This window comes from Micromonospora trifolii, assembly GCF_022229005.1.
GTDB lineage: Bacteria > Actinomycetota > Actinomycetes > Mycobacteriales > Micromonosporaceae > Micromonospora > Micromonospora trifolii.
Window position 1 is genome coordinate 1 of the sequence record NZ_JAKKFD010000001.1, and the last position, 55963, is coordinate 55963.

Below are 55963 nucleotides of genomic sequence, written 5' to 3' on the forward strand. Positions count from 1 at the left end.
GCCCGTCACGAGGGGCCGGGCGGGACCTGGGGGCAGCAGCCTCGCGAGGGGGCGCGCCGTCACGAGGGGCCGGGCCGTCACGAGGAGCCGCGCCGTCACGAGGAGCCGCGCCGTCACGAGGAGCCGCGCCGTCACGAGGAGCCGCGCCGTCACGAGGAGCCGCGCCGTCACGAGGAGCCGCGCCGTCACGAGGAGCCGCGCCGTCACGAGGAGCCGCGCCGTCACGAGGAGCCGCGCCGTCACGAGGAGCCGCGCCGTCACGAGGACGCCGGCCGCTACGAGGAGCCGCCCCGTCACGACGGGGGCCGGCGGGCCGAGCCGGGAAGGCCGGCGCTGCCGGTCGGTGGTGTGCCGGTGCCGGACGAGTGGCGCCCACCGCGCCAACGCGGCCACCAGGCGGAACCCGCGCCGGAACGGACCGGCCGGCGGCGGGTCGACGAGCGCTACGGCTACCCGCCCCAGGACGACGTACCGCGTGCCGGCGGCGCGCCGCCCGCCGACCGCTGGCGGTGACCGGTCAGGCGACCCGCGTCACTTGTCGATGTCGCCGACCACGAAGAACATCGAGCCGAGGATCGCGATCAGATCCGGGACCAGGCAGCCGGGGAGCAGGGTGGCCAACGCCTGCACGTTCGCGTACGAGGCGGTGCGCAGCTTCAACCGCCACGGCGTCTTCTCGCCTCGGGACACCAGGTAGTAGCCGTTGATGCCGAGCGGGTTCTCCGTCCAGGCGTACGTGTGCCCCTCCGGCGCCTTGAGCACCTTCGGCAGCCGGGTGTTGATCGGGCCGGTCAGCCGGTCCACCCGGTCGAGGCACTGCTCGGCGAGGTCCAGGGACGCGTACACCTGGTCGAGCAGCACCTCGAAACGGGCGTGGCAGTCCCCGGCGGTCTTGGTGACCACCGGCACGTCCAGCTCGTCGTAGGCCAGGTAGGGGTCGTCGCGGCGCAGGTCCAGGTCGAGCCCGGAGGCCCGGGCCACCGGCCCGGACGCGCCGAACGCGGCGGCGTCCGCGGCGGACAGCACGCCCACGCCGACCGTGCGGGCCAGGAAGATGTCGTTACGCCGGATCAGGTGGTCCAGGTCGGGCAGGCGGCGGCGTACCTCGCCGATGGCAGCTCGGGCCCGTCCGGTCCACCCGTACGGCACCTCTTCCTTGAGGCCACCCACCCGGTTGAACATGTAGTGGATCCGGCCGCCGGAGACCTCCTCCATCACCGCCTGGATGGTCTCGCGTTCCCGGAAGGCGTAGAAGATCGGCGTGATCGCCCCGATCTCCAACGGGTACGACCCGAGGAACATCAGGTGGTTGAGCACCCGGTTCAGCTCCGCGAGGGCCATCCGCAGCCAGGTGGCCCGCTCCGGCACCTCCATGCCCATCAGGCGTTCCACGGCGAGCACCACACCCAGCTCGTTGGAGAACGCCGAGAGCCAGTCGTGCCGGTTGGCCAGCACGATGATCTGCCGGTAGTCACGCACCTCGAAGAGCTTCTCCGCGCCCCGGTGCATGTAACCGACGATCGGTTCACAGGCGACCACGCGCTCGCCGTCGAGCACCAGCTTCAACCGCAGCACACCATGGGTGGAGGGGTGCTGCGGGCCGATGTTCAACACCATGTCGGTGCCGAGCTGCTGATCACCGGTGCCGGCGATCAGCCCGGCCCCGGTGCCGACGGTCAGTTCACGGAGGTCCCCGGCGTCGGTGGTCATGCCCGTCATCGTGCCACGGCCGGCCCGAGCGGGATGCCGACCGGCTGGCGCAACCACCAGTGCCCGCCGAGCCCGGCCGGGTCGGTCAGCTCGGCCACCGCCGACGCGGCGGCCAGCGCCCGCACGTAGCCGACCGGGTCGGTGCCGGCCAGGCTGAGCGGCGGTCGCCCGCCGTCGGCCCCGAGCGCCCGCAGCGCCTCCCGCTGCAAGACCAGGGAGTACGCGCACCGGGCGACCGCCGCACCAGCGGAGGCGACCGAGTCCATGGCCACGTGCGCTGTGACGTCACTCGACCCGTCGGGCACCGGAGGCACCTGCCGCCCACCCCGGTACCCGGTCAACGTCCCGTCGATTGGCCTGCTCTCCCGCAGGTGCCCGTAGTCGACCGCCAGCGCCAGGCCCTGCTCGATCTTCTGCACCGCCTCGGCCCAGGCTTCGTCCCTGGTCCGGCCGATCTCGGCTCGGTGGTCGCTGTGGGGGGTTTCCGGGCAGCCCGGCCGGCTCCGGGCGGTCAGGCTTGATCCCTGCGCCGGCCGGGCTGCCCGGAAACCCGACTCGCTTCCGCTTGTCGCGTCGGACCAGGTAGCTCCCGGGCTCGGGGCACCGTCCGCACCGGGCGAGGCTTCGGGGCTGGGCCACCACTTGGTCAGCCAATCATGATCAGCAGAGCTGACCGGATCACCGAGGGTTTCGGCACCGGTTTCGGGGTCGACTAAGAGGTATCGCCAGCCGTCCTCGGTGTGTACCGCGACGTCCAGCGGGACGTTGTCCAGCCACTCGGTGGCCAGCAGCACTCCCGTGATCCTGGTGGGGATCTCGGCTGTCCAGTTGATCTCTTCGGGCAGGTTCTCGGGGCGGTCCGCGTACTCCACGGCTGTGAAGCGCACGCGGTCGGCGAGTGGCGGACGGGCGGCGACCAACGACGGCTCATCCCGCAAGGAGCGGGCGGGCTCGCCGGAAACCCCCACCGCAACCCCGGCGGACACCAGCAGGGTTTGCAGGAGTTCCCCACGCCCAGCCCCGACGTCGACCACGTCGAGCCGGTCAGGGTGGCCGAGGGCGGCGTCCACCTCTGTGATCAGGCGCAGCAGGGCGGTGGCGAAGGCCGGGGAGGCGTGCACGCTGGTGCGGAAGTGGTCGGCCGGCCCGGCGCCGGCGACGAAGAAGCCGCCCGGCCCGTAGAGGGCGCTGGCCATCGCGTCCCGCCACAGGATCGGCATCAGTGCATTCCGCGTTGAGCGTGGGTCACCGTGCCGACCCTACGGTCAGGGCCGCCGTTCCCGGTTCAGGCCCTGAAGTAGTGCCCCTCGTCCAGGTCGGCGATCAGGCCGGGGTGGGCAGGAGCCCAGCCCAGGAGTTCGCGCGTCAGCGCGGATGACGTCGGGTTGTCCATCTGCGCGAACGACCCGAGGAAGCCGAAGAAGTTGTCTGCCTCGTCGGGGCCGATGCTTCGGACCGGGATGTCCAGGTTGCGGCCGATGGCGGTGGCGATCTGACGGAAGGAGACTCCTTCGTCGGCGGCTGCATGCAGGCGTGCACCGGCCGGGGCCTTTTCCAGGGCGAGCCGGTAGAGCTCGGCCGCGTCGAGCGTGTGCACGGCCGGCCACCGGTTGGTGCCCTCGCCGACGTATGCGGCGTACCCGTTCTGCCGGGCGGCAGCGATGATGGCGGTGATGAAGCCGTAGTGGTCGAGCGAGCTGTGCACTGTGGGCGCGAGTCGGACGATGGAGGAGCGCACACCGCGAGAGGCAAGGCCGGCCACGAGGTTTTCGGCGTCGATCCGGTAGCCGCTCGGGAAGGTGTCGCTCTCGGCGCCGGGGCGACCGACGATGCCGCCCAGCGCGAGCATGGCTGTTCCGCTGGTGCCGACCAGGGGCTTGCCGGAGCCGTCCAGGCCGTCGGCGAGTGCCCCGAGGGCGGCCAGGTCGGTTTCGGCTGCGCCGGCCATGTCGCCGTTGATCATGAGGTCGTGGCGGAACGCCAGGTGGATGACTCCCTCGGAGGCGGCCGCCTCGTTACGGAGCACGTCGAGGTCGGACAGATCGCCGCGGCGGGCCTCAGCGCCGAGCTTCTCGATCGCGGCGGCGGATGTTTCGGAGCGGGCCAGGCCGACGACGTCATGTCCAGCGGCGAGCAGTGCCGGCACGACTGCGGAGCCGAGGTGGCCGGAGGCGCCTGTGACGAATACGCGCATGATAATTCCTTCGCGGGTAGGGGCATGTCACCTTGCGACATGACCGTACCTCGCGATGTCGCCATGTGACATGGCTCAGGTGACAATAATGTCGCAGCGTGACATCGGATACCATCGCCGGATGGCTCGCTGGCGACCAGACGCGCGCGGCCGCCTGGAGGCGGCTGCTTTCGAGTTGTTCCGCGAGCGCGGCTTCGAGCAGACCACTGTCGCCGACATAGCCGCCCGTGCCGGCCTCGACAAACGCACCTTCTACCGGCTCTTCGGCGACAAGCGCGAGGCTCTCTTCAGCGGCAGTGAGCGCGTGGAGGAGGCCCTGGTCAAGGTGGTGGCCGAGACGAACGCCGCCCCGTTCGAGGTGGTCATCGCCGCCTTTCGTCAGATGGCGGTGGATATCTTCGCCGACCGCCGCGAGCTGGTCCGGATGCGCCAGTCGATCATTGAGAGCAGTCCGGAGCTACAGGAGCGTGAGCTACGCAAGACGGGCGCACTGCTGGCCGCCGTCAGCGCCGCCCTGCGTGCCAAGGGCCTCGACGAGACCACGGCCACGCTGGCCACCGAGTCGGGTGGCACGGTCTTCCGCGTGGCGTACGCCCGCTGGGTCGCGCCCGACGGCGATTCCTCGCTCGCCGACCTGATCGTCCAGGTGGCCACCGAGCTGAGCGCCATCACGTCGTCGTCCCCAGGGAGGCGTTGACAGGGGCCTCCCCTTCGGTGGTGAAGGTTTTCACAGATGCTTGTCCGGGTTCCGTAGGCCGGGCGCATACTTGCGATCGACCGGTACCCCTTCTCGAGGACTGGATCGTCGTCATGAGCGCACCGTTGCGCCCGCGTCCGGCCGGCCCATCCGGGCCCGCCGCCTCGTGGGATAGCGCCGTTCCCGGCGCCCGCGCCACCTCCCGTCTGCTCACCGTCGGTGTCGTTGGCGCCGGTCGGGTCGGCGCCGTGCTGGGCGCCGCGCTCGCCGCCGCCGGGCACCCTGTGGTTGCCGTCTCCGGCAGCTCCGGAGCCAGCCGCGCCCGCCTCGCCCTGCTCTTGCCCGAGGTGCCCCGCCGCCCGGTCGCCGCCGTGGCCCACGCCGCCGCCGACCTGCTGCTGATCGCGGTACCGGACGACAGGCTGGCCGGTGTGGTGGCCGACCTCGCCCAGCGGGGCGCGCTGCGCCCGGGTCAGATCGTCGCGCACACCTCGGGAGCGCACGGCCTGGCCGTGCTGGGGCCAGCCGTCGCGGCCGGTGCCCGGCCGCTCGCCCTGCACCCCGCGATGACCTTCACCGGCACGCCGGACGACCTGGCCCGGCTGGACGGCATCTCGTACGGGGTGACCGCCCCGGCGGAGCTGCGCCCGCTGGCTGCCCGGCTGGTGGCCGACCTCGGTGGCGTGCCCGAGTGGGTGGCCGAGTCGGACCGCCCGCTCTACCACGCCGCGCTGGCCCACGGCGCGAACCACCTGGTGACCCTGGTCAACGAGGCGACCGACAGGTTGCGGGACGCCGGGGTGTCCCGACCGGAGAAGGTGCTCGCCCCGCTGCTGCGGGCCGCTCTGGAGAACGCGTTGCGGCTCGGCGACGACGCGTTGACCGGCCCGGTCTCCCGTGGCGACGCGGGCACAGTGCGGCGGCACCTGGCCCGGTTGGCGGCCACCGCGCCGGAGTCCGTCCCCGCGTACCTGGCGCTGGCCCGTCGTACCGCCGACCGGGCGATCGCCGCCGGCCGGCTACGGCCGGTGGACGCACAGTCACTGCTCGGCGTGCTGGCCGACAGCGGTCGGGAGGTGGCCGCGTGAGCGTGAGGAGTGAGCCGATCTTGCGAGCCCCGCAGTCGCGAACCGAGGTGCCGCTGTGACCCAGGTGGTGCACACGCGGGCCGAGTTGGCCGAGGCCAGGGCCGGGCTGAAGGGCACGGTCGGGGTGGTGATGACAATGGGAGCGCTGCACTCCGGGCACGAGACGTTGCTGCGCGCGGCCCGGGAACAGGCCGACCACGTGCTGGTCACGGTCTTCGTGAACCCGTTGCAGTTCGGGCCGAACGAGGACTTCGACCGCTACCCGCGCACCCTCGACGCCGACCTGGAGGTGTGCCGGCGGGCGGGCGCCGACCTGGTCTTCGTCCCGTCGGTGGCGGACATGTACCCGGACGGGCAGCCCCGCGTACGCCTCGATCCGGGCCCGCTCGGCGCCGAGTTGGAGGGGGCGAGTCGTCCCGGCTTCTTCCACGGCGTGCTCACGGTGGTGCTGAAGCTGCTCCAGCTCACCCGACCGGACCTGGCGTTCTTCGGCGAGAAGGACTATCAGCAGCTCACCCTGGTCCGGCGGATGGCCCGCGACCTGGACGTGCCGGTCGAGGTGGTCGGCGTGCCGACCGTCCGGGAGCCGGACGGGCTGGCGCTCTCCAGCCGCAACCGTTACCTGAGCGAGCCGGAGCGGGCCGCCGCGCTGAGTCTGTCCGCGGCGCTGCGGGCCGGCGCACGGGCCGCCGACGACGGCCTGGACGCGGGGGCGGTGCTGACCGCCGCGCACGCCGCGTTCGGTGCCGGTACGCCCGGTGCCCGCCTCGACTACCTGGTGCTCACCGATCCCGAGCTGGAACCGGGGCCGGTGGCCGGGCCGGCCCGGCTGGTGATCGCCGCCTGGGTGGGCGCCACCCGGTTGATCGACAACGCGGCGATCCACCTCGCTCCGCGCCCCTGACCCGGTCGCACCACCCCCACCGATACCGCGAAAGGCCACTCCGATGTTCCGGACCATGCTCAAGTCGAAGATCCACCGAGCCACTGTGACCCAGGCCGACCTGCACTACGTCGGTTCGGTGACTGTGGACGAGGATCTGCTCGACGCCGCCGACCTGCTCCCCGGCGAGCAGGTGGCGATCGTGGACATCACCAATGGCGCCCGGCTGGAGACGTACGTGATTCCCGGCGAGCGGGGCAGCGGCGTGATCGGCATCAACGGCGCCGCCGCGCACCTGGTGCACCCCGGTGACCTGGTCATCCTGATCTCGTACGGGCAGATGGACGACGCCGAGGCCCGGACCTACCGGCCACGGGTCGTGCACGTCGACGCCGACAACCGGGTGATCGAGTTGGGTGCCGACCCGGCTGCGGCGGCGCCTGGCACGGCCGGTAGCCCGGTGCCCAGTCCGTTGGCAGTGTCCGGAGTCTGATCCCGCGTACCGTGATTCCGGTCTGTTACCGGAAGGTCATTTCCGGTTACCCTGAGCGCGCTGGCGGAAGCCGGTCGGTGGCTGGGGGAGGCCGCGATGAGCCGTGCCATGACGACGGTGTTCGCCGCTGCCGTGTCGGCAGTGCTGCTGGTGGGCTGTGCCGGGTCCGGCGGCCTGGACGGTGATCTGACCGACGACTGGGCGGCGTTGCCGGCACCGTCGGCGTTCACCCCGGCCGCCGGTGTGTGTCATGCCGCCGACTTCACCGACCTGGTCAGCCTGGCCAGCTACGAGCCGGTGGACTGCGCCGGGCCGCACCGCCTGGAGACAGTGCACGTCGGGGCGTTCCCGGCCGGGCGGACGACAGCTCCGGCGGGTGGTTCCGGCGAGCTGCGGGGCGCGTTCGCCGAGTGCGACACCCGGGCGACCGGCTATGTGGGTGACGACTGGCGGTCCGGCCGACTGCGGCTGTCAGTGGCGCTGCCCAACGGGCCGGGCTGGGCGGCGGGTTCCCGGTGGTTCCGCTGCGACCTCACCGAGCTGACCACTGTCGAGGCGGCGGCCACAGTTGTGGTCCGGTCGGGCAGCCTGCGGGACGCGTTGAAGGGCACCACCGCGCTGCGCCTCGGTTGCCAGCAGACCCGCGGTGGCGCCGGCCGGGGTGTGCAGACGCTGACTCCGGTGGAGTGCGGCAGACAGCACGACGCCGAGTTCGTCGGGGTGTGGCGCGCACCGGACGTGGCGTACCCGACCCGGGACGCCGACTGGTTGCCGCTCTACACGGGTTGTCGCAGCGTCCTGGCCCGGTACTCGGGCGTGCCGGACGACGCCAAGCTGCGTTTCCGCAGCGGTGTGGTGGTCCGTCCGCCGGGGGCTGGGCGCTGGAAGGTCGGTGATCGGGGCGTCCGCTGCTATCTGTGGCTGAGTGACCGCACGGTGACCGCCTCGCTGAAGGGCGCGGGCCCGGCCGGTCTGCCGGTCCGGACGAAGTGACCACGGCCTGACTGTCGGCGCGCGCCGGACGGGGTCGCCCAAAACACTCGTCCCGCCCCCGCCGCCCCGGGCGAGGATGGTTCGGGTTGACTGGGGGGATGGACCTCCCGACCGTCGACCTGCCTGCCCTGCCCGCGCTGCTGGCCGCGCCCGCTCCCGGCTGGGTGGAGACCACCGACGTGATCGTGGTGGGTTCCGGCGTGGCCGGGTTGACCGCGGCGCTGCACCTGCGTGAGGCCGGTCTGCACGTCACGGTGGTCACCAAGGTCAACATTGATGACGGCTCGACCCGGTGGGCGCAGGGCGGCATCGCCGCAGTGCTCGACCCGGCCGACACCCCGGCGGCGCATGCCCGGGACACCGAGGTCGCCGGGGTGGGGCTCTGCGACCCGGCGGCGGTTCGGGTGCTGGTCGAGGAGGGCCCGACCCGGCTCCGTGAGCTGATGCGGATCGGCGCCGAGTTCGATCGTCACCCGGACGGTTCGCTGATGCTGACCCGCGAGGGCGGGCACCGGGCGGACCGGATCGTGCACGCCGGCGGGGACGCCACCGGCGCGGAGGTGCAGCGGGCCCTGCACGCGGCGGTGCAGCGTGACCCGTGGATCCGGCTGGTCGAGCACGCTCTCGTGCTGGATCTGCTGCGCGCGCCCGGCGACGGCCCGGACGGGCTGGGCCCGGCCTGCGGGATCACCCTGCACGTGTTGGGTGAGGGCAGCGAGGACGGCGTCGGCGCGCTGCTGGCCCGTGCCGTGGTGCTCGCCACCGGTGGCATGGGGCAGATCTTCTCGGCCACCACCAACCCACCGGTCTCCACCGGGGACGGGGTGGCGCTGGCGCTGCGGGCCGGCGCTGCGGTGACCGACGTGGAGTTCGTCCAGTTCCACCCGACCGCCCTGATCACCCCGGCCGGCGCGGGGGTGCCCGGGGCGGGGCACGCACAGCAGCCGCTGGTCTCGGAGGCGTTGCGCGGCGAGGGCGCGTACCTGGTGGACGCGGACGGCAAGAGGTTCATGGTGGGCCAGCACGAGTTGGCCGAGCTGGCACCCCGGGACGTGGTGGCCAAGGGCATCCACCGGGTGCTGCTGACCACCGGCGCGGACCACGTCTTCCTCGACGCACGGCACCTGGGCGGCGACTTCCTGGCCGGTCGGTTCCCCACCATCGTGGCGTCCTGCCTGGCGATCGGCGTGGACCCGGCGACCGACCTGATCCCGGTGGCGCCGGCCGCCCACTACGCCTCCGGAGGGGTCCGCACTGATCTGCGCGGCCGTACCTCCATCCCCAGCCTGTACGCCTGCGGTGAGGTGGCCTGCACTGGCGTGCACGGCGCGAACCGGCTGGCCAGCAACTCGCTGTTGGAGGGTTTGGTCTTCTCCCGGCGGATCGCCGAGGACATCGCTGCCGGCCTGCCCGAGCAGGCGCAGCCGGCGGAGACCGGTGCCTGGCGTGGCGGGACGGGCTGGGTGGTGCCCGCGGAGGTGACGCCGACCCTGCAACGGGCGATGACCCGGGGGGCCGGGGTGCTCCGATCCGCGGCGACGCTGGCCGAGACGGCCGGGACGTTGACCGAGTTGGGCGTTGCCCGGGGCCGGCCGCGAACCGCCGACTGGGAGGCGACGAACCTGCTCACGGTGGCGTCGACGCTGGTTGCCGCCGCGTACGCCCGTGGTGAGACCCGGGGCTGCCACTGGCGCGAGGACTTCCCCACGGCCGACGAACGGTGGCTGGGCCATCTGGTCGGGGCGGTCGGGGCGCAGGGCCGGGTGACGCAACAGTGGGAGGGGACCCAGTGAGCGCGAGGAGTGAGCCGATCTTGCGAGCCCCGCAGTCGGGAGCGAAGGAGGCGACGATGACGGAGTCGACGGAGACGGCGTTGCGGGCGGCCGGGTTGGATCCGGCGCACGTACGACAGGTGATCGAGGGCGCGCTGGTCGAGGATCTGGGCCCGGATTTCCTGGATGTCACCAGCGTGGCCACCATTCCGGCGGAGCAGACCGACACCGCCGACCTGGTGGCCCGCGCGGACGGGGTGTTGGCCGGGATGGCGGTGGCCGCCGCCGTGTTCGAGCTGGTGGGCGAGGTGACTGGCTTCGGTCGTACCGTCGAGGTGTCGGTGCTGGCCCGCGACGGCGAGCGGGTGGCCCGCGGCGACGTCCTGGCGACGGTGACCGGCCCGACCCGGCTGCTGTTGACGGCCGAGCGGACGGCGCTCAACCTGCTCTGTCGGATGTCCGGGGTGGCCACCCACACCCGGGCCTGGGCGGACGCGCTGGCCGGCACGAAGGCGATGGTGCTGGACACCCGCAAGACGACGCCGGGCCTGCGGGCGCTGGAGAAGTACGCGGTGCGGGCCGGCGGCGGCACCAACAAGCGGATGGGCCTCTACGACGTGGCCATGATCAAGGACAACCACAAGCTGGCGGCCGGCGGCATCACTGCTGCCTACCGGCGGGTCCGGGAGGCGTTCCCGGAGGTGCCGGTGCAGGTCGAGGTGACAACCGTCGACGAGGCGGTGGAGGCGGTGGAGGCCGGGGCGGACTTCCTGCTCTGCGACAACATGATGCCGGAGGTGCTGGCCGAGTCGGTGGCCGCTGTGGGCGACCGGGCGGAGCTGGAGGCGACCGGCGGGCTGACCCTGGAGGTGGCCGGCCGGTACGCGGCCACCGGCGTGGACTTCCTCTCGGTGGGCGCGCTGACGCACTCGTCGCCGATCCTGGACATCGCGCTGGACCTGCGCGCCGACTAGTTGTCTAGGCTGCGTGCGTGCTGCTCTGCATCGACATCGGAAACACCAACACCGTGCTGGCGACCTTCGACGGCGACAAGCTGGTGCACTCCTGGCGGATCAAGACCGATGCCCGCTCGACGGCGGACGAGCTGGGCCTGATGTTCCGGGGTCTGCTCGCCGGGGACAACGTCGAGATCACCGGTGTGGCCGCCTGTTCCACGGTGCCGGCCGCGCTGCGGTCGCTGCGCACCATGCTCAGTCGGTACTACGCCGACCTGCCGAGCGTCGTGGTCGAGCCGGGAGTGCGGACCGGGGTGCAGTTGGCGATCGACAACCCGAAGGAGGTCGGCGCCGACCGGGTGGTGAACACCCTTGCCGCGTACACCCTCTACGGCGGCCCGTCGATCGTCGTGGACTTCGGCACCACCACCAACTTCGACGTGATCAGCGAGCGCGGAGAGTTCCTCGGAGGCGCGTTCGCCCCGGGCATCGAGATCTCCTTCGACGCGCTGGCCGCCCGGGCCGCGCAGCTGCGCAAGGTCGAGGCCACCAAGCCCCGCTCGGTGATCGGCAAGAACACCGTGGAGTGCCTCCAGGCCGGCCTGTACTTCGGCTTCGCCGGGCAGGTTGACCGGATCGTCGAGCGGATGACCGAGGAGCTGGGCGAGGTGCGGGCGGTGATCGCCACCGGCGGCCTCGCCTCCCTGGTGATCAACGAGTGTCGCAGCATCACCCACCACGAGCCGATGATCACGCTGATCGGCCTGCGGATGGTCTACGACCGCAACCTGTGACCCCGGCCGCCGTCGGGCGCCGGCCCTCGTGCCCGGCGTCAGCGCCGCCGGGCGCGCAGCACCAGCGTCCGGTACGGCAGCTCGATGGTGTTCCGGCCAACCAGGGCGGGGTGGGTGTTCAGGAGTTCGGCCAGTTCCCGCTCGACCCGCCGCTGATCGTCGACGGAGGCGGTGAGCCAGTACGAGCGGGTGCGGACCATGCCGAGCAGCTCGTCCGGTGTGAGCGTGGTGCGGTGCGTGAACTCGCGCTTCTCGACGGCGTCGAACGCCGGGCCGAAGTCGGGGTGCTCGCCGAAGAGCTGGTTGGTCGACTTGTCCCCGAAGTGGGCGATGCGACCCAGCTCGGCCACCCAGTCGACGCTGTCGTCCCGGATGTTCCAGATGGGGGCGAAGGTGCCGCCGGGACGGAGCACTCGGGCGATCTCGGCGTGCGCGGGCAACCTGTCGAACCAGTGGTACGCCGTCCCGACCAGCACCGCGTCCGCCGCCGAGTCGGGCAGCGGCATGGCCTCGGCGCTGCCCGCCAGGGCCGTTGTGCCGGGGGTGCTGGCGACGAGCTGCGCCCGCATCCCCGAATCGGGCTCGACCGGTACGACATCGTGGCCCAGGGCCAGCACACCGCGGGTCAGGATGCCGGTGCCCGCCGCGAGATCGACCACCCGGGCTTCGCTCAGCCCGTCGAGTGCCCAGCGGATCGCTGCGTCTGGATAACGGGGCCGAAACCGGTCGTAGTCACTCGCGGCGGCACCGAACGACAGGGCGTGAGTGTGATCGACCATGGCGGGCAGGTTATCCCGTAACGGCCTCCGGGCCGCTTGAGTACGCTCGGGCCTGACCCCCTGTATCTCCGTGACGAGGAAGCGTGCCGTGACCGAGCAGAACCCCGTGCCAGTGGACCCCGCCGACGACCTTCCCGAGCAGATGAAGGTCCGCCGGGAGAAGCGGGACCGGATGCTCGCCGAGGGCGTCGAGCCCTACCCGGTCGGCTTCCCCCGCACCACCACCCTGGCGCAGGTCCGGGCGGGCTACGCCGACCTGCCCACCGACACCGCTACCGGCGACCAGGTGGCGGTCACCGGCCGGGTGATCTTCGTACGCAACACGGGCAAGCTCTGCTTCGCGACCCTGCGGGACGGCGACGGCACCGAGTTGCAGGCGATGCTCTCCCTGGACCGGGTCGGGCCGGAGCGGCTGGAGGCGTGGAAGCGCCTCGTCGACCTCGGCGACCACGTCGGCGTCACCGGTGAGGTGATCACCAGCCGCCGGGGTGAGCTGTCGGTTCTGGCCCAGCAGTGGGAGATGACCGCCAAGGCGCTGCGACCGTTGCCGGTGGCCCACAAGCCCCTCTCCGAGGAGGCGCGCGTCCGGCAGCGTTACGTCGACCTGATCGTCCGGCCGCAGGCACGGGAGATGGTGCGCACCCGGGCCGCCGCGGTACGCAGTCTGCGCGATTCACTGCACGGGCAGGGCTTCATCGAGGTGGAAACGCCGATGTTGCAACTGCTGCATGGCGGTGCGACAGCCCGACCGTTCGTGACCCACAGCAATGCGTTGAGCACCGATCTGTATCTGCGAATCGCTCCGGAACTGTTTCTCAAGCGCGCTGTGGTCGGCGGCGTCGACCGCGTCTTCGAGATCAACCGCAACTTCCGTAATGAGGGTGTCGACTCTTCGCACTCGCCGGAGTTCGCGATGCTGGAGACGTACCAGGCGTACGGCGACTACGACACGATCGGCGAGCTGACCCGTAATCTCGTTCAACAGGCGGCGATCGCGGTCAGCGGCTCGACGGTGGTGACCCATGCCGACGGGCGGGAGTTCGACCTGGGTGGCGAGTGGCGGTCCGTGACGTTGTTCGGTGTGCTTTCCGAAGCGCTGGGCGAGGAGGTCACGGTCCGTACCGAACGGTCCCGTCTGGTGGAGTACGCGGACAAGGTGGGATTGGCCGTGGACCCGAAGTGGGGCCCGGGCAAGCTGGCCGAGGAACTGTTCGAGGAACTGGTCGTCCCCGGCCTGGAGGCGCCCACCTTCGTGCGGGACTACCCGGAGGAGACCAGCCCGCTGACCCGGGCGCACCGCAGCGAGCCGGGGCTGGCCGAGAAGTGGGACCTGTACGTGCTCGGCTTCGAGCTGGGCACCGGGTACTCCGAGCTGGTCGACCCGATCGTGCAGCGCGAGCGACTGGTCGCCCAGGCCCAGTTGGCCGCCCGTGGCGACGACGAGGCGATGCGGCTCGACGAGGACTTTCTTCGGGCGATGGAGTATGGAATGCCGCCGGCCGGCGGTATGGGAATGGGAATCGACCGGCTCTTGATGGCCCTGACCGGCCTCGGAATTCGGGAAACGATCCTCTTCCCGTTGGTCCGCCCGGAGTAGTCCCGTCCCGGTGTACGCCGAGCCGTAACCGGATCCTATTGACGCGACGAGCGGCGCGGGGGTTATTGTGCTCTCGTTAGCAGGAGCACCCTGCTCGAAAGGAATGTGGGACGTGGCCAAGCAGATCATTCACAAGCTGGTCGATGACCTGGACGGCGGGGACGCGGACGAGACCGTCAAGTTCGCCCTCGACGGCGTTCAGTACGAGATCGACCTGTCGAGCGCCAACGCCGCGAAATTGCGCGATGCATTTGCGTCGTACGTGGGAGCTGGCACCAAGGTCGGCCGGGGCGGCGTCGTCATCGGTGGGCGGGCTGCCCGCGGTCGGGGTGGCGCGACCGCCGATCGGGAACAGAACAAGGCGATCCGGGAGTGGGCCAAGAAGGCCGGCAAGGACATCTCGGACCGGGGTCGTATCCCGCAGGAGATCGTGGACGAGTTCCACGCGAAGCGCTGATCCGTCAGCGACTTGGTGGCGAGCCGCCACCGCAGGCGACACCGACGCCGGGCCGGAGGAGTTCTCCGGGCCGGCGTCGCCGTATCCGGGTGCCCTGGTGGTCTCCGTTCGGGGCGGGAAGCATTCCGGGCCGGCCGGCGTTGTCCACAACCAGTGGAACAGCTATCCACAGCCTGTGGACAACCTCCCCCAGGGGCCCGGCGCTGCGCTCACCGCGAGGGCCGGTGGGCCCTCCAGGGCCTCCCGGAGCGCTTCCGGACCCCGGATGGGGCTTCCGTCGAGCCAGTCGGATTTCGCTCTGCGCGTAGCGACAGGGCTACCGGAACACCTCCTGAGCGCGGACGGTTGTTCAAAACGACGTGCAACCGACCCAGAGCAGAGACACACGACCTCAGCTGAGTCGGTCAGCGACGATAGAGTAAGGAGGCACGGACGCCCGTCCTGGACGTTCGTGCACCGGCCCCGCCAAGATCTTGACCATCAAGGCGCACGGCACGTGAGGAGCACGAGGGCATGTTCGAGCGGTTCACCGACCGAGCGCGACGGGTTGTCGTCCTGGCCCAAGAAGAGGCCCGGATGCTCAACCACAACTACATCGGTACGGAACACATCCTGCTGGGCCTGATCCACGAAGGTGAAGGCGTCGCGGCAAAGGCCCTGGAGAGCCTCGGCATCTCCCTGGAGGGCGTCCGCCAGCAGGTCGAGGAGATCATCGGCCAGGGTCAGCAGGCGCCGAGCGGGCACATCCCGTTCACGCCGCGGGCCAAGAAGGTGCTGGAGCTGTCGCTGCGCGAGGCGCTGCAGCTCGGCCACAACTACATCGGCACCGAGCACATCCTGCTCGGGCTGATCCGTGAGGGCGAGGGCGTCGCCGCCCAGGTGCTGGTCAAGCTCGGCGCCGACCTCAACCGGGTCCGCCAGCAGGTGATCCAGCTGCTCTCCGGCTACCAGGGCAAGGAGCCCGCCGCGGCGGGCGCCGCGCCGGGTGAGGCCGCGCCGTCGACCAGCCTGGTGCTGGACCAGTTCGGCCGCAACCTGACTCAGGCCGCCCGCGAGGGCAAGCTCGACCCGGTCATCGGGCGCGAGAAGGAAATCGAGCGGGTCATGCAGGTGCTCTCCCGCCGTACCAAGAACAACCCGGTCCTGATCGGTGAGCCCGGCGTCGGTAAGACCGCCGTGGTGGAGGGCCTGTCCCAGAAGATCATCAAGGGCGAGGTGCCCGAGACCCTCAAGGACAAGCAGCTCTACACGCTCGACCTGGGCGCGCTCGTCGCCGGTTCCCGCTACCGCGGTGACTTCGAGGAGCGCCTCAAGAAGGTGCTCAAGGAGATCCGCACCCGCGGCGACATCATCCTGTTCATCGACGAGATCCACACCCTGGTGGGTGCGGGTGCCGCCGAGGGCGCGATCGACGCCGCGAGCATCCTCAAGCCGATGTTGGCCCGTGGTGAGCTGCAGACCATCGGTGCCACCACGCTCGACGAGTACCGCAAGCACCTGGAGAAGGACGCCGCTCTCGAGCGCCGCTTCCAGCCGATCCAGGTGGGTGAGCCGTCGCTGGCCCACACCATCGAGATCCTCAAGGGCCTGCGGGACCGCTACGAGGCTCACCACCGGGTGAGCATCACCGACGCAGCTCTCGTGGCTGCCGCAACCCTGGCCGACCGGTACATCTCCGACCGCTTCCTGCCGGACAAGGCGATCGACCTGATCGACGAGGCCGGTGCCCGGATGCGGATCCGTCGGATGACCGCGCCGCCAGACCTGCGTGACTTCGACGAGCGCATCGCCCAGGTGCGTCGCGACAAGGAGTCCGCGATCGACGCGCAGGACTTCGAGCGCGCCGCCCAGCTGCGCGACAAGGAGAAGCAGCTCCTCGGCCAGAAGGCTCAGCGGGAGAAGGAGTGGAAGGCCGGTGACCTGGACGTCGTCAGCGAGGTTGACGACGAGCAGATCGCCGAGGTTCTCGGCAACTGGACCGGCATCCCGGTCTACAAGCTGACCGAGGAGGAGACCTCGCGCCTGCTGCGCATGGAGGACGAGCTGCACAAGCGCGTCATCGGCCAGGAGGACGCGGTCAAGGCGGTCTCGAAGGCGATCCGGCGTACCCGGGCCGGCCTGAAGGACCCGAAGCGCCCGTCGGGCTCGTTCATCTTCGCCGGCCCGTCCGGTGTCGGTAAGACCGAGCTGTCCAAGGCGCTCGCCGAGTTCCTCTTCGGCAGCGAGGATTCCCTCATCCAGCTGGACATGTCCGAGTTCCACGACCGTTACACGGTCTCCCGGCTCGTGGGTGCCCCTCCCGGCTACGTCGGCTACGACGAGGGCGGGCAGCTGACCGAGAAGGTGCGGCGTCGGCCGTTCTCGGTGGTCCTCTTCGACGAGATCGAGAAGGCCCACCCGGACGTGTTCAACACGCTCCTGCAGATCCTCGAAGACGGTCGGCTCACCGACGGCCAGGGTCGAATCGTGGACTTCAAGAACACGGTCATCATCCTGACCACCAACCTGGGCACCCGTGACGTCGCCAAGGCGGTGTCGCTGGGCTTCCAGCAGTCGGAGGACTCCGAGTCCAACTACGACCGGATGAAGCAGAAGGTCAACGACGAGCTCAAGCAGCACTTCCGGCCTGAGTTCCTCAACCGGATCGACGACACCATCGTCTTCCACCAGCTGCGCCAGACCGAGATCCTCTCGATCGTGGACATCATGATCCAGCGGATCGAAGGCCAGCTGCGGAACAAGGACATGGGTCTGGAGCTGACCGACAACGCCAAGAAGTACCTGGCCGCGAAGGGCTTCGACCCGGTGCTCGGTGCCCGTCCGCTTCGTCGCACGATCCAGCGCGACATCGAGGACAACCTCTCCGAGCGGATCCTGTTCAACGAGCTGACCCCGGGTCAGATCGTCGTGGTGGACTGCGAGGGCGACCCGGACGACATCGACAAGTCCAAGCTCGTCTTCCGGGGCTCGGACAAGCCGGTGGAGGTTCCGGACGCCGTCCCGGCCGACCTCGGTGGCACTGCCGCTGGCACCGCCGCGGCAGGCGTGGACGAGTAACACAATCAGCAAGGGGCGGGGCCCCGGTGGCGTAAGCCACCGGGGCCCCGCCTTTTCTGCGCCCTCAGGTCATTCCCGCGGCCCCCGCTCGACGCCGCCGCCCCCGCCCAGGCCGCCACCCTCGGGGCCTCACGCGGTGGTAGCGCCTGCCCGCCGCACGCCGCCCGTGACGCCGCATCTGCCATGCCGGGGCGCGTCTGACGCGCCGTGCCTGCCACGGGCTCGTCTGATGCGGTGCCTGCCTTGCCAAGCCGCGTTCGACGTGCGGTGCCTGCCCCGTCGGGCCGCCTCTGCGTCCGCAGTTGCCCGACGCGCCCGCCCATGCGCGCGCTCTCACGCTGCCGCGCCCGGCAAGATCCGCACAACATCAGGGAAAGTGCTGCCTCGCGGCGTCCGGAGGCAGCACTTTCCCTGATGTTGCAGGACGCAATGGTGGGGCAGGGTGGTGAGCTTGCCGGCGGCCTCGCTCCCCGCGGAGGTCTCCGCCCGCAAGTTCGCGCAACATCCTGGATCTAGTGGCATCCGGCGTGCCCGACACCACTACATCCAGGATCGAGCACGATCTTGGGGTGGAATGCGCCGATCGCCGGGCCTTCGTGCGCTGCCTTCGGGCGTTCGGCGTGGGGCCGGGGTGCGGGGAGCGGACGTGAGGCGGGCGGCAGGGGCGCCGGAATGCGTGCGGGCGTGCGGACGCGCGGACGCGCGGCCTGGCGGGTGTGCTGAGGGCGTGCGGACGTCCGGCCTGCGGAAGCCGCGTTCCGGGAGGCGATGCCGGCGGGGCGGCGTCTGCTGCTGGTCGTGGCTGGCGACGACGACGGCGGCCTCGTGCGCCTGCGGCCGTGCGGCCTGGGGACGTCCGGCCTGTGGGCGTGCGCCTGCGGCCGTGCGGCCTGGGGACGTCCGGCCTGTGGGCGTGCGCCTGCGGACGTGCGGCCTGGGGACGTCCGGCCTGTGGGCGTGCGGATGCCGGCCCACGGGGCCGACGCGCAGGGTCGGGCGGGTCAGGTGGTGAGGTCGGCGGTGGGGAGGGACGGGCCGTCACCGACCAGGCGGAAGGAGTCGGCGCCGGCGGGTTCGACCAGCCCGTCCTGCACCAGGCCGGCGAGGGCACGGGCGCGTTGCACGTCGTCGGTCCAGACCTGGTCCAGCCGCTGGTGGGGGACCGGTCCGGTGCTGTCCCGGAGCACTCCGAGCAGCAGACCGCGGACCTGTCGGTCGGTGCCCGCGTACCGCTGGGGTCGCCGGGTCGGCCCGGCCGGCGCCTCCTGGCCGGACGCCCGCCAGGCGCAGATCGACTCGACGGGACAGGCGGTGCAGCGCGGTGACCGGGCTGTGCAGATCACCGCGCCCAGTTCCATGAAGGCGGCGCTGGCCAGCGCCGCCGCGGCCGGTTCCGTCGGGAGCAGTTCCTCGGTGGCGACGAGGTCGGCTGGTCGGGTGACGGGCCCGGCGTCCGGTTCGCCGGCCACCGCACGGCACACGACCCGCCGTACGTTGGTGTCGACGACCGGGTGCCGCTGACCGTACGCGAAGGCGGCCACTGCCCGCGCGGTGTAGGTGCCGACGCCGGGCAGCGCGAGCAGGTGCTCCAGCCGGTCCGGCACCTGGCCGCCGTGCCGGTCGACGATCGCGACGGCGCATTCGCGCAGCCGGACCGCCCGACGGGGGTAGCCGAGACGCCCCCACATCCGGATCGCCTCGGCTGGGGTGTCCGCCGCCAACGCGGCCGGATCGGGCCAGCGGGCCAGCCATGCCTGCCAGGCCGGCACCACCCGGACCACTGGTGTCTGCTGGAGCATGACCTCGCTGACCAGGATGGCCCACGGGGTGACGCCGGGCTCGCGCCACGGCAGGTCACGGGCGTGCTGCTGGAACCACCGGCTGACCACTGTGGCGAAGTCGGGTTGAGTCATGACGTCGTCGATGATGTCACGCCCGGCGTTCCCGTTTGGTGGGCGGCTCGGGCGGGGTGCCACGTCGTCGTTCGGCGGACGGGGGAGAATGCGCGGATGAACGAGCTCGCGATCACCGTCATCGGTCGGGACCGGCCGGGCATCGTGGCCGACGTCGCGGAGGTGCTGGCCCGACTGGGCGCGAACCTCACCGACAGCACGATGACGCGGCTGCGGGGGCATTTCGCGATGACCCTCATCTGCACCGGTCCAGCCGCCGCCGAGGTCGAGGCCGCGCTGGCGTCGCTGGCCGCCGAGGGTCAGCTGCTGGCGACGGTACGCGCTGTCACCCCGGACGGCGATGTTCCTCCGGCGGGTGAGCCGTACGTGATGGCGGTGCACGGTTCGGACCGGATGGGGATCGTCGCGGCGATGACGCGGGTGCTGGTGGACGCCGGAGGGAATGTCACCGACCTGAGTACCCGGTTGACCGGTGCGCTGTACGTGGTCCTGGCGGAGGTCGAGTTGCCGGCCGGTGTGGCGGGCACACTGATCGACCGGTTGCACCGGACGGCTGCCGAGATGGGCGTGGAGGTCACCCTCCGGCCGGCGGACCCGGATCTGTTGTGACCGGCGAGGAGCGCGGGCCGGATGTCGGCCTGGGGGACTGGACACCGGAGTCGCTGGACGTGCCGGGCGAGGTGCGGGCTGTGGTGTCCGCCCCGCATCCGGTGTTGAGTCGGGCCGCGGACGAGGTCGACCCCACGGCGAAGGAGACGGTCCAACTCGCGGCGGACCTGATAGCCACCATGAAGGTCTCGCCGGGCTGCGTCGGGCTGGCCGCGCCGCAGGTAGGGGTGGGCGCTCGGGTCTTCGCCGTCGACGTGACGGGGCACCCGAAGGCGGTGACGGTGCACGGCGTCTTCGTGTTGTGCAACGCGCGCGTGGTCGAGGCGACGCGGTGGAAGCCGGGCCGGGAGGGCTGCATGTCGGTGCCGGACCTGACCGGGGACGTGAAGCGGGCCAGCCGGCTGGTGGTGGAGGGTGATCTGCCGGGCAGCGGCGAGCCGGTCCGGCTGGTGACCGACGGCTTCGAGGCCCGGGCGTTGCAGCACGAGATCGACCACTGCGCGGGGCTACTCTTCCTGGACCGGGTGGCCGGTGCGCACGCGGTCTATCAGCGCAAGGTCTACCTGTGATCGGGTGCCGGACCGTCCCCAGTGGAGGGTGGTGCGGGCGCCTCGGAGTGGCTCCGGCGCGTCGCGCGGCACTGCCGGGTACGGCGCGGCTACGGTGGAGGGCATCATGCGTCTGACGGTCGGCCCCCTGCCACCCGCCGTGTACTGGCGGCGTCGCGCCGTCGTACTCGGAGCGGGGTTTCTGTTCCTGATTGTCCTGCTCTACTCCTGCACCGGTTCGGGTCGTTCCGGCGGTCAGGAGCCGAAGGCCGGAGGTTCGCCGTCGGCAACGTCCGCCGCGACGTCTGGTCCCGTTGGGCCGGTGCTGACACCGCAGACCGGCGCTCCGTCGTCGTCGGCCTCCGCTGATGCGGGTCCGACGAGTCCGAGCCCGGCGATCACCAGCAACACTCCACCGCTGGGCGCGGCGGCCGGTTCGGAGGATGACGGCACCTGCACCGACGGGGAGATCAGCGTGATCTCGTCGGCGAGCCCGACCTCGGTGCAGCGCGGCGCGGTGGTCGAGCTGCAACTGAGGATCAAGAACACGTCTAACCGGACGTGCAGTCGCAACGTCGGCGCCGACCTCCAGGAGATCTTCATCAAGTCCGGTGCCGAGAAGGTCTGGTCGTCGGACACCTGCGGCAAGGTCCAGGGCTCGGACCCGCAGTCCTTCACGCCGAACTTCGAGCGCTCCTACGAGGTGCCGTGGAACGGGCGGGACACCAGCCGCTGTGACGGCGCGCTGGCCGCCGGGCCGTTCCCGCCGGCCGGGTCGTACCAGGTGTTCGCCCGGGTGGGCACGAAGCTCAGCGACCCGGTGAAGCTCACCGTCACCGGCTGAGCACTGTCAGACGTAGCGTTCCAGGATGGATGCCTCGGCGAGCCGGGAGAGCCCCTCACGGACGCCGCGGGCACGGGCGTCGCCGACCCCTTCGACGGCTTGCAGGTCTTCCACTGTCGCGCCGAGCAGACGCTGGAGGCTGCCGAAGTGCAGCACCAGGCGATCGACCACTGCCACCGGTAGCCGGGGCACCTTGGCCAGCAGTCGGAAGCCGCGCGGGCTGACCGCGGCGTCGAGCGCGTCGGACGCGGCCGGGTAACCGATCGCCTTGGCCACCGCCACCAGGTCGATCAGCTCGGTGGCACCGAGCAGGTCCAGCTCGACGAGAGCCTCGTCCAGGGTGCGCGACTTGCGGCCGACGGGGAGGTAGTCCCGGATGACCAGAGTGCGGTCGGCGTCCACGCCGGCCATCAGCTCGTCGAGTTGCAGGGCGAGTAGGCGACCGTCGGTGCCCAGCTCCACCACGTAACCGGCGATCTCGTCGGCGATCCGGCGAACCATCTCCAGCCGCTGCACCACTGCCACCGCGTCCCGCACGGTGACCAGATCTTCGATCTCCAGGGCGGAGAGCGTGCCGGAGACCTCGTCCAGCCGGAGCTTGTAGCGCTCCAGGGTGGCGAGCGCCTGGTTGGCGCGGGAGAGGATGGCCGCCGAGTCGTCGAGCACGTGCCGTTGGCCGTTGACGTAGAGGCTGATGATCCGCATCGACTGGCTGACCGATATGACCGGATAGCCGGTCTGGCGGGCCACCCGCTCGGCGGTGCGGTGCCGGGTGCCGGACTCTTCCGTCGGGATGGACGGGTCGGGCATCAGGTGCACGGCCGCCCGGACGATTCGGGTGCCGTCGCTGGAGAGCACGACAGCGCCGTCCATCTTGCACAGCTCGCGCACGCGCGTCGCGGAGAACTCCACGTCCAGCGGGAAGCCGCCGGTGCAGAGGCCCTCGACCACCTTGTCGTAGCCGAGCACGATGAGCGCGCCCGTGCGACCCCGCAGGATGCGCTCCAGACCGTCGCGCAGGGCGGTGCCCGGGGCCATCAGGGCGAGGTTGGCTCGTAGCGGATCTCCGGCGCTCCCGGCGGCCCCCGCAGTCACGCTCACGCTGATCGGGCGGGCGGGCGAGCCCACGGCGCCGGTGCGCGCCTGGGGCGGCGCGCCGGCTGGCTTGGTGGTATCGCGGTCGATCGGCACGGGCACAGTCTACGGACTGCCGTGCGGTGGGTGCTGTCGTGGTTACTGTGATGTGTCACGATGCCGCCCTTTCCAACGTCTCCCGCTTGCGACGTGCTGTCCGGTTTCGCCGCCCTCGTCGGCACGGTGGGTCACTCGGCGGACGCGCGGGCCGCATGGTGCAGTGCCGAACGGACGTCGGTGACCTCGGTCACCTGCATCTGCCCGGGGCCGGCGCCGGTGCTGGCCGGGCTGCAGCCGGGCGGCACCAGGGCCACCTTGAACCCAAGCCGGGCGGCCTCGGCCAGCCGGCGCGGCACCGCCCCGACCCGGCGAACCTCGCCGGTCAGCCCCACCTCACCGATCGCCACCAGGTGCGGCGCGATCGCCAGGTTGAGCCCTCCGGAGGCCACCGCCAGCGCCACCGCCAGGTCGGCGGCCGGTTCCACCACGCGTATTCCGCCCACTGTGGCGGCGAAGACCTCCCGGTCGTGCAGGGTCAGCCGCTCGGTGCGCCGTTGCAGCACAGCGAGCACCATCGCCAGTCGGGCCGAGTCGAGGCCGGAGACGGTGCGTCGGGGAGAGCCCGCGACTGTCGCGCCGATCAGCGCCTGCACCTCGGTGACCAGGGCCCGTCGCCCCTCCATGGCCACCGTCACGCAGGTGCCGGGGACCGGCTCCGCGTAGCGGGTCAGGAACAGCCCGGACGGGTCGGCCAGGCTGCTGATGCCGCCCTCGTGCATCTCGAAGCAGCCGACCTCGTCGGCCGCGCCGAACCTGTTCTTCACGCCTCGCACCAGGCGCAGCGACGAGTGCTTGTCGCCCTCGAAGTGCAGCACCACATCGACCAGGTGCTCCAGCACCCGAGGCCCGGCCACCTGGCCGTCCTTGGTGACGTGCCCGACCAGCACTGTGGCGATGCCCCGTTCCTTGGCGACCGAGACCAGCGCGGCGGTGACCGCGCGGACCTGGGTCACCCCACCGGGCACCCCCTCGGTGCCGGTGGTCGAGATGGTCTGCACCGAGTCGAGCACCAGCAGGCCCGGCTTGACCGCGTCGAGGTGACCGAGCACCGAGCCCAGGTCGCTCTCCGCAGCGAGGTAGAGCTGCTCGTGCAGGGTGCCCATCCGTTCGGCGCGCAGGCGCACCTGACTGACCGACTCTTCGCCGCTGACCACCAGTGAGGGGCTGCCGGCACCGACCGCCCACTGCTGCGCCACGTCGAGCAGGAGGGTCGACTTGCCCACGCCGGGCTCGCCGGCGAGCAACACCACGGCGCCGGGGACAAGGCCACCGCCGAGCACCCGGTCGAGCTCGCTCACCCCGGTGGGCACGGCGCGGGCCGGGGCGGCGCTGATGGTGGCGATCGGTCGGGCCGGCTCGGACGGCATCCGGGAGCTGACCACGCGACCGGCGACGGTCGGGCCGGTGACGGTGCTCTCGACCACCGCGCCCCACTCGCCGCACTCGGGGCAGCGCCCCACCCACTTGGGCGGCTGGTGCCCGCAGGCGTCGCACTGGTAGGCCGGACGCGGCTCGCGGGTGGTGGACCGACCACGGGCGGCACCGGCCGTGCCGCCGCGCGGAGGGGTCGATCGGGAGGTGGTCACATCAGGACGCTAGCCCTCGCGTACGACGAAAACACCCCGGCGTGGTGGTCACCACGCCGGGGCGTTTGTCGATGTGCGGGTCGGGTCACTCGTGGGTGGTGCCGCCCTCGTCGCCCTCGTAGCCGCCCTCGCGCTCGATGATCGGCGACGGAGGGGCCGCCGGGGTGAGCGGCACCGCGACCGGTGCCTGACCGGTGACCGTGTTGCCGTTGCCGAAGTCGAAGGTCACGACGACGTTCTGGCCGGAGCGCAGCGCCTCGGTCAGGCCGATCAGCCGGAGCTGGGTGGTGGCCTCGGAGTTGAACTGGATGTAGCTCAACGGCGCCAGCTCGATCCGGGCCGGCTGACCCGGGGCCGAGGGGCTGGCCGATCCGGACGCCCGCGCCGACTCCGGGGCGGACGGGGTGGCCGAGGACGACCCGGTCTCGGACGGCGTCACCGACGGGGTCGGCGAACCGGACGTCGAGTTCGACGGGCTGCCCGAACCGGACGGCGACGGGCTCATGGAGGCGGACTCCGAGGCGGACGGCGACGGGCTCGCCGAGCCGCCGCTGATCACCACCTCGCGGGCGCTCTCCGTGGTGACGGTGACAGTCACCGTCTCCTTGGAGTCGTTGTAGATCACCGCGCCGAGCCCGGCGTCCTGGCCGGCCTTGTAACCCTCGGTGCCCGGGAAGTCAACGAGCAGGCCTCGCACCGAGAAGGAACCGTTGCTGGTCGTGAGGCTGACGCCCTGAACCGACGGCTCCTTCAACGCGGTCTCGGCGATCTGACCGGTGCCGCATCCGGAAGCCAGCAGGCTGGCCGCCGCAATCCCGGACAGCAACAGGGCCGCCCGCCGGGATCCTCTGATCGAGCGCGTCACGTCGGTCCTCCTCGTCACAATCCCCACCCGGGCCGTACGCCGGGCACGGTGGCCATACCCGCGCAGACCGCGCTCCAGGGTAGTTGGGACTGATCGAGGCCCGCACGCGGACCCGGCAATGCCACCTGCCCGGGTGGCGTTCACACCACCCGACCGCTCGCCACCAGCAGAACCACGTCGATCAGGGCCACCAGCATCACCGCCCGGAAGGCCGCCACCGGCCGCCGGCCGGCCCGGATCGCCGAGCGCCCGGCGTACCAGCTCAGCGGCGGCACCACGGCGGCCGTGCCGACCGCCGCCCAGCCGATCGCCGACGGCGGCCCGGGTGGTCCGAGGACAAGTGTCGCGGTCGCCGCGAGGAGGAGACCCGCCGCTGCCACCCGGCTGCCGGCGGCGCCCAGCCGATGGGGCAGGCCGCGCACGCCGGTGCGGGCGTCGTCGGCCAGGTCGGGCAGCACGTTGGCGAAGTGGGCGCCGGCGCCCAGGCAGGCCGCCGCCGTCACCAGCCAGACCGGCGGGGCCGGCTGACCGGGCAGCGCCAGCACCACGAAGGCGGGCAGCGCGCCGAACGACACGGCGTAGGGCAGCACCGAGAACGCTGTCGCCTTGAGCGGCCAGTCGTAGAGCAGGGCGGAGACCAGGGCGAGTGTCAGCCAGAACGCCGCCACCGGGTTGGTGGTCAGCGCCAGCAGCGGGCAGGCCACAGCGGCCGCCGCTGCGGCCCAGGCCGTCACGCGTCGACCGACCGCGCCACTGGCGACCGGTTTGTCGGTACGCCCCACAGTGGCGTCCCGCTCGGCGTCCAGCGCGTCGTTGGTCCAGCCGACGGCGAGTTGGCTGGCCAGCACGGCGAGTACCACCGAGACGATTCCGGCCGGCCGGTGGCCCACTCCCCAGGCCAGCAGACCGGCCACCGTGGTCACCGCTGCGGCCGGTTCCGGATGGCTCGCTCTGACCAGCCCTAACACCCTCGACGACATAAGGGAAGTCTGGTCGTTACCGAGCAGTCGTGCCACGCTCGGTTCCATGCGAGACGTGGCTGCGGCCGGGGCGCCCACCGGTCCGAGGGTGTTGCCGCGAAACGATCCGCGTCAGTACGACGATCTGGCGGGTGAGTGGTGGCGGCCCGACGGCGCGTTCGCGATGCTGCACTGGCTGGCCGAGGCCCGTGCCGCGCTGGTGCCGCCGGCCACCCGTCCGGACGCGTTGCTCGTCGATCTGGGATGCGGCGCCGGCCTGCTCGCGCCACACCTGGCCGGCAAGGGCTACCGCCACGTCGGGGTGGATCTGACCCGCTCGGCGCTGGTCCAGGCGGCCGAGCACGGGGTGCGGGTGGTCCAGGGTGATGCCACGGCGGTCCCGCTGCCCGACGGCTGCGCCGACGTGGTCTCGGCGGGTGAGCTGCTGGAGCACGTGCCGGCCTGGCCGCGCGCGGTGGCCGAGGCGTGTCGGCTGCTGCGCCCCGGTGGCGTGCTGGTGCTGGACACCCTCAACGACACGGCGGTGGCCCGGCTCGTCGCGGTCCGGATCGCCGAACGGCTGCCGACGGTCCCCCGTGGCATCCACGATCCACAGTTGTTCGTGGACGCGCGGGCGTTGGTGGCCGAGTGCGCCCGACACGGTGTCGACCTGAGTCTGCGGGGCATCCGCCCGCAGGTCGGCGGCATGATCGCCTGGCTGCTGCGCCGCGCCCGCGCCCGCCGAACGGCCGGTGCGTCGCCCGCCGGACGCGCGCCGCGCATCGTGCCGACCCGCTCCACCGCCGTGCTCTACCAGGGCCGGGGGATCCGCAAAGGATAGTCCGGCAGTGGCGGGGGTATGGAACGCCGAGGAGGAACGAGATGACGGTGCACGCGCTTGAGGCAGCACGCCGGTTGGCGCCGCGGTTCGCCGCGCGGGCGGCCGAGCACGACCGGGATGGTTCCTTCCCCGTGGACGACTTCGCCGACCTGCGCGAGGCCGGCCTGTTCGGGCTGATGGTGCCCAGGGCACTCGGCGGTCTGGGTGCCACCTTCGCCGAGTACGCCGCGGTGGCCACTGAGCTTGCCCGGGGCAACGGTGCGACCGCCCTGGTGTTCAACATGCACGCCTCGGTGACCGGCGCGCTGGGCGCGGTCACCGAGGAACTGGCCGAGGCGCTGGGCGTACCGGACGAGGCGCTGGCCGCCCGCGACCGGCTGCTCAGCGCGGCGGCCCAGGGCTCCTGGTACGCGGTCGCGATGAGCGAGCGTGGCGCGGGCGCGCGGCTGTCCCAGCTGACCACTGCGTACGAGCCGACCGACGGCGGCTGGCACCTCAAGGGCAGCAAGACCTTCTGCTCCGGTGCCGGGCACGCGGACGGCTATCTGGTGGCGGCGCGCAGCGCGGCCGACCAGTCGGTGGTCTCACAGTTCCTGGTGCCGGCCGGCGACGGGTTGACGGTGGAGCCGACCTGGGACTCGCTCGGCATGCGCGCCACCTCCTCGCACGACCTGCACCTGGACGTCACAGTGCCCGCCGACCGGCTGCTCGGTGGGGTGGAGGGGCTGGCGCTGGTGGTGGCTCAACTGATGCCGCACTGGCTGGTTGCCAGCTACGCGGCCGTCTACGTGGGGGTGGCCCGCGCGGCGATCGACGCGGCGGCCGAGCACCTCAACGCCCGCAACCTGGCCGGTCTGCCGGCGGTGCGGGCCCGGCTGGGGCGAGCGGACGCCACGACCGCCGCCGCGCAGCTGGTGGTGGCCGAGGCGGCCCGCCGGGTGGACGAGGCGCCCGGTGACGAGGAGACCAACCGCTGGGTGTGGCGGGCGAAGCTGCTCGCCGGCACCACGGCCGCCGAGGTGGCGGCGTCGGTGCTGGAGGCGGCGGGCACCTCGGCGACCCGCCGTGGTCATCCGTTGGAGCGGCTCTACCGCGACGCCCGCTGCGGCTCACTGCATCCGGCCACGTCGGATGTCTGCGCCGACTGGCTCGGCATCGCCGCGCTGGGCGGCGACCCGGATCGTGACGGATCGGCACCGCGTTGGTGAGCCCGCCGCACCGGGCTCGCACGGAAGGACGACCAGTCGAGGTGGCTGGTGGGACGGCCAGGGGGAGGACAGCATCTGACGAGAGGTGGGGATCGTGTCCGTACCAGTGATCGCGGGGCTCGGGATTGCACAGCCGCCATCCGCTTCGCAGGACGAGTTGTGGGAGGGCTTCTTCTCCCGGCACTTCACCGGCACCACCAGGGCGTTGGCACAACGAATCTTCGCGAACTCGGGGGTGACCAGGCGACAGGCTGCGGTCAACCCGCTGCTGGAGGACGTCTCGGACTGGCCGACCGAGCGCCGGATGCGCCGCTACCAGGTGGAGGCCCTGCCGCTGGGAAAGGAGGCGGTGGGTCGCGCGTTGACCGCCGCCGGGCTGAGCGCCGGCGACGTCGGATTGTTTATCGTCTGCTCCTGCACCGGGTACGCCACCCCCGGGCTGGACATCCTGCTCGCCCGGGACCTGGGCATGGCCGCTGACACCCAGCGGATGTTCATCGGCCACATGGGCTGTTACGCGGCGTTGCCCGGGCTCGGCGCGGCGAGTGACTTCGTCACCGCCCGGGGGCGGCCGGCGCTCCTGCTCTGCGCGGAGCTGACCAGCCTGCACATCCAGCCGTCCAGTGCCCGGGTGGACACCCAGCAGATCGTCTCCCACGCGCTCTTCTCGGACGCGGCGGTCGCCGCCGTGATCGTGCCGGGCGGCTCGGGGTACGCGGTGCGCGAGGTCACCGCCGTCACGGACACCTCTACCGCCGACCACATGACCTGGGACGTCACCGACGCGGGGTTCCGGATGGGGCTGTCGCCGAAGGTGCCGCAGGTGCTGTCGAGGCACGTTCGCGGGCTGGTCGACGACCTGTTGGCCCGGCACGGCGTCACCAGCTCCGAGGTGGACGGTTGGGCGGTGCACCCGGGCGGGCCACGGATCCTCAACGTGGTCGAGCGGGAGCTGGAATTGCCCCCGCTGGGGCTGGCGGCGTCCCGGGCGACGCTCGACGAGCACGGCAACTGCTCGTCGCCGACAGTGCTGCTGATCCTGGACCGGTTGGGTCGGGCGACACCGGCGGCTCGGCGCATCGTCATGCTGGCCTTCGGCCCCGGCCTCACCCTGTACGCCGCCCTGCTCGATCGACAGGACTGAGCCTCCGGCCGGTACGCTCACGGAGTGGATGCGACGGCGGACGACCGGCTGCGCTCGGTGGTGCTGTTTGGTGCTGCGGTGGTCGTCCTGGCCGTCGGTGGCTGGTGGTGGCGTGCCGCCGCGCCCGCGTCGACGGCCGGGGCGGCTGTCCCTTCGGCGGCGGCGGTGCCATCGGTCGGTCCGAGTGTGAGCACCCCAATGGAACGTCTCCTCGCGGCTGAGGAGCCTGATGAGCGGCTGACGGTGCGGATGGACCCCAACACCGGCGAGGTCCTCCGGGTGCAAAGCGGCCCGCGGCTGGTGATCGACCCGGAGACGGGCTCGATCAGCGACATCGAGGGCGATCCCGGGGCGCTCTTCGCCCCGGGCGACCTGCCCGTGTTCTACCACACGATCTGGCGGGAGCAGCGGGACCTCGCCCCCGGCCAGGAAGTGACCCGGCAGGCAGGCAACGACGGTGCCCGCTACCTGCTCCAGTACCAGTGCACCCGCCCCGGCACGCTGGCGCTCACGACCGACGGAGCCAAGATCAACGGTCCGGTGCGCATCGACTGCGACGGCACGATCGCCAATGCCGAGGTGCTGCCCGACGCCGGGCCGTTCCGGGTGTCGCTGTCGGCCGTCGACCGGCCCATCGACATCCAGGCGCAGCTCGTCGCCCTGCCCCCTCGCTAGCAGGGCCGCTCAGGCGGCGAGGGCGCTCAGGTCGCTCCGGTAGGACTCGACAGTGCCCAGGTCGGGTAGCACCCGCGTCACTGTGCCGGCCCGATCGACCAGCAGGGCGGTCGCGGCGCCGGGGCGGGCCGGTTGACCGAGGAACGACCGCAGGCCTCCGGCGGGGTCGGCCAGGGCGCGAGCCTGCCGCCCGATGGTGGGCCCGGCCGGGGCCGTCCGCCCGCCGGTGACGGTGACCACCGAGACTCCGGCGGGGGCGGCCGCAAGGGCGTCGGTGACCCGGTCCGGGCAGGGGCAGCCGTCCAACAGGATGATCATGGCGGGCAGCAGGCCGCGCAGTGGCACTGTCGCGTCGTCCGCGTCGACCAGGTCCAGTGCGGGCAGCGCCCGACCGACGAGGGTCGCTGGTGGCGCGTAGGGGGCCGGGGTCGGCCGGTCGGTACCGCGGTTGGCTCGCGGCCAGGTGACCACCAGCAGGCCGGCCAGCGTGGTGAGGACCGCTACCAGCAGGACCAGCAGCGGCAGGCCCAGAGCCCGGGGACCGCCCGGGAGTCCGCCGGCCCGGCGCAGCTCACGGCGGACCTGGGCGGCCTCGGCGGCCAGCGCGGAGGCGTCGTCGGGAACCACCACGCGGCCCCATTCGGGCGGAAGGCCCGGCAGGCCGTCGGCTGGCCCGTGACCCTCTGCGTCCGGCTTGCCCATCGGACCTCCTGGAAGCGTCTCGAGAGCGGAGTGCGGCTCGGTCTCCAGGGTCGCGCACCAGGGGCTCCTCCCGCTACATCTGGGCGCGGTCCTGCTGGCCGGGCTACCATGGGAGGAGCGCATAGCCCTTGATCTCGACGTTCTGTTCACCCGTACCGGGCAGTCATTTCCGCGTTACGGAGCGTGTTCGAACCATCGGTTTGACCGCCTGTCAAGCTGAAGCAAGACCTCTCACAGGGCCCCTGAGCTGCGCCAACGGTCAGGACATCGGTGAGACATCGGTGCCTGAGCGTGTTACCCTAGACACAGCGAAAGGGGTTTCGAACCTATGGTTTTCAGTGTCGGCGAGACCGTTGTTTACCCCCACCACGGGGCCGCACTCATCGAGGCAATCGAGACTCGGGTCATCAAGGGCGAGCCTAAGCAATACCTCGTCCTGAGGGTCGCGCAGGGTGACCTGACGGTCCGGGTGCCGGCCGAGAACGCCGAGATCGTGGGCGTGCGTGAGGTGGTCGGCGAAGAGGGCCTCGGGAAGGTCTTCGACGTTCTGCGGGCTCCGCACACCGAGGAGCCGACCAACTGGTCGCGGCGTTACAAGGCCAATCTGGAAAAGCTGGCTTCCGGCAATCCGCTGAAGGTCGCCGAGGTCGTGCGTGACCTGTGGCGCCGGGAGCGGGAGCGGGGCCTCTCTGCGGGCGAGAAGCGGATGCTCGCCAAGGCCCGCGACATTCTCGTCGGCGAGGTCGCGCTGGCTGAGAAGAGCACCAAGGATGAGGCGGAGACGCTGCTCGACAAGGTCCTCACCGAGGCCTAGTCCGCACAGCATCGTCGTACCCACTTCATAGTGAAGAAACCACCGAGGACCGCGACGTGACCGCGCAGCTCAACCCGCGCGGTGACGTCGCGGTCCTCGTGCCTGCGGCGGGCGCCGGCGTACGGCTCGGCCCCGGCCTACCCAAGGCGCTGCGCCTGCTCGCCGGTGAACCGCTGCTGGTGCACGCGGTGCGTCGACTGGCCGCCGCGCCGTCGGTGCACACCATCGTGGTGGCCGCGCCGGCCGCCGAGGTGCAGGCCGTCCGCGAGATGCTGGCTCCGGTCGCATCGGTGATCGTGGTGCCCGGCGGTGCGGAACGACAGGCGTCGGTCGCCGCCGCGCTGGCCGCGGTGCCCACCGGCCCGACGATCGTCCTGGTGCACGATGCCGCCCGGGCGCTCACCCCACCCGAGCTGGTCGAATCCGTCGCGGCTGCCGTCCGTGGCGGGCGTGACGCGGTGATCCCGGTCCTGCCGGTCGTCGACACGATCAAGGAGGTCGGCGCCGACGAGGTGGTGCTCGGCACCGTCGACCGGTCCGCCCTGCGCGCGGTGCAGACCCCGCAGGGTTTCCGTCGGGCCGTGCTCAGCGCCGCCCACGCCGCCGCCGGTGGCTCCCTCACCGACGACGCCGGGCTGGTCGAGAAGCAGGGCGTCGCGGTGAGCTGTGTGCCCGGCTCGGAGTACGCCCTGAAGATCACCCGACCGTTCGACCTGGCTCTGGCCGAGCATCTGCTTGCCACGGCCGGTTGACGCGTACTCTCTGATCATGATCGTTCCCCGGGTGGCCATCGGCACCGACGTGCACGCGTTCGCGCCGGGCCGGCCATGCTGGGTGGCCGGGCTGCTCTGGCCCGACCAGGACGGCCTCGCCGGGCACTCGGACGCCGACGTGGCCGCGCACGCCGCCTGCAATTCGCTGCTCTCCGCCGCTGGTCTCGGTGATCTCGGTTCCGCTTTCGGGGTGGACCAACCGGAGTGGGCCGGCGCGTCCGGGGTGGCACTGCTGACCGAGACGGCCCGCCGGGTGCGGGCCGCCGGCCTGGAAATCGGCAACGTGTCAGTGCAGGTCATCGGCAACCGCCCCAAGATCGGGCGGCGCCGTGCGGAGGCGCAGGAAGTCCTCTCCGCTGCGGTCGGCGCCCCGGTCACCGTCTCGGCGGCGACCACCGACGGGCTCGGCTTCGCCGGCCGCGAAGAAGGGTTGGCCGGGGTCGCGGTGGCCCTGGTGTACGACGCGCCGGCCGCCTAAGCTCGCCGCGATGTCCAGCGACCCCGCCCCCGACCAGTCCGCCGCCGACGGCTACGTCCAGCGGGCCCAACTCCTCGCCGAACTCGGCCGCTACGACGAGGCGGCCGGGGAGCTGGCCTACGGGTTGGCCCTCCAGCCGGATGACGTGGACGCGCTGACCATGCTGGCCCGGGTGCACCTGGCCGCCGACCGCCCCGCCGAGGCGCTCACCGCCGCCGACACGGCAGTGGCCGCCGCGCCGGAGGCTCTGCCGCCGTTGGTCGCCAGGGGCATGGCCCTGGCCGATCTGGAGCGCTACAGCGAGTCGGCGGCCACCGCCGACCGGATCCTCGCCCTCGGCCCGGCCGACGCGTACGCCCAGCGGAGCGCGGCGGCGATCCTGGCCGGCGCCCGCAACGGTCAGCCTGCTCTGAACGCGGCCTGGCGCGGTGTCGAGTTGGCCCCGCAGGAGCCGCAGGCGCACCTGGTGCTCAGCCTGGTCGCCGCCCGCCTGGACCTGTTCGACCTGGCCGAGCGGGCCTACCGCGAGGCGCTGCGGCTCGACCCGCGGATCGGCGAGGCCGGCCACGACGTGGGGGTCATGCGGCTGGAGCAGCGCCGCTGGTCGGAGGCGTTGGAGCACGTCGCCGAGGCGGTGACGGTCAGCCCGAGCCGGATCGACTCACCACGGACCCTCGCGTACGGGCTGCACCGCCTGGTGCTCTACGGCGCGGGCTGGTCGCTGGTCGCGGCGGTGCTGGTCGCGTTCACGGCGTCGGCGAGCGACGGGTTCTCCCGCGTCCTGGCGGTGCTCGCCGCGCTCACCGGCGGGGTCATCGTCTGGCAGCTCGCGGCCCGGCTGCCCGGGTTGACCCGGACCGTCCTGCCCACCCTGCTGCACTCGGACCGGGCGATGGCCCTGGCCATCTATGCCGTGGCCGCCGCGCCGCTGCTGCTGCTGGTGTACGCCATGGTCGGCTCCCCGTGGCCCCTGGTGCTGGCCATCGCCGTGGCGGCGGTGGCCGAGTTCGCCATCTTCACCAGAACCGCCATCCGCCCCTGACCCTCGGCACGGAAGGGGCGGGCTGATCCGTGTCGATCATGGGGCTGTGGTGCCTGTTTTGTGATCTCGTGGGCTCTTTGTCGCCGACCACAACTCCCTGATCGACCCCGGCGGAGGGCGGGGCGGGGCGAGGTGGGGCCGGGCGGGGGCTAGCCGCGACGCGCCCAGGTCCAGGCGTACCCCTCGTCTTCGCAGGCGCTGGCTGCGTCGCAGAGATCCAGTGGGCGGAAGGTGTCGACCATGACGGCCAGTTCGTCGAAGTAGTCCGCGCCGATGGAACGCTCGGCGGCACCCGGCTGGGGGCCGTGGGTGAAACCGGACGGGTGCAGGGAGATCGAGCCCTGCTCGATGCCGGAGCCGCGCCGCGCCTCGTAGTTGCCCCCGGTGTAGAAGAGCATCTCGTCGGAGTCGACGTTGTGGTGGTTGTACGGCACTGGGATCGACTGCGGGTGGTAGTCGACCTTGCGGGGCACGAACGAGCAGATGACGAAGTTGGGCCCCTGGAAGGTCTGGTGCACCGGCGGGGGCTGGTGGATGCGGCCGGTGATCGGCTCGAAGTCGTGGATGGAGAACGCCCACGGGTAGAGGTGCCCGTCCCAGCCGACCACGTCGAACGGGTGGTTCGCGTAGACGTAGCGGGTCCAACCGCGCCGGTGGCGGACCAGCACCTCGACCTCCTCGCCGTCGACCAGCAGCGGGGCTTCGGGGCCGCGGACGTCCCGCTCGCAGTACGGCGAGTGCTCCAGGAACTGGCCGCGTACGGAGAGGTAGCGCTTGGGCGGGCCGATGTGCCCGGACGCCTCGACGGCGAGCAGCCGGACGGGCTGGTCGCCGGTGGGCACCAGCCGGTGGATGGTCGAGGTGGGGATGACGACGTAGTCGCCGGCGACCGCGTCCAGCACCCCGAACGGGGACTCGACCCGCAGGGTGCCGGACTCGACGTAGAGGCAGTGGTCGCCGGTGGCGTCGCGGAACAGCGGTGAGGGCCGGTCGGCGAGGACGTAGCCGATCCGGACGTCGTCGTTGGCGAGGAGGTACTGCCGGCCGAGGATGGGGTCGGAACCGCCGGTGTCCAGTTTGTGGGTGCGCAGGTGGCGGGGCTTGAGCGGCAGGTTCGGCGCCCGGGTGAACGCGGGCGGGGTGAACTCGTCGGCGGCCAGGATCGCCGTGGGCGCGTGCCGGTGGTAGAGCAGGGACGAGTCGGAGGAGAAGCCCTCCTGGCCCATCAGCTCCTCGGCGTAGAGGCTGCCGTCGGGCTGCCGGAACTGGGTGTGGCGCTTGCGCGGCACCTCGCCGACGCTGCGGTAATACGGCATCTCGCCTCCCGATAGTTCCCGTTCACCGGCCGAAGGCGTCCGATAATCGGACGCTGTTGTCCGTTCCTCGTAGCGTCCCGTACATTCTTGTTCCGTGTCAACGCAGGTGCCAGCACTCCTCCACGGCCTGGTGGACGACGCCGCCGTCTTCCCACCGGGCAGCGCCGCGCTGCACGACGCCCTGGCCGCCCACCGCCAGCACCGCGCCGCCTGGTACGCCGACCTGGTCGGTCCGCTGCTGATCCCCGCCTCGGACGTGGCCGCCGGTGAGCTGAGCGGTCTCGTCGACCCGGGCGAGGGCCTGGTGGTCGGCGTGATCGGTGACACCGGGATCGGGAACCTGCCGTTCGCGCTGTCGTTCCTCGCCCCCGACGGCGTCACCGCGCGTCAGGTCGAGGTGGCGGTCGCCAAGCGTGGCGAGGACCCGCTGCCCGGCATCGCCGAGTTGCTGCGGCTGACCGACGAGCTGCCGGGCGTGGAAACCGTCTACGCCGAACTGCCGCTGACCTTCGGGCTGATGGGCGCACTGGACGCGCTCGTCGCCGCGCGGGCCGACGGGGCGCCGATCGCGGCCAAGTTCCGCACCGGCGGGCTGGCCGCCGAACTCTTCCCCACCCCGACCGAGCTGGCCACCGTGATCTGCGCCTGCCGGGACCGGGGCCTGCCGTTCAAACTCACCGCCGGGCTGCACCAGGCGATCCGACACCTGGACCCGGAGACCGGGTTCACCCACCACGGCTACGCCAACGTGCTGGCCGCGACCCTGGCCGCCGCCGACGGTGACGGTGTGCGCTCGGTCGCCGAGCTGCTGACAGTTGTCGACCCGCGTCCCCTGGTGCAGCGCACGACGGCACGGCTGGACGGGCCTCGCCCCCTGTGGGTGGGCTTCGGCTCGTGCAGCATCCTGGAACCACTGACCGATCTGATCCGGCTTGGGCTGGTGAACGGGGGCTACGACGCATGACCTGGGTGACCGGCGCCGACGGTTCGCCGTACGGGGTGACGAACCTGCCGTACGGGGTGTTCCGGCGAAACGGGGGTCCGTCGCGGATCGGCGTACGGATCGGGTCCTGGGTCTTCGACCTCGCGGCGGCGGAGGCCGCCGAGCTGGTGCTGGCCGCCGGCACGCTGTGCCGGCCCGTGCTCAACGACTTCATGGCCCTGGGTCGTCCGCAATGGACGGCGGTGCGGCAGCGGCTCACCGAGCTGCTGACCGACCCGGCGCACCGGGCCGCGGTGGAGCCGCTGCTGGTGCCCCTCGCCGACGTGGAGCTGCTGCTCCCCATCGAGGTGGCCGACTACGTCGACTTCTACTCTTCTGAACACCACGCGGCGAACGTCGGGCAGATCTTCCGCCCCGGCCAGCCGCCGCTGCTGCCCAACTGGAAGCACCTGCCGATCGGCTACCACGGGCGGGCCGGCACGGTGGTCGTCTCCGGCACGCCGGTGACCCGGCCGACCGGGCAGCGGGCCTCCGCCGAGGGCCCGGTCACCGGCCCATCGGTACGCCTCGACATCGAGGCCGAGGTCGGCTTCGTGGTGGGTGTACCCAGCGCGTTGGGCGATCGGGTCTCCGTTGACGACTTCGCCGAGCACGTCTTCGGGGTGGTGCTGGTCAACGACTGGTCGGCCCGGGACATTCAGGCCTGGGAGTACCAGCCGCTCGGCCCGTTCCTCGGCAAGTCGTTCGCCACCTCGGTCTCGGCCTGGGTGACGCCGCTGGACGCCCTCTCCGACGCCTTCGTACCGGCTCCCGACCAGGACCCGCCGGTGGTGGACTACCTGCGGGACGTGCCGCACCTGGGCCTGGACCTGCGTCTGGCGGTCGAGTGGAACGGCGACCAGGTCAGCGAGCCCCCGTTCGCCACCATGTACTGGACCCCCGCGCAGCAGTTGGCGCACCTCACCGTCAACGGGGCTTCACTGCGTACCGGCGACCTGTACGCCTCCGGGACCGTCTCCGGCCCGGACCGCGGGCAGGTCGGGTCCTTCCTGGAACTGAGCTGGGGCGGGGCCGAGCCGGTCAAGGTGGGCGACGAGAGCCGTACCTTCCTCAACGACGGCGACACGGTGACCATCACTGCCACCGCCCCCGGCCCGGACGGCACCACCATCGCCCTCGGTGAGGTATCCGGCACGGTTCGTCCGGCCCGCTGAGCGGGCACCCGCCATTCGTCTCGTCCACGGGACTCTTGATCGCACAGCGGGTGCGATCAAGAGCCCTCGTTGCGCCGTTGGTCACGCGGATCAAGTCGTCCCACACGGGCCGGGCCCACGCCCCGGCCGCAGGGGTGGGGCATCCCGACGCACACGGAGGTAACGACGATGCACGATCTTGCGGGCGCGGTCTGGCGTACCAGCAGCCGCTCAAACGACCAGGGGCTCTGCGTGGAAGTGGCGGACAACCTGGTCGACGTCCACGGTCTGGTCGGAGTCCGCGACTCCAAGGACCAGTCCGGTCCCACACTCGCGGTCAGCCCGCCGGGGTGGACAGCGTTCATTGGCGCGATTCGGGCCGGTCGCTTCGAGCACTGACCGGCGCTTCGGCGCTGGTCGACGACGACTGGTGCCGGAGCGACCGCCCAATCGGACAGCGTGGCCCCCGGGTGGTGGAAATTCCGTCCCGGGGGCCCCGTCCGGCCCTCACTCCGCGTACCGTCGGGGACACGGGAGGGTGGCATGTCGACGGTGGCGATTACCGGGATCATCGAGGCGCACGCTGTCGACGTCTGGCGTCTGCTGACCGACCTGCCCGGCCGCGCGGCCCGGCTGACCGCAGCCGGCCCGATCGAGGTGCTCACGCCGGGGTCGTTCGGTCCGGGCACCTCGTGGCGCGAGGAACGGGTCCAGCCGGGCGGCGGCACGCTGACCGAAGAGTTCCTGGTGGTCGAGGCGCTCGCACCGCAGCGACTGGTGCTCTGTTCCTCCGGCACCGGCGCGGACTACCGGATCACCTGGAGCCTGCGGCCGGTCCTCCGCCGTCGTCGGGGCTGCACGGCGATCACCGTGACCCACGAGGCGGTGCCGACCGCTCCGTACGGTCGGGTGGTGGCGCTACTGCTCGGCGGGCTGGCCGCACGGGCGGTCGAGGCGGCGCTCTGGCGTGATCTCGCCGATCTCGCCGTCGCGGCCGGTGCCACCGGCTCCGTCGAAGCCGCCTGAGCGCCAGGCGGTCAGCTCTCGCCCTGACCTGACCGGGGTCGGCCCCAATCCGCTGGGTAGGGTGCCGGGCGGAGGTGCGGCATGAGGTTCCCGAGAGGCCGACGGCGGCTCGCGATCGTGGTCGCGGCGCTGCTCGCGACGGCGGCCGTCGTGGTCATCGTCCACCGGGTCCTCGCACCGGCAGAGGTGAGCACTGTGGCGCGGGCGGACTATCCGGCCCCGGCCCGACCTGCTGCCGGAGTGATCGGTCGGTTGCCGGTCGCCCCGTTGATCGTCGACGGGAGACTGCGCGTGTACGCCGCACACCGCCAGGTCTACGCCGACCGGCCGGTCGACGGCCGGTACCGGACCAGCCCGTACTGGTCGTACCGGCGGTGGCCGGCGGAGCTGACCGGGGTGGTGGCCAGCGGCAGCACTGTGGTCAGCCGCTGGTCCGACGGGCAACTCGTCGCACTCGACGCCCGGACCGGCGGGGTGCTCTGGCGAGCCGACGGCCCGGAGCCCGTCGAGACCACGGCGCCGGCGCGTCGTACCTGGGCGGTGGCCGTCTGGGATGCGTCAGGGCTCCAGCTCACCGACCTTCCCGACGGGCGGATCGTGCTGGTGGTGACCGGCGATGCCCAGGCGCGTGGGGTCGAGCTGAGCGGCGGCCGGGAGTTGTGGCGGGTCGACCTGCCGGGCCGGTGCCGTAGCGATGTCGGCACCAGCGCCACCGGGCTGCTGATCGGTCTGGACACCTGCGCCGGGGCGGCCACCGTCGAGTTCCGCGACGCGGCGACGGGCGAGGTACGTGAGCGTTGGCGGCCGCCGGGCGGCCCGGACGGGTTGGTCGTGACGCCGCTCGGCTGTCGTACCGGCGGGTCGGACTGTCTGGGGCTGCGGACCGCCGGGCCGGGCGACGAGGGCGGTCGGGGCTGGTTGTTGGCTGCCGGTTCGCCGGTCGCCGCTCCCGCGTTGGACCCGGCCGGCGCCGCGCTGGTCGGTGAGCAGTCCGTCGCCGTGCTCGACGGGGTCGTGGTGGGTCGATCCGCGCGTACGGGCAGTGAGCTGTGGCGGTCCGCGGGCCTGGGCGCGCCCCGGGTGCTGGCCGGGCAACCTGGCCGGGTGCACCTGCTGACCGAGACGAACGATCTGGTGACGCTGGATCCGGTGACCGGTAGGCAGTTGTCCCGCTTCGCGCTCAACGTCGGCTCGGACGGAACCGGCTGGGCGCCCGGGGCGGTGACGGCCGAGGGCGGGTTCGTCGCTGTCGAGCGGCTCCGCAAGCCGGTCGATCCCACCGGCGATGACCGGCGCTACTACTACACCGGGGAGACGGTGATCCTGGCGGCCACCTGATCGTGGCGTCTTCGACAGCGGAACACCGAACCGTTCCATTCCCTTTGTCGCAAGGGTACGTTTTTCACGGTTCAGATTTCCGGTGGAAGGGGTCGGCGCATGGCCAGGACAGCAGCCAACTACCTCGTGGGGGGCGCGCTCGCCGTCACCGCGAGTCTGGCGTTGGCGGCGTCGCCGGTGCTGGCCGCCGACCCCGCTTCGGCGCGCGGGTTCGGTGCCGTGCGGGCCGAGCCGTCGGCGGACACCGGCGTCACCTTCGAGATCCTGCCGGCGTCGCCGACCCCGCCCCCGACCCAGCCGCCACCCACGTCCACACCGACGGCACCGCCCCAACCCACACCCAGCCACGGCGGTGAGTTGCCGGTCACCGGGACGGGCGGGTCGGCGTTGCTCCTCGCCCTGCTGGGCGCAGCCCTGATCGTCGCCGGGTGGTTCGCCGCCCGCCGGAGCCGGCCGAGCTGACGGGCCGGCCAGAGCAGGCCACGCTGACAGGCCGGCCAGAGCAGGCCACGCTGACAGGCCGGGCCAGGGCCGGTGGTCAGGCTGCCCCGCGCGATCAACGGCCGACCGAGGTGCGCTCCCTCGGGCGGCTGGTGGGAGGTCGGGGCCGACCGGAACGGCGAGCCAGGATGGCGAGGCCGACGACCAGCAGCAGGCCCACGACGGCCGCCGCCACTGTCCACCCGGAGAGGATCCGGGAGACGACACTGCCGCGTTTCCCGACCTGGCCGGCGTCGGGGAACGTGACCTGCGCGGTGATGCTCCGCTTCACCAGGCCGCTTTCCAGGTTCACCTCCGCCTTCCAGGGGCCGTTCGGCAACGTGGCCGGGAGTCGGGCGATGACCTGCCCGGAGGCGCCCGGCGCCAGCGTGACGCCCTGCCCGACCGGAAACGGGCCAGCCTGGCTGCCGGCCGGACCATCGCTCAGGGCGACAGCGCCGGTGAGGTCGATGGCACGGCCTCCGGTGTTGGTGACCTGGACGGTCAGCGACGGCTCGCCCTCGGGGCTGCGGGCCGGGCGTACCTCGCCGATCGAGAAGTCGGAGGCGGGTTCGCCACCGGGCCCGATGTCGAGGTACATCCGGACTCCGACCCGGTGGACCTGCGTGATCTCGCCGCCGGCCCGGGGGGTTGAGGCGGTGGATGCCCAGACCACCCCGTACCGCTCACCCCGGGAGGCGGTCGGCGGCACGGTGATGGTCGCTCGGACCCGGGTCTCGCCCCACGGTCCCAGCTCGACCGAGCGCTCGTCGAGGGTGACCCAGGAGGTCAGCTCGTTCTCGGCGCGACCCTCCCCGAAGCGGAACGCCGCGTCCGTGAGGGTCGCGGCCGCCGGGTACACGTCGACCCGACGGGTCTGGTCGGTGCGGTTGACGATCAGCAGTTGCCGCTTGATGGTGGTGCCCGGCGGTAGGTGGTCGACGATGTAGCGCAGCGCCCGGGGGTCGGTGCGGCGCTCGGTCGGGGCTTCCAGCAAACGGATCCCGATGGTGCCGTCGTCCGATCCCGCTTCCGGTTCGACCGCGCCGGCCCGGGTCGACAGACCCGGACCGGCGAGGCAGAACAGGGCGAGGGCGACCGCGATGGTCGACCGCCACCGGCGGCTACGCCACCGAATGTGTCACCGTGCCGGTGTAGACGCCCGCGATGCTGTCCAGCGGGACGTTGACGTCGAGGGTGGGGTTCCAGCTGGCGGTGTTGCCGCCGGTGCCGCCGCTGTGAGTGAACGCGGTGAGCGGGGTGACGCTGGAGAGCGGTTGGGCGTCACCGGCGGTGGCCTGCCCCGGCGTGAAGGTGCCGTTGCCGGTGGTCGCCGTCGCCGGGCCGGACCAGTAGTCGATCTCCTCGGGGAGGACCGTCTCGGGCGGTGAGCCGCCGCCGGTCTGGAAGACACTTGCGGTCACCGAGGCGACCCAGGAGGCGTCGGAGGCGCCTCGGGAGTCGGTGACCGTCACCACGCCGAGCTGGCCGGTGATGACGCCACCAGGGGCACCGTCACCGAGGTCGGCGGCGGTCGGCGCGACGATGTCGAGGGTGCCGGCGAGCACCTCGAAGGTGGTGTCGGTGGTGTCGGTGGGCGCGGCGGCAGCCGGTGCGGCGAGGAAGCCCACCATCGCCGCGGCGGCCGCCCCGGCCAGACAGATCTTGGCAGTACGCACAGTGGTTTACCCCGTTCTCGAAGTGAGCCGGACGCGATCCTCGGCACGTCCGGCTACTTCGCAAGATAGGGGCAAACAAGGTGCCTAAACGGACAAACAACCCATCCGTCACTACATAGTCATAGAACGTCGTTCGGTGCTCAGGCCAGCGCCGCCTCCGCAGCGGCCAGGAACGCGTCGTTCTCGGCCGGGGTGCCGATGGTGACCCGGACCCCGTCCCCGGCGAACGGCCGCACGATCACGCCGCGCGCCTCGCACGCCTTGCCGAACGCCACGGCCCGCTCGCCCAACGGCAGCCAGACGAAGTTGGCCTGGCTCGTCGGCACCTCGGGCACGAACTTGCGCAGCGCCTCGGTGACCCGGTCCCGCTCGGCGACGACCAGGGCGCAGCGGCGCTCCATCTCCGCCACCTGCGTGAGCGCGGCGAGCGCCCCGGCCTGGGCTGCCGTGCTGCTGGAGAACGGGGTCGCCACCTTGCGGATCGCGGCGGCCACCACCGGCTGGGCAACCAACCAACCCATCCGCAGCCCGGCGAGCCCCCACGCCTTCGACAGCGTGCGCAACACCGCCACGTTGGGCCGGTCCAGGTAGTCGAGACCGTCCGGTACCTCCGCGTCGGTGACGAACTCCCGGTACGCCTCGTCGATCACCACCAGCACGTCGTCCGGCACCGCGTCGAGGAACCGGTCCAACTCGGCCCGGCGCAGCGCCGTACCCGTGGGGTTGTTCGGGTTGCAGACGAAAATCACGCGGGTGCGGTCGGTCACCGCCGCGGCCATCGCCGCGAGGTCGTGCCCGTGCCCGGCGTCGTTGGGCACCCGCACGCTGGTCGCGCCGCTGGTCGCCACGATGATCGGGTACGCCTCGAAGGACCGCCAGGAGTAGAGCACCTCGTCGCCCGGCAGGCAGGTGGCCCGCACCAGGTGCTCGGCGAGCGCCACCGAACCGCATCCGGTGGCGATCCGGTCGGCGTCCACTCCGTACCGCTCGGCCAGCGCGTCCCGCAGCGCGACCACGCCCATGTCCGGGTAGCGGTGCGAGGTGGTGATCGCCTCGGTGACCGCCTCCACCACACCGGGCAGCGGCCCGTACGGCACCTCGTTGCTGGCCAGCTTGATGGCCTCCGGCAGGCCCAATTCCCGGGCCAGGTCGGCGGGGCTGCGCCCCGGAACGTAGCTGGGCAGCGCGTCCAGGTCGACGCGGGTCAGCCGCAGCGCCGGCTGGTGACGTCCGGAGTCGGTCATGGGGTGTCTCCCGGGGGCTGGTTACTGTCGTTCGAGGGGGCGGTGTCGGTGTGCTGGGGGACTTCGACGACGACCGTCTGCGCGCGCCTGTCGTGCAGCGCCTGACGCAGGGGGTGGTCGAAGAGGGGGGAGAGAGCGTCGACCAGTTGCAGCACCAGGCCGAGCCCGGCGCAGTACCACAGCAGAGTCGGCAGGCCCATCGTGCTCCACCGGCTCAGCGCCCGGCGGACGCCCAGCGGCTGGTCGGCGGCCATCGGCACCGCCCGGATCCGCATCACCCGCTTGCCGACGGTCTGCCCGCCGGAGGCCATCGTCGGCACCTCGTACGCCAGCCAGAGCGCGGTGGCGATCAGCAGGATCGCGACCAGCAGGGAATTTGCCTGCTCACTGGGGATCGGCAGTCCGTCGGCGGAGGTGTCGCCGCGCGACGCGCGCCGGAAGACCTCCTGCCAGTACGGCGCCCACTCCTGCGCCCAGCGCCAGACGAACCAGCCGTTGACGACCACGTTCAGTGCGAAGACCAGGCCGAAGTCGATCAGCCGGGCGACGAGCCGACGACCGTAGCCGGCCAGCCTGAGGCCGTGTGGTCGCGGCTCGGGCGGTCGTCCGGGCCAGCCGGGGTGGCCGGGCGGTGGTGCCCAGCCGGGAGGGGCACCCGGCGGAGTCCAGCCCGGCGGACCGCCCTGCGGGCCCCAGCCGGGAGGGCCGGCCTGTGGTCCCCAACCCGGGCCGTGTCCCGGTTGCGGGCCGTCGCCAGGTTGCGGGCCGTACCCCGGGGGCGGGCCCTGCTGCGGTGACCAGCCCGGTGCGCCGGTCGCCGAGTCGGGGGTCGTCGACGCCGCGGGCGCGGCCGGGGTGACCGGCGCGGGCGGTGGCTCGGCCGGCGGCGGGCCGTCCGGCGGGGTCGCGTCGACGGGAATGGGTGCACCGAGCCAGCCCTCGCCGTCCCAGTAACGCCGGGTCTCGGTGTCGGCGGGGTCGACGTACCAACCAGGTTGAACGCTCACGCCGTCGCTCCGCTTCGCTTCGCGGCGGCGCGTGGCGCCACACTACTGAGCCTGCTGGTTCGCTCGCTGCGCTCGCTCGCGCCGTCGGTACTGAGCCTGCTGGTTCGCTCGCTGCGCTCGCTCACTGGGACACCTTAACGACGACCGTCCCGGCGAACTTGTCGTGGAGGCACTGCTGCCACGGCTTGTCCCAGAGCTGCCACAACCCGTCCAGGTAGCTCAGCCCCGGGACGAAGCCAGAGAACTGCTGCACCAGGAACCGCTTCGCGGCGGCCCGGCGGTCGAGGGAGCGCGTCGGGTCGAGCGGCACGATCCGCAGTTTCATCATCTTCTTGCCGAAGGTCTGGCCGGTCTTGAACATCATCTCGACGTAGTAGACGTACGCGAGCACGAGCGAGATCACGATGATCCCCAGGTCGATCCAGATCAGGGGCAGCAGGAGTTCACGGAGATAATCGGGCTCGCGGATCGAGCCGTCCGACGCGAACAGGGCGAGATCGGGCGCGACCACAACGAGGAAGATGATCGCCGCGGGCACCGCGAGCACCAGGCCGACGACCATGAAGACCGCAGCGTCGAGCAGCATGGCCAACAGCCGATCGCTGAAGCTGGCCAGCGGCTGTCCGCCCGGGGTCAGCGTCGGGGGCGCGGCGAGCGGTCGCGGTGGTCCGCCATGGAACTGCGGCGGGGCGTACCCGGGCGGGGCGTACTGCGGCGGCGCGGCGTACCCGTGGGGGTGCGGGCCGGGTTGCGGCGCGAAGCCGCCGGCGGTGGGTGGGGGCCCACCGGCCGGCGGCGTCGGGTACGACGGAGGTTGCGTCACGCTCGCAAGTGTTACAGGTTGCCGCGGGCTTCCTGCTCCCGCTCGATCGCCTGGAAGAGCGCCTTGAAGTTGCCCTTGCCGAAGCCCAGCGAGCCGTGCCGCTCGATCAGCTCGAAGAAGACAGTGGGACGGTCCTGCACCGGCTTGGTGAAGATCTGGAGCAGGTAGCCGTCCTCGTCCCGGTCGACCAGGATCTTGCGGGACTTCAGCTCCTCGATCGGCACCCGCACCTTGCCGATCCGCTCGCGCAGCTCCGGGTCGTCGTAGTACGAGTCCGGGGTGTCCAGGAAGTCGAGGCCGGCGGCGCGCATCGCGTCGACGCTGGCCAGGATGTCGTTGGTGGCGACGGCGATGTGCTGCGCGCCCGGGCCCTGGTAGAACTCCAGGTACTCGTCGATCTGGGACTTCTTGCGGGCGATCGCCGGCTCGTTGAGCGGGAACTTCACCTTGCGGGTGCCGTTCGCCACGACCTTGCTCATCAGCGCCGAGTAGTCGGTGGCGATGTCGTCGCCGACGAACTCCGCCATGTTGGAGAAGCCCATCACCCGCTTGTAGAACTCGACCCACTCGTCCATCCGGCCCAGCTCCACGTTGCCGACCACGTGGTCGACGGCCTGGAAGAAGCGCTTCGGCTGGATGCCGGCGTCGATCATCGGCTGCCGGTCCACGATCGGGCCCCGGGCCACGAAGCCGGGCAGGAACGGGCCGGTGTAGCGGGACCGGTCGACAAGCGTGTGCCGGGTGTCGCCGTACGCGGCGATGGCGGCCATCCGGACGGTGCCGTGCTCGTCGGTCACCTCGTGCGGCTCGACGACGCTGGCGGCGCCCTGCGCGATGGCGTGCGCGTACGCGGCGTCCACGTTCGGGACCTCCAGCGCGATGTCGCTGATCCCGTCGCTGTGCCGGGCCACGTGCTCGGCGCCGTCGGCGTCCGGGCGCACCGCGCCGGTGAGCACGAACCGGGCCGAGCCGCTGGTCAGGACGTACTGGGCGTGGTCCCGGTAGCCCTGCTCGGGGCCGCGGTACGCCACGCAGGTCATGCCGAAGGCGGTGGAGTAGTAGTGGGCGGCCTGCTTGGCGTTGCCGACCAGGAAGTGCACGTGGTCGAGGCCCCGGACCGGGAACGGGTCGTGGCTGATGTCGTGGTCGACAGCTCCGACGAGCCGGTCGACGTCGACGTCCTCGGTCGACTGGGGTCGGTCGATCGCCTGGGTCATGGTGGGCTCCCTCGCGTACCGGCCGGCCTTGTGGGCCGCCGTGGTCGGTTCTTGTGGCGAGGATCGCTGCCCCGGCGCCGGGTGGGCAACTGTTGGCAGAAATGCTGGTCAGGTTGCGCATTCGGTATGGTCTTCACTCATGAATGGTGAGCAGAATGTACAGCTCGACGTGCTCGACGTGCGCTTGATCGAACTGCTCGCCGAGGAGCCGAGGATCGGGGTGCTGGAGTGCTCCCGGCGGCTCGGGGTGGCCCGGGGCACCGTGCAGGCGAGGCTGGACAAGCTCGTCGAGCGGCGGGTCATCGAGGGCTTCGGCCCCGAGATCGCGCCGGCCGCGATCGGGTTCGGAGTGACCAGCTTCGTGACCCTGGAGATCAGTCAGCGGCACGGCCACGACCCGGTCACCGCCCACCTCGCCGCGATCCCCGAGGTGCTGGAGGCGCACACCATCACCGGCTCCAGCGACCTGCTCTGCCGGATCGTGGCCCGCTCCAACACCGACCTGCAACGGGTCATCGACCAGATCGTCTCGTCCGCCGGCATCACCCGCGCCTCGACGATCATCGCGCTGGCCGAGCAGATTCCCTACCGCACGCTTCCGTTGGTGCGCAGCGCTGTTCGGGCCGAGGGAAGGGCGCTGTAACACCTCCGAGCCCAGAAAGCGCGGCGACACGGCGGCGCGGGCGTACGGAAGATCCGTGATCGTGGCTACGGTGTGCGGGTGGCGAAGGGGAGCGTGCGCGGCGGGCTGCTGCTCGGCCTCGCCGTGGTCGTCGCGCTCGCCGCGACCGGCGTGTGGAACCCGTTCCCCGGCCTGTGGGACTGGGTGGACCGCAGCGAACCCATCTCCGAGCCGGACGTGGTCTGGCAGCAACGGGTCGGCGGCACTCCGCGCAGCGTGACCATCGCCGGCGACGCCGTCGTGGTGGAGCAGCGCACCCGGGTCGAGGCTCGCAGCCTGGCCACCGGCACCCAGCTCTGGGAGCGCAAGGCGGACTGGGCGGCGGTCGCCGGCGGCGACCGCGACCCGGTGGTGGCGGTGGGCAAGCTCCTGGTCAAGGGGTACGAGCTGCTCGACCCGACGACCGGGGTGACCCGGCGACGTGACGATGACGCGGTGGCCGTCTGGACGTACCGCAACCTGCTCCTCGACGCCCGGTGCACGGACGCCACCGACTGCACACTGAGCGCCTGGGACCCGCGTGGCACCGCGCCGCTCTGGACGGCCTTCCTGCCCGGAGTGCACAGCGGCCTGCTCGCCGACAACCCTGGTCTGCGCGGCACCCGCCGGCTGACCGCCACCCGGATCGACGACGGCGTGGCCGGGGCGGAGGCCGCGCCACCGCTGCTCGGCTTCCCGGTCGACGGTCGGGTCCACGTGGTCGACACCGCCACCGGCCGGGTGTTGCAGAACGTCGAACCCGGCCGGGAGGAGCGGCTCTCCGTTGTGGGTGGCCGGCTGCTGCGAATCAACGCCCGTTCCCAGGACGGCACCTGTTACTTCGCCATCTCCGCCCGGGACTCGGCGACCGGGCAGGAGGCCTGGCAGCGGGCCGGCATCAACCTGCGCACCGCCGACTCCGCCGGCTGCGTGCAACGCGAAGACCCGCAGGGTGCGCGGAACGTGCTGATCGGCGTCGCCCCGGACGGCCGCGAGACGGTCATCGACGGGTACGACGGACGGCTGCTCTGGGTCGGAGAGCCGGGCACCAAGCTGATCGCCGTGGACGACCGTTCGGCGGTGTTCCGGGCCGCCGACAAACGCTCGGTCATCGCTCGTGAGCTGGGCACCGAGAAGGTGCTCTGGACACGACAGGCAAGTGGCAAGGCCGGGGCCGCGCTCACCCCGTACGCGGCGGTGGTGGCCGACGAGAAGCCGTCCCGGCTGGCGGCACTGGACCCGCGCACCGGCCGGGAGCTGGCCGCCCTGCGCACCTCGGCGAACGCCCTCGCCGTCGGGTCACAGGGGATGATCATCGGCGAAGGGCGGGAGATCGGGTACGTCCGCTTCGGCGCGTCCGGAAGCTCGCCCACCCGCCCGCCCGGCGACGGTGGGAATCCCGGGCCGGGCGGCCCCGGCCCCGGCGGGCCGAACAACGGCGACTGCGGGCCGAAGGGCGAACTCTGCTCCGACCCGGGCGACGGCAAGGACGGCTGAGCGGGCGGTTCGCCCCCTGATCCGGACGACGGCCGGGCCCGGCACGCCTGGTGGATGAGAGCGGCGTCCCAGGACCCGCCCGGCGGGTGGGAGTGATCGACCGGTCTGCCCTAGGCTTGCCGCTCATGAGCAGTGCCGCCGCATTCTCGTACGCCCCTCTGCTGCCGACCGGCCCGGACCAGACGGACTATCGCCTGGTCACCGACGAGGGCGTGGACGTCGTACACGGCCCCGGGGGCCGCCGGTTCCTCACCGTGGAACCGGCCGCGCTCACCGCGCTGACCGCCGAGGCGATGCACGACATCGCGCACTTCCTGCGCCCCGCGCACCTGGCGCAGCTCCGGGCGATCATCGACGACCCGGCCGCCTCGCCGAACGACAGGTTCGTCGCGCTGGACCTGCTGCGCAACGCCAACATCGCCGCCGGCGGTGTCCTGCCCATGTGCCAGGACACCGGCACCGCCATCGTGATGGGCAAACGCGGCCGGCACGTGCTGACCGACGGTGCCGACGCGGAGGCGATCTCCCGGGGCGTCTACCAGGCGTACACCAAGCTCAACCTGCGCTACTCCCAGCTCGCCCCGCTGACCATGTGGGACGAACGGAACACCGGCAGCAACCTGCCCGCCCAGGTGGACCTGTACGCCGAGGACCCGGACGGGCACCCCGACGCGTACAAGTTTCTCTTCATGGCCAAGGGCGGTGGCTCGGCCAACAAGTCGTACCTCTACCAGGAGACGAAGGCGCTGCTCAATCCAACGCGGATGATGCAGTTCCTGGAGGAGAAGCTGCGGCTGATCGGCACCGCCGCCTGCCCGCCGTACCACCTGGCCATCGTCATCGGCGGCACCTCCGCCGAGTACGCGTTGAAGACCGCGAAGTACGCCAGCGCCAAGTATCTCGATGCGCTGCCGACCGCGGGTTCGATGAGCGCGCACGGCTTCCGCGACCTGGAGCTGGAGGCGGAGGTGCTGGAGCTGACCCGCAACTTCGGCATCGGCGCGCAGTTCGGTGGACGGTACTTCTGCCACGACGTACGGGTGGTCCGGTTGCCCCGCCACGGCGCGTCCTGCCCGGTGGCGATCGCCGTCTCCTGCTCGGCGGACCGCCAGGCCGTCGCCAAGATCACCCCGTCGGGCGTGTGGCTGGAGCGCCTCGAAACCGACCCGGCGCGGTTCCTGCCCGACGTCACCGACGATTCGCTCGACGCCGAGTTGGTGGTCCGGGTCGACCTGAACCGGCCGATGGACGAGATCCGCGCCGAGCTGTCGAAGTACCCGGTGAAGACGCGCCTCTCGCTCTCCGGGCCGCTCGTGGTCGCCCGGGACATCGCCCACGCGAAGATCGCCGAGCGGTTGGACGCAGGTGAGCCGATGCCGCAGTACCTGCGCGACCACGCGGTCTACTACGCCGGCCCGGCGAAGACCCCCGAGGGGTACGCGTCCGGCTCGTTCGGCCCGACCACCGCCGGCCGGATGGACGCCTACGTGGAGAAGTTCCAGGCCGCCGGTGGCTCCCAGGTGATGCTGGCCAAGGGCAACCGGTCGGGTCAGGTGACCCGCTCCTGCCAGCAGCACGGCGGCTTCTACCTCGGCTCGATCGGCGGCCCCGCGGCCCGCCTCGCCCAGGACTGCATCAAGCACGTCGAGGTGCTCGAATACGCCGAGCTGGGCATGGAGGCGGTCTGGAAGATCGAGGTGGAGGACTTCCCCGCCTTCATCGTCGTCGACGACAAGGGCAACGACTTCTTCGCCGAGGTCACCAAGCCGGTGCTCACCGTCGGCCGCCGCTGACGCGACAGGTACGCGAACGGGCGTCGGGCGAACTCGCCCGGCGCCCGTTCTGTCGCCCGTGCTCTGCCGACATCGGTACGCCCGCCCCGCTGGGGTGGGACGGGCGCACCGCCCCCGTCGGATGCCGTCACCGACAACCCGGAATGAGTGTGCTGCGCACCGCTGTCGATCCGCTCTCAGATCACTATCGCCTGACGGAGGCGATCTGTTACCACCGGACTACTCTGCTGGAAGTTGCACCATTGAAGCGGGGGAGCAGATGCGGTTCGGGATCCTGGGGCCCCTGCGGGTGGGCGGTGGCGAGTCCACTGTCACCGCCGGGCGCGACCGGATCGTGCTCGCCATGCTGTTGCTGCGGGCCGGCCGGCTCGTGCCGGTCGACGAACTGGTCGACGCGGTGTGGGAGGACCGCCCGCCGGCCACCGCCCGGGCCCAGTTGCAGACGTGCGTGTCGCGGTTGCGTCGCCGGTTCGTCGAGCTGGGGCTCTCCCCGGAGACCATCATCACCGACCCGGTCGGGTACGGCGTCCGCACCGCCCCGGGCGACCTGGACGCCGAGGTCTTCGCCCGCACTGTCGAGGCGGCCCGGACCGCCGTCGCGGCCGGCCGGCAGGCCGAGGCGAGTGAACGGTTCCGCGCTGCCCTGGCACTCTGGCGCGGGCCGGCGCTCGGAGGCATCCCCAGCCGCAGCGTCCGCCGTCGGGCACAGACGCTCGACGAGCAGCGCCTCACCGCACTGGAGGAGTGCGTCGACGTCGAGCTGCGCCTCGGGCGGGCCGCGGAGCTGATCGAGGAGCTGACCGACAGCGTCGACCAGCATCCGCTGCGGGAGCGTCTGCGTGGCCAACTGATGCTGGCGCTCTCCTCGGTGGGTCGGCAGGCCGACGCGCTCGCGGTCTACCGGGAGGGCCGGCGGTTCTACGCCGACGAGTTGGGCATCGAGCCGGGCGTCGAGTTGCAGGAGCTGCACCAGCGGGTACTTGCCGGCGACCTGGCACTCACCGGTCCGGAGGAGCGGTCCTTCACCCCGGTCCGGGCGCTGCCCCGGGCGATCAGCGATTTCACCGGACGGCAGGAGACGCTCGCCCGGCTGGTGAAGGAGATCGAGGAGGACGACGCCCGCATCCAGCTCGTCGACGGCATGGCGGGCAGCGGGAAGACCACCCTGGCCGTGCACGTCGCCACCGCGCTCGCGGACCGTTACCCCGACGCGCACCTCTTCATCGACCTGCACGGGCACAGTGAACGGGAGCCGTTGCCGGCCACCGCTGCCCTTGCCGTGCTGCTCCGCCAGCTCGGTGTCCCCGGGGACCGGATCCCCGCCGACTCCGACGAACGCGCGGCCCTCTGGCGGAGTCAACTGTCCGGGCGGCGGGCGGTCGTGGTGCTCGACAACGCCGGCAGCGCCGCTCAGGTCGAGCCGCTGCTGCCCAGTGGCCGGGACACCCTCACTCTGATCACGAGCCGCCGCCGGCTCGCCGGTTTGGACGGCGGCAAGCCGTCGTCGCTGGCCGTGCTGGACCCCGATGAGGCAGTGGAACTGCTCGGACGGGTGGCGGGCGCCGACCGGGTCGCTGCCGAGCCGGAGGCAGCCATCGAGGTGATCACCCGCTGCGGGCACCTGCCGCTGGCGATCCGGCTGGCGGGGGCCCGACTCGCCCACCGGCCCCGGTGGCGGGTCCGCGACCTGGCGGACCGGCTCGCCACCGGACGGGACGCCCTGACCGAACTGTCGGCCGGCGAACGCTCCGTCGGGCAGGCCTTCGCCCTGTCGTACGCACAGCTCGGCCTCGACCAGCAGCGGATGTTCCGGCTGCTCGCGTTGCATCCGGGGGGCTTCTTCGACGACCGGGTGGCGGCGGCGGTCGCGGACCTGCCACTACCGGAGGCCCAAATTCTGCTGGACGGTCTCGTCGACGCGCACCTCGTCGACGAGCCGGAAGCCGGTCGTTTCCGCTTCCACGACCTGATGCGCGAGTACGCCCGACAGTTGCTGGACGGCGTCGAGATTGCGGCGACGCGGGAGGCCGCCACCGCCCGCCTTCTTGATCACTACCTGCACGTGGCCCACGCGATTGCCAGTCGGATGGAGCCGGTGGCCAGTCGATCCGCCCTGGTGCTGCCGGAACCTCCCCGACCCGATCTGGTGCGGGCGTCTGCCACGGACGGCGCGGCCTGGTTCGACGCCAACCGGGACGCGCTGCCGGCGCTGGTGCGGCTGGCCGCTGCCGAAGGGCTGTTGGAACGTTGCTGGCAGCTGGCCCGCACCTCCTGGTTCTACCTGTTCTCCCATGGCCACCTGGACGAACTGGTGGACATCCACACCGTCGCGTTGCGCGCAGCCGAGCAGCTCGGCGACGCGGGGGCCATCGCCACAGTGCAGAACTACCTCTCCTCGGGTTACTTCCGGCTCGGGCGGTTCCCGCAGGCCATCGAGTTGATGGAGGGCGCGCTCCGACTGCGGCAGCAGCTCGGCGACCGGCGGGGGGAGGCAACGGTCCGCCGAAACCTGACCGTCGCGTACGGCGCGAACTGGCAACTGGCCCTCGCGATGGCCCACTCCGCTGCGGCGCTGGCGCTCGTCTCCGCCGGCGACCAGCCGGTGGAGGTCATTGCGATATTGAACAACCAGGCGTTGTTGCTGTTGGCATGGGGCCGCTATCCGGAGTCGCGGCTGGTCTCGCGGCGCCAGCTGCACCTGGCCCGCGAGATTGGGGACATGAACAACCTGTTCAACGCCCTCGGTCACCTGGGCGCGGTGCGGGCCCGACTCGGCGACTACCCGGGTGCGCGCCGGTTCCTGCGGCTGGCGTTGCAGTTCAAGCGCCGGGAGGGCAACCGCTTCGGCGAGGGTGAGGTCCTCAACGAACTGGGCACCATCGAGCGGATCCTCGGCCGGCCGGAGGAGGCCGCGACGCTGCACCGCGAGGCGCTCGCCGCGGTGACGAAGTCCGGAGACCGTGTTGCCGCCTGCCTGTCGCGCAACCTGCTGGCCCGTGCGCTCCTCGACCAGGGGGACGTGACCAGCGCGGTGGACCTGCACCGCCGGGTGCTCGCCGATGCCGTCCGGATGGGCGCCCGGCACGAGCAGGCCCGGGCGCTGGACGGTGTGGCCCGCTGCCTGCGGGACACCGACCCGGGCGAGGCCCGGTCACACTGGTTCCGAGCGCTGGCGCTGTTGCGGCAGACCGAGTCGCCGGATCAGCACGAGGTGGAACGGCTGCTCGCCGAGTTGGGCTGACGGATCATCTGCGAGTCGGCCACGGGCGCGGCAGGATGGTACGCGTGACGACTCCAGAGGCGACCGGTTACCGCATCGAACGCGACTCGATGGGCGAGGTGGAGGTGCCCGCCGAGGCGCTGTGGCGGGCGCAGACCCAGCGTGCGGTGCAGAATTTCCCGATTTCCGGCCGGGGCCTCGAACCGGCCCAGATCAAGGCCCTCGCGCAGATCAAGGGCGCGGCGGCCGAGGTCAACGGTGAGCTGGGCGTGATCGACGCCAACGTGGCCGCCGCCATCGCGGCCGCCGCCGCGCACGTGGCCGACGGTGGTTACGACGACCAGTTCCCGGTGGACGTGTTCCAGACCGGCTCGGGCACCTCGTCGAACATGAACACCAACGAGGTGATCGCGACACTGGCGAGCCGTGAGCTGGGCTCGCCGGTGCACCCGAACGACCACGTCAACGCCTCCCAGTCGAGCAACGACGTCTTCCCGTCCTCGATCCACCTGGCGGCCACCCAGTTCATCGTCGAAGACCTGCTGCCGTCGCTGGCGCACCTGGCGTCGGCGTTGGAGGCCAAGGCCGCCGAGTTCGAGACGGTGGTCAAGGCCGGGCGTACCCACCTGATGGACGCCACCCCGGTTACCCTCGGCCAGGAGTTCGGCGGGTACGCCGCCCAGGTCCGCTACGGGATCGAACGGCTGGAGGGCGCGCTGCCCCGACTGGCCGAGCTGCCGCTGGGCGGCACCGCCGTCGGCACCGGGATCAACACCCCGCTCGGCTTCGCCGCCGCCGTGATCGACAAGCTGCGCGAGTCGACCGGGTTGCCGCTCAGCGAGGCGCGTAACCACTTCGAGGCGCAGGGCGCGCGGGACGCGCTGGTGGAGACCTCGGGGCAGCTGCGGACCGTGGCGATCGGCCTCTACAAGATCGCCAACGACATCCGCTGGATGGGCTCCGGCCCCCGCGCCGGTCTGCGCGAACTGCGCATCCCCGACCTCCAGCCCGGCTCGTCGATCATGCCGGGCAAGGTCAACCCGGTGGTGGCCGAGGCGATGCGGCAGGTCTGCGCCCAGGTGATCGGCAACGACGCGACGGTCGGGTTCGCCGGCTCGCAGGGCGACTTCGAGCTGAACGTGATGCTCCCGGTGATGGGCCGCAACCTGCTGGAATCGATCCGGCTGCTCTCCGCGGTGAGTCGGCTCTTCGCCGACCGGCTGGTGGTCGGCCTGGTCGCGGACGCCGAGGTCTGTCTGGCGTACGCCGAGGGCTCACCGTCGATCGTCACCCCCCTCAACCGCTACCTGGGGTACGACGAGGCCGCGTCGATCGCCAAGGAGGCGCTGGCCAAGCAGACCTCGATCCGCGAGGTGGTCATCTCCCGGGGCCACGTCGACTCCGGCAAGCTCACCGAGACTCAGCTCGACGAGACGTTGGATCTGCTCCGGATGACCCACCCCTGACCCGCCCCCGCCCCGGTCAGGGTAGGTGCCGTGGTCTCGCCCAGCCGAGGAAGCGGGTGAAGAGCGTGGCGGGGTCCGGGCCGTCGTGCGGGTTGAGTCGGTACAGGTCGGCAGCGGCCTCGTGCAAGACCGTGCACAGGTAGATGCTCAACCCGATCCGGTCGTGCGCGTACTCCTGGCGCAGTGTGAGTCGGGCGATCGGGCACGGCCAGGGCGCGGCGCAGACCCGGCAGAGCCAGAGCGGACGCAGCGGCAGGTGCGGTCGGCGGGGTGTGGTCGCGCGGACGTCCAGGGTGGTCCGGGACATGGCGTTGCGGTCCTTCCGAGCTGACTCGTTTGTGGCATCGCCCCGCGCCCCGGCGGCGTCGCAACGCCAAGATCGTGCTCGATCCGGGAAGTAGTGGCTTCCGCGCGCTAGGACCCCACTACTTCCACGATCGAGCGCGATCTTGCGCGCCGGTCGGCTTGGTCGGGAGGCGGGACCGCCCGGCACGGGGGAGCGGGCGGTCCCGTGCGGTGCCGGCAGATCCCGGGGGACGGGGAGCGGCGCCGCGCTTCACAGTCTGGTGATCAGGCGACTACGGTCGGAAGGGTTTGGCCGCGTCGTCATAGTCGCCCTGTTTTGGGTGGCAGCGCCGCTGGCGGCCAGCTGGAGATGATCGTCGGCGGGGTGGAGGGCGGGCACGGCATGGCCGATGGACAGATGACGGCGGCGGCGTTCCTGATCGCGGAGCTGCGCCGGGCGCGGGCTCGGCGTGGCTGGAGTCAGGACGAGCTGGCCAAGGCGGTCAACTACTCGGCGTCGATGGTCAGCGCCGTCGAGCTGGGTCAGCAGCCGCCCACCGCCAAGTACCTGGAACTCGTCGACCGCGCCCTGGACACCGGCGGCCTCTTCGGCCGCATGTCCACCGAACTGGTCAGCCTGGACCGGGCACAGCCCTGGCTACGCGGCTGGCAGGCGATCTTCGAGCAGGCGCGCACGGTCCGGTGGTATGAGCCTCGCTACGTGCCCGGACTGTTCCAGACGGAGGACTACGCGCGAGCGGTCTTCGAGGCTGGCGGCCTGCTCGCTCCCGAGGAGGTTGACCGGCGACTGGCCGACCGGATGAATCGCCAGGATGTCTTGCACAGTGAACGTGCGCCGCAGATCGTGGCGGTGCTGGACGAGGCGGTGCTGCGACGACGGGTGGGCGGGCGGAAGGTGATGCGTGACCAGACGCTGCACCTGGCCGGCATCGCCACCGGGCATCCTCGGGTCCGGCTGCACGTGGTGCCGCGATCCGCTGAGGAGTATCCGGGCCTCGGCGGGCAGTTCGCGCTTGCCGCCCTACCCGACGGCACGGAACTGGCCTATATGGAGTGCCAGGTTCGCGGCCAGGAGCTGGACCAGCCGCA

At 71.8% G+C, this 55963-nt stretch carries 54 protein-coding genes (1 of these 54 cut by a window edge); 35 read left to right on the plus strand and 19 right to left on the minus strand.

Annotated elements, in window-relative coordinates:
- Positions 1-261: hypothetical protein (locus tag NIE79_RS00005; RefSeq protein WP_238676528.1), on the minus strand; the 261-nt coding region annotated here is incomplete at its 3' end.
- Between the two features lie 93 nt (positions 262-354).
- Between NIE79_RS00005 and NIE79_RS00010 the strand changes: the two genes are divergently transcribed.
- A complete protein-coding gene (locus tag NIE79_RS00010) occupies positions 355-513 on the plus strand; it encodes a hypothetical protein (protein ID WP_238661370.1) in 159 nt (52 codons plus the stop codon).
- Positions 514-531: 18 nt separating this feature from the next.
- Here the strand turns inward: NIE79_RS00010 and NIE79_RS00015 are convergent, their stop codons facing one another.
- The 3 genes from NIE79_RS00015 to NIE79_RS00025 all read right to left on the minus strand — a co-directional run bounded on the left by NIE79_RS00015 (position 532) and on the right by NIE79_RS00025 (position 3904).
- Positions 532-1719 (minus strand): NADH-quinone oxidoreductase subunit D, encoded by a 1188-nt coding sequence (locus NIE79_RS00015; protein WP_196920100.1) that lies wholly within the window; start codon positions 1717-1719, stop codon positions 532-534.
- On the minus strand, positions 1716-2930 hold the full coding sequence (locus tag NIE79_RS00020; protein ID WP_238676529.1) for an SAM-dependent methyltransferase: 1215 nt from the start codon (positions 2928-2930) through the stop codon (positions 1716-1718). Before NIE79_RS00020 ends, NIE79_RS00015 begins: the two co-directional genes overlap by 4 nt.
- A 65-nt stretch (positions 2931-2995) precedes the next feature.
- On the minus strand, positions 2996-3904 hold the full coding sequence (locus tag NIE79_RS00025) for an SDR family oxidoreductase (protein ID WP_238676530.1): 909 nt from the start codon (positions 3902-3904) through the stop codon (positions 2996-2998).
- A gap of 121 nt (positions 3905-4025) precedes the next feature.
- Here NIE79_RS00025 and NIE79_RS00030 point away from each other — a divergent pair, with 121 nt between their 5' ends.
- From NIE79_RS00030 to NIE79_RS00065, 8 genes are all read left to right on the plus strand, one after another.
- A complete protein-coding gene (locus NIE79_RS00030) occupies positions 4026-4601 on the plus strand; it encodes a TetR family transcriptional regulator (RefSeq protein WP_238676531.1) in 576 nt (191 codons plus the stop codon).
- 113 nt (positions 4602-4714) lie between these two features.
- On the plus strand, positions 4715-5689 hold the full coding sequence (locus NIE79_RS00035) for a Rossmann-like and DUF2520 domain-containing protein (protein WP_238676532.1): 975 nt from the start codon (positions 4715-4717) through the stop codon (positions 5687-5689).
- A 55-nt stretch (positions 5690-5744) separates the two neighbouring features.
- Positions 5745-6593 (plus strand): pantoate--beta-alanine ligase, encoded by an 849-nt coding sequence (panC, locus tag NIE79_RS00040; protein ID WP_238676533.1) that lies wholly within the window; start codon positions 5745-5747, stop codon positions 6591-6593.
- 43 nt (positions 6594-6636) lie between these two features.
- On the plus strand, positions 6637-7065 hold the full coding sequence (gene panD / locus NIE79_RS00045; RefSeq protein WP_238676534.1) for an aspartate 1-decarboxylase: 429 nt from the start codon (positions 6637-6639) through the stop codon (positions 7063-7065).
- A 96-nt stretch (positions 7066-7161) separates the two neighbouring features.
- Positions 7162-8058, plus strand: a complete 897-nt coding sequence (locus NIE79_RS00050) for a septum formation family protein (protein ID WP_238676535.1) — start codon at positions 7162-7164, stop codon at positions 8056-8058.
- Between the two features lie 98 nt (positions 8059-8156).
- Positions 8157-9851, plus strand: coding sequence for an L-aspartate oxidase (locus tag NIE79_RS00055; protein ID WP_238676536.1), 1695 nt, complete (start codon positions 8157-8159; stop codon positions 9849-9851).
- Positions 9852-9907: 56 nt separating this feature from the next.
- On the plus strand, positions 9908-10804 hold the full coding sequence (nadC, locus tag NIE79_RS00060) for a carboxylating nicotinate-nucleotide diphosphorylase (protein WP_238676537.1): 897 nt from the start codon (positions 9908-9910) through the stop codon (positions 10802-10804).
- A 17-nt stretch (positions 10805-10821) separates the two neighbouring features.
- The gene (locus NIE79_RS00065) at positions 10822-11580 is read left to right on the plus strand and encodes a type III pantothenate kinase (protein ID WP_091403191.1); all 759 of its coding nucleotides are present in this window, start codon (positions 10822-10824) and stop codon (positions 11578-11580) included.
- A 38-nt stretch (positions 11581-11618) separates the two neighbouring features.
- Here the strand turns inward: NIE79_RS00065 and NIE79_RS00070 are convergent, their stop codons facing one another.
- Positions 11619-12359, minus strand: coding sequence for a class I SAM-dependent methyltransferase (locus NIE79_RS00070; RefSeq protein ID WP_238676538.1), 741 nt, complete (start codon positions 12357-12359; stop codon positions 11619-11621).
- A gap of 88 nt (positions 12360-12447) precedes the next feature.
- On the opposite strand from NIE79_RS00070, the gene lysS reads away from it, so the two are divergent.
- The 3 genes from lysS (at position 12448) to NIE79_RS00085 (ending at position 17470) form a co-directional block, all read left to right on the plus strand.
- Positions 12448-13956, plus strand: coding sequence for a lysine--tRNA ligase (lysS, locus tag NIE79_RS00075; RefSeq protein ID WP_238676539.1), 1509 nt, complete (start codon positions 12448-12450; stop codon positions 13954-13956).
- Positions 13957-14068: 112 nt separating this feature from the next.
- Complete coding sequence (locus NIE79_RS00080) at positions 14069-14413, plus strand: histone-like nucleoid-structuring protein Lsr2 (RefSeq protein WP_036392792.1); 345 nt, start codon at positions 14069-14071, stop codon at positions 14411-14413.
- Positions 14414-14926: 513 nt separating this feature from the next.
- Positions 14927-17470: an ATP-dependent Clp protease ATP-binding subunit gene (locus tag NIE79_RS00085; protein WP_203125971.1), complete on the plus strand. Its 2544-nt coding sequence runs from the start codon at positions 14927-14929 to the stop codon at positions 17468-17470.
- Positions 17471-18471: 1001 nt separating this feature from the next.
- Here the strand turns inward: NIE79_RS00085 and NIE79_RS00090 are convergent.
- Positions 18472-19383 (minus strand): iron-sulfur binding domain-containing protein, encoded by a 912-nt coding sequence (locus tag NIE79_RS00090; RefSeq protein WP_238676540.1) that lies wholly within the window; start codon positions 19381-19383, stop codon positions 18472-18474.
- 96 nt (positions 19384-19479) lie between these two features.
- Here NIE79_RS00090 and NIE79_RS00095 point away from each other — a divergent pair, with 96 nt between their 5' ends.
- The 3 genes from NIE79_RS00095 to NIE79_RS00105 all read left to right on the plus strand — a co-directional run bounded on the left by NIE79_RS00095 (position 19480) and on the right by NIE79_RS00105 (position 21384).
- Positions 19480-19992 carry a glycine cleavage system transcriptional repressor gene (locus tag NIE79_RS00095; RefSeq protein WP_238676541.1) on the plus strand — a complete coding sequence of 171 codons (513 nt, stop codon included), beginning with the start codon at positions 19480-19482 and terminating at the stop codon, positions 19990-19992.
- On the plus strand, positions 19989-20561 hold the full coding sequence (locus NIE79_RS00100; RefSeq protein ID WP_238676542.1) for a peptide deformylase: 573 nt from the start codon (positions 19989-19991) through the stop codon (positions 20559-20561). Before NIE79_RS00095 ends, NIE79_RS00100 begins: the two co-directional genes overlap by 4 nt.
- Before the next feature lie 106 nt (positions 20562-20667).
- A complete protein-coding gene (locus NIE79_RS00105) occupies positions 20668-21384 on the plus strand; it encodes a hypothetical protein (protein WP_238676543.1) in 717 nt (238 codons plus the stop codon).
- A gap of 6 nt (positions 21385-21390) precedes the next feature.
- On the opposite strand, the gene disA is transcribed toward NIE79_RS00105, so the two are convergent.
- The 4 genes from disA to NIE79_RS00125 form a co-directional block, all read right to left on the minus strand.
- Positions 21391-22575, minus strand: coding sequence for a DNA integrity scanning diadenylate cyclase DisA (gene disA, locus NIE79_RS00110; protein WP_238676544.1), 1185 nt, complete (start codon positions 22573-22575; stop codon positions 21391-21393).
- A 131-nt stretch (positions 22576-22706) separates the two neighbouring features.
- Complete coding sequence (radA, locus tag NIE79_RS00115; protein WP_238676545.1) at positions 22707-24164, minus strand: DNA repair protein RadA; 1458 nt, start codon at positions 24162-24164, stop codon at positions 22707-22709.
- An 85-nt stretch (positions 24165-24249) separates the two neighbouring features.
- A complete protein-coding gene (locus NIE79_RS00120) occupies positions 24250-25029 on the minus strand; it encodes a hypothetical protein (protein ID WP_238676546.1) in 780 nt (259 codons plus the stop codon).
- 140 nt (positions 25030-25169) lie between these two features.
- Positions 25170-26009, minus strand: a complete 840-nt coding sequence (locus NIE79_RS00125; protein WP_372471359.1) for a UbiA family prenyltransferase — start codon at positions 26007-26009, stop codon at positions 25170-25172.
- A 46-nt stretch (positions 26010-26055) separates the two neighbouring features.
- Here NIE79_RS00125 and NIE79_RS00130 point away from each other — a divergent pair, with 46 nt between their 5' ends.
- The 4 genes from NIE79_RS00130 to NIE79_RS00145 all read left to right on the plus strand — a co-directional run bounded on the left by NIE79_RS00130 (position 26056) and on the right by NIE79_RS00145 (position 29856).
- Positions 26056-26829, plus strand: a complete 774-nt coding sequence (locus NIE79_RS00130; protein WP_238676547.1) for a class I SAM-dependent methyltransferase — start codon at positions 26056-26058, stop codon at positions 26827-26829.
- Positions 26830-26870: 41 nt separating this feature from the next.
- Positions 26871-28037 carry an acyl-CoA dehydrogenase family protein gene (locus NIE79_RS00135; RefSeq protein ID WP_238676548.1) on the plus strand — a complete coding sequence of 389 codons (1167 nt, stop codon included), beginning with the start codon at positions 26871-26873 and terminating at the stop codon, positions 28035-28037.
- A 94-nt stretch (positions 28038-28131) separates the two neighbouring features.
- Positions 28132-29181 carry a type III polyketide synthase gene (locus tag NIE79_RS00140; RefSeq protein WP_238676549.1) on the plus strand — a complete coding sequence of 350 codons (1050 nt, stop codon included), beginning with the start codon at positions 28132-28134 and terminating at the stop codon, positions 29179-29181.
- Positions 29182-29205: 24 nt separating this feature from the next.
- Positions 29206-29856 (plus strand): hypothetical protein, encoded by a 651-nt coding sequence (locus tag NIE79_RS00145; RefSeq protein WP_238676550.1) that lies wholly within the window; start codon positions 29206-29208, stop codon positions 29854-29856.
- Positions 29857-29865: 9 nt separating this feature from the next.
- Here the strand turns inward: NIE79_RS00145 and NIE79_RS00150 are convergent, their stop codons facing one another.
- Complete coding sequence (locus tag NIE79_RS00150) at positions 29866-30558, minus strand: hypothetical protein (RefSeq protein ID WP_238676551.1); 693 nt, start codon at positions 30556-30558, stop codon at positions 29866-29868.
- A 328-nt stretch (positions 30559-30886) separates the two neighbouring features.
- Between NIE79_RS00150 and NIE79_RS00155 the strand changes: the two genes are divergently transcribed.
- The 4 genes from NIE79_RS00155 to NIE79_RS00170 are packed head-to-tail and all read left to right on the plus strand — an operon-like array spanning position 30887 to position 33665.
- Complete coding sequence (locus NIE79_RS00155) at positions 30887-31372, plus strand: CarD family transcriptional regulator (protein WP_007073334.1); 486 nt, start codon at positions 30887-30889, stop codon at positions 31370-31372.
- A gap of 56 nt (positions 31373-31428) precedes the next feature.
- The gene (gene ispD / locus NIE79_RS00160; protein ID WP_238676552.1) at positions 31429-32124 is read left to right on the plus strand and encodes a 2-C-methyl-D-erythritol 4-phosphate cytidylyltransferase; all 696 of its coding nucleotides are present in this window, start codon (positions 31429-31431) and stop codon (positions 32122-32124) included.
- A 13-nt stretch (positions 32125-32137) separates the two neighbouring features.
- Positions 32138-32623: a 2-C-methyl-D-erythritol 2,4-cyclodiphosphate synthase gene (gene ispF / locus NIE79_RS00165; protein ID WP_238676704.1), complete on the plus strand. Its 486-nt coding sequence runs from the start codon at positions 32138-32140 to the stop codon at positions 32621-32623.
- 10 nt (positions 32624-32633) lie between these two features.
- Positions 32634-33665 carry a tetratricopeptide repeat protein gene (locus tag NIE79_RS00170; RefSeq protein WP_238676553.1) on the plus strand — a complete coding sequence of 344 codons (1032 nt, stop codon included), beginning with the start codon at positions 32634-32636 and terminating at the stop codon, positions 33663-33665.
- A gap of 149 nt (positions 33666-33814) precedes the next feature.
- Here NIE79_RS00170 and NIE79_RS00175 read toward each other — a convergent pair whose 3' ends face one another.
- On the minus strand, positions 33815-34981 hold the full coding sequence (locus tag NIE79_RS00175) for a homogentisate 1,2-dioxygenase (RefSeq protein WP_238676554.1): 1167 nt from the start codon (positions 34979-34981) through the stop codon (positions 33815-33817).
- Positions 34982-35075: 94 nt separating this feature from the next.
- On the opposite strand from NIE79_RS00175, the gene NIE79_RS00180 reads away from it, so the two are divergent.
- The 6 genes from NIE79_RS00180 to NIE79_RS00205 all read left to right on the plus strand — a co-directional run bounded on the left by NIE79_RS00180 (position 35076) and on the right by NIE79_RS00205 (position 39943).
- Positions 35076-35945 (plus strand): hypothetical protein, encoded by an 870-nt coding sequence (locus tag NIE79_RS00180; RefSeq protein ID WP_238676555.1) that lies wholly within the window; start codon positions 35076-35078, stop codon positions 35943-35945.
- On the plus strand, positions 35942-37138 hold the full coding sequence (gene fahA / locus NIE79_RS00185) for a fumarylacetoacetase (RefSeq protein WP_238676556.1): 1197 nt from the start codon (positions 35942-35944) through the stop codon (positions 37136-37138). The genes NIE79_RS00180 and fahA overlap by 4 nt, the downstream gene beginning before the upstream one ends.
- A 168-nt stretch (positions 37139-37306) precedes the next feature.
- Entirely contained in the window at positions 37307-37516 is a 210-nt protein-coding gene (locus NIE79_RS00190) for a DUF397 domain-containing protein (protein ID WP_238676557.1), read from the plus strand.
- Positions 37517-37660: 144 nt separating this feature from the next.
- Positions 37661-38143 (plus strand): SRPBCC family protein, encoded by a 483-nt coding sequence (locus tag NIE79_RS00195; protein ID WP_238676558.1) that lies wholly within the window; start codon positions 37661-37663, stop codon positions 38141-38143.
- A gap of 81 nt (positions 38144-38224) precedes the next feature.
- Positions 38225-39481, plus strand: a complete 1257-nt coding sequence (locus tag NIE79_RS00200) for an outer membrane protein assembly factor BamB family protein (RefSeq protein ID WP_238676559.1) — start codon at positions 38225-38227, stop codon at positions 39479-39481.
- Positions 39482-39580: 99 nt separating this feature from the next.
- Positions 39581-39943 (plus strand): LPXTG cell wall anchor domain-containing protein, encoded by a 363-nt coding sequence (locus NIE79_RS00205; RefSeq protein ID WP_238676560.1) that lies wholly within the window; start codon positions 39581-39583, stop codon positions 39941-39943.
- A 94-nt stretch (positions 39944-40037) separates the two neighbouring features.
- Here the strand turns inward: NIE79_RS00205 and NIE79_RS00210 are convergent, their stop codons facing one another.
- The 6 genes from NIE79_RS00210 to hppD form a co-directional block, all read right to left on the minus strand.
- Positions 40038-40958 carry a DUF916 domain-containing protein gene (locus tag NIE79_RS00210; RefSeq protein ID WP_238676561.1) on the minus strand — a complete coding sequence of 307 codons (921 nt, stop codon included), beginning with the start codon at positions 40956-40958 and terminating at the stop codon, positions 40038-40040.
- Between the two features lie 127 nt (positions 40959-41085).
- On the minus strand, positions 41086-41640 hold the full coding sequence (locus NIE79_RS00215) for a hypothetical protein (RefSeq protein WP_238676562.1): 555 nt from the start codon (positions 41638-41640) through the stop codon (positions 41086-41088).
- Positions 41641-41780: 140 nt separating this feature from the next.
- Positions 41781-42884, minus strand: coding sequence for a histidinol-phosphate transaminase (hisC, locus tag NIE79_RS00220; RefSeq protein ID WP_238676563.1), 1104 nt, complete (start codon positions 42882-42884; stop codon positions 41781-41783).
- On the minus strand, positions 42881-43891 hold the full coding sequence (locus NIE79_RS00225; RefSeq protein WP_238676564.1) for an RDD family protein: 1011 nt from the start codon (positions 43889-43891) through the stop codon (positions 42881-42883). Before NIE79_RS00225 ends, hisC begins: the two co-directional genes overlap by 4 nt.
- 121 nt (positions 43892-44012) lie before the next feature.
- Positions 44013-44714: an RDD family protein gene (locus tag NIE79_RS00230; protein ID WP_238676565.1), complete on the minus strand. Its 702-nt coding sequence runs from the start codon at positions 44712-44714 to the stop codon at positions 44013-44015.
- 11 nt (positions 44715-44725) lie between these two features.
- Positions 44726-45931: a 4-hydroxyphenylpyruvate dioxygenase gene (gene hppD, locus NIE79_RS00235; RefSeq protein WP_238676566.1), complete on the minus strand. Its 1206-nt coding sequence runs from the start codon at positions 45929-45931 to the stop codon at positions 44726-44728.
- Positions 45932-46070: 139 nt separating this feature from the next.
- Here hppD and NIE79_RS00240 point away from each other — a divergent pair, with 139 nt between their 5' ends.
- The 5 genes from NIE79_RS00240 to NIE79_RS00260 all read left to right on the plus strand — a co-directional run bounded on the left by NIE79_RS00240 (position 46071) and on the right by NIE79_RS00260 (position 54568).
- On the plus strand, positions 46071-46574 hold the full coding sequence (locus tag NIE79_RS00240) for an Lrp/AsnC family transcriptional regulator (RefSeq protein WP_238667176.1): 504 nt from the start codon (positions 46071-46073) through the stop codon (positions 46572-46574).
- Positions 46575-46646: 72 nt separating this feature from the next.
- Positions 46647-48089, plus strand: a complete 1443-nt coding sequence (locus NIE79_RS00245) for an outer membrane protein assembly factor BamB family protein (protein WP_372471366.1) — start codon at positions 46647-46649, stop codon at positions 48087-48089.
- Positions 48090-48214: 125 nt separating this feature from the next.
- The gene (locus tag NIE79_RS00250) at positions 48215-49882 is read left to right on the plus strand and encodes a fumarate hydratase (protein ID WP_091403108.1); all 1668 of its coding nucleotides are present in this window, start codon (positions 48215-48217) and stop codon (positions 49880-49882) included.
- A gap of 259 nt (positions 49883-50141) precedes the next feature.
- Complete coding sequence (locus NIE79_RS00255; RefSeq protein ID WP_238676568.1) at positions 50142-53123, plus strand: AfsR/SARP family transcriptional regulator; 2982 nt, start codon at positions 50142-50144, stop codon at positions 53121-53123.
- Between the two features lie 35 nt (positions 53124-53158).
- Positions 53159-54568: a class II fumarate hydratase gene (locus tag NIE79_RS00260; RefSeq protein WP_181518450.1), complete on the plus strand. Its 1410-nt coding sequence runs from the start codon at positions 53159-53161 to the stop codon at positions 54566-54568.
- A 16-nt stretch (positions 54569-54584) separates the two neighbouring features.
- Here the strand turns inward: NIE79_RS00260 and NIE79_RS00265 are convergent, their stop codons facing one another.
- Entirely contained in the window at positions 54585-54875 is a 291-nt protein-coding gene (locus NIE79_RS00265) for a hypothetical protein (protein ID WP_238676569.1), read from the minus strand.
- 381 nt (positions 54876-55256) lie between these two features.
- Here NIE79_RS00265 and NIE79_RS00270 point away from each other — a divergent pair, with 381 nt between their 5' ends.
- On the plus strand, positions 55257-55963 hold the 5' portion of the coding sequence (locus NIE79_RS00270) for a helix-turn-helix domain-containing protein (RefSeq protein WP_238676705.1). Its footprint extends 106 nt past the window's final position; only the first 707 of its 813 coding nucleotides appear in the window; the start codon lies at positions 55257-55259; its stop codon lies beyond the right edge, outside the window.

Coding starts and splice junctions, on each gene's coding strand:
- hppD (WP_238676566.1), bottom strand. CDS start 45,931: ATGACCCAGGCGATCGACCGACCCCAGTCGACCGAGGACGTCGACGTC.
- NIE79_RS00025 (WP_238676530.1), bottom strand. CDS start 3,904: ATGCGCGTATTCGTCACAGGCGCCTCCGGCCACCTCGGCTCCGCAGTC.
- NIE79_RS00200 (WP_238676559.1), top strand. CDS start 38,225: ATGAGGTTCCCGAGAGGCCGACGGCGGCTCGCGATCGTGGTCGCGGCG.
- NIE79_RS00195 (WP_238676558.1), top strand. CDS start 37,661: ATGTCGACGGTGGCGATTACCGGGATCATCGAGGCGCACGCTGTCGAC.
- NIE79_RS00260 (WP_181518450.1), top strand. CDS start 53,159: ATGGTACGCGTGACGACTCCAGAGGCGACCGGTTACCGCATCGAACGC.
- NIE79_RS00250 (WP_091403108.1), top strand. CDS start 48,215: ATGAGCAGTGCCGCCGCATTCTCGTACGCCCCTCTGCTGCCGACCGGC.
- NIE79_RS00095 (WP_238676541.1), top strand. CDS start 19,480: ATGAACGAGCTCGCGATCACCGTCATCGGTCGGGACCGGCCGGGCATC.
- NIE79_RS00175 (WP_238676554.1), bottom strand. CDS start 34,981: ATGCCGTATTACCGCAGCGTCGGCGAGGTGCCGCGCAAGCGCCACACC.
- hisC (WP_238676563.1), bottom strand. CDS start 42,884: ATGACCGACTCCGGACGTCACCAGCCGGCGCTGCGGCTGACCCGCGTC.
- NIE79_RS00240 (WP_238667176.1), top strand. CDS start 46,071: ATGAATGGTGAGCAGAATGTACAGCTCGACGTGCTCGACGTGCGCTTG.
- NIE79_RS00170 (WP_238676553.1), top strand. CDS start 32,634: ATGTCCAGCGACCCCGCCCCCGACCAGTCCGCCGCCGACGGCTACGTC.
- NIE79_RS00020 (WP_238676529.1), bottom strand. CDS start 2,930: ATGCCGATCCTGTGGCGGGACGCGATGGCCAGCGCCCTCTACGGGCCG.
- nadC (WP_238676537.1), top strand. CDS start 9,908: ATGACGGAGTCGACGGAGACGGCGTTGCGGGCGGCCGGGTTGGATCCG.
- NIE79_RS00050 (WP_238676535.1), top strand. CDS start 7,162: ATGAGCCGTGCCATGACGACGGTGTTCGCCGCTGCCGTGTCGGCAGTG.
- NIE79_RS00265 (WP_238676569.1), bottom strand. CDS start 54,875: ATGTCCCGGACCACCCTGGACGTCCGCGCGACCACACCCCGCCGACCG.
- NIE79_RS00255 (WP_238676568.1), top strand. CDS start 50,142: ATGCGGTTCGGGATCCTGGGGCCCCTGCGGGTGGGCGGTGGCGAGTCC.
- panD (WP_238676534.1), top strand. CDS start 6,637: ATGTTCCGGACCATGCTCAAGTCGAAGATCCACCGAGCCACTGTGACC.
- NIE79_RS00015 (WP_196920100.1), bottom strand. CDS start 1,719: ATGACGGGCATGACCACCGACGCCGGGGACCTCCGTGAACTGACCGTC.
- NIE79_RS00190 (WP_238676557.1), top strand. CDS start 37,307: ATGCACGATCTTGCGGGCGCGGTCTGGCGTACCAGCAGCCGCTCAAAC.
- NIE79_RS00135 (WP_238676548.1), top strand. CDS start 26,871: ATGACGGTGCACGCGCTTGAGGCAGCACGCCGGTTGGCGCCGCGGTTC.
- NIE79_RS00155 (WP_007073334.1), top strand. CDS start 30,887: ATGGTTTTCAGTGTCGGCGAGACCGTTGTTTACCCCCACCACGGGGCC.
- NIE79_RS00150 (WP_238676551.1), bottom strand. CDS start 30,558: ATGGGCAAGCCGGACGCAGAGGGTCACGGGCCAGCCGACGGCCTGCCG.
- NIE79_RS00130 (WP_238676547.1), top strand. CDS start 26,056: ATGCGAGACGTGGCTGCGGCCGGGGCGCCCACCGGTCCGAGGGTGTTG.
- NIE79_RS00055 (WP_238676536.1), top strand. CDS start 8,157: ATGGACCTCCCGACCGTCGACCTGCCTGCCCTGCCCGCGCTGCTGGCC.
- NIE79_RS00125 (WP_372471359.1), bottom strand. CDS start 26,009: ATGTCGTCGAGGGTGTTAGGGCTGGTCAGAGCGAGCCATCCGGAACCG.
- NIE79_RS00090 (WP_238676540.1), bottom strand. CDS start 19,383: ATGACTCAACCCGACTTCGCCACAGTGGTCAGCCGGTGGTTCCAGCAG.
- NIE79_RS00085 (WP_203125971.1), top strand. CDS start 14,927: ATGTTCGAGCGGTTCACCGACCGAGCGCGACGGGTTGTCGTCCTGGCC.
- NIE79_RS00070 (WP_238676538.1), bottom strand. CDS start 12,359: ATGGTCGATCACACTCACGCCCTGTCGTTCGGTGCCGCCGCGAGTGAC.
- fahA (WP_238676556.1), top strand. CDS start 35,942: ATGACCTGGGTGACCGGCGCCGACGGTTCGCCGTACGGGGTGACGAAC.
- NIE79_RS00030 (WP_238676531.1), top strand. CDS start 4,026: ATGGCTCGCTGGCGACCAGACGCGCGCGGCCGCCTGGAGGCGGCTGCT.
- NIE79_RS00105 (WP_238676543.1), top strand. CDS start 20,668: ATGCGTCTGACGGTCGGCCCCCTGCCACCCGCCGTGTACTGGCGGCGT.
- NIE79_RS00205 (WP_238676560.1), top strand. CDS start 39,581: ATGGCCAGGACAGCAGCCAACTACCTCGTGGGGGGCGCGCTCGCCGTC.
- NIE79_RS00035 (WP_238676532.1), top strand. CDS start 4,715: ATGAGCGCACCGTTGCGCCCGCGTCCGGCCGGCCCATCCGGGCCCGCC.